General features: G+C 59.5%; 49 protein-coding genes and 5 pseudogenes (2 of these 54 only partly in view). 25 read left to right on the top strand and 29 right to left on the bottom strand.

The features are described from left to right. From ACZ9BX_RS24140 to ACZ9BX_RS24155, 4 genes are all read left to right on the top strand, one after another. Nucleotides 1-277: the end of an ABC transporter ATP-binding protein gene (locus ACZ9BX_RS24140; protein WP_476223021.1), read on the top strand. 806 nt of this gene lie to the left of the window's left edge; 277 of the gene's 1083 nt are visible here — the last part of the coding sequence; its start codon lies beyond the left edge, outside the window; the stop codon is at nt 275-277. Nucleotides 278-377: 100 nt separating this feature from the next. After that, nucleotides 378-1379 carry an ABC transporter substrate-binding protein gene (locus ACZ9BX_RS24145; protein WP_476223022.1) on the top strand — a complete coding sequence of 334 codons (1002 nt, stop codon included), beginning with the start codon at nt 378-380 and terminating at the stop codon, nt 1377-1379. Between the two features lie 69 nt (nt 1380-1448). Further along, on the top strand, nt 1449-2705 hold the full coding sequence (locus ACZ9BX_RS24150) for an ABC transporter permease (protein ID WP_476220591.1): 1257 nt from the start codon (nt 1449-1451) through the stop codon (nt 2703-2705). After that, nucleotides 2705-3517, top strand: a complete 813-nt coding sequence (locus ACZ9BX_RS24155) for an ABC transporter permease (protein ID WP_476220593.1) — start codon at nt 2705-2707, stop codon at nt 3515-3517. Before ACZ9BX_RS24150 ends, ACZ9BX_RS24155 begins: the two co-directional genes overlap by 1 nt. A gap of 17 nt (nt 3518-3534) precedes the next feature. Here the strand turns inward: ACZ9BX_RS24155 and ACZ9BX_RS24160 are convergent. After that, nucleotides 3535-3708: pseudogene (locus ACZ9BX_RS24160) on the bottom strand (DUF2092 domain-containing protein); the annotation flags it as partial. Nucleotides 3709-3926: 218 nt separating this feature from the next. Beyond that, nucleotides 3927-5744: an adenylate cyclase gene (locus tag ACZ9BX_RS24165; protein WP_476220594.1), complete on the bottom strand. Its 1818-nt coding sequence runs from the start codon at nt 5742-5744 to the stop codon at nt 3927-3929. Between the two features lie 171 nt (nt 5745-5915). Here ACZ9BX_RS24165 and ACZ9BX_RS24170 point away from each other — a divergent pair. Continuing rightward, a pseudogene (locus ACZ9BX_RS24170) lies at nt 5916-6119 on the top strand (DUF1254 domain-containing protein); the annotation flags it as partial. A gap of 52 nt (nt 6120-6171) precedes the next feature. After that, entirely contained in the window at nt 6172-6405 is a 234-nt protein-coding gene (locus ACZ9BX_RS24175; RefSeq protein ID WP_476220595.1) for a DUF1214 domain-containing protein, read from the top strand. 80 nt (nt 6406-6485) lie between these two features. Here the strand turns inward: ACZ9BX_RS24175 and ACZ9BX_RS24180 are convergent, their stop codons facing one another. Beyond that, on the bottom strand, nt 6486-6866 hold the full coding sequence (locus ACZ9BX_RS24180) for a hypothetical protein (RefSeq protein ID WP_476220597.1): 381 nt from the start codon (nt 6864-6866) through the stop codon (nt 6486-6488). A gap of 44 nt (nt 6867-6910) precedes the next feature. Next, nucleotides 6911-7249 carry a DUF2147 domain-containing protein gene (locus ACZ9BX_RS24185; RefSeq protein WP_132558614.1) on the bottom strand — a complete coding sequence of 113 codons (339 nt, stop codon included), beginning with the start codon at nt 7247-7249 and terminating at the stop codon, nt 6911-6913. A gap of 398 nt (nt 7250-7647) precedes the next feature. On the opposite strand from ACZ9BX_RS24185, the gene ACZ9BX_RS24190 reads away from it, so the two are divergent. Together ACZ9BX_RS24190 and ACZ9BX_RS24195 are read left to right on the top strand one after the other, a co-directional pair. Then, the gene (locus ACZ9BX_RS24190) at nt 7648-8715 is read left to right on the top strand and encodes an IS110 family RNA-guided transposase (RefSeq protein WP_476220599.1); all 1068 of its coding nucleotides are present in this window, start codon (nt 7648-7650) and stop codon (nt 8713-8715) included. Nucleotides 8716-8986: 271 nt separating this feature from the next. Then, nucleotides 8987-9256 carry a hypothetical protein gene (locus ACZ9BX_RS24195; protein ID WP_476220600.1) on the top strand — a complete coding sequence of 90 codons (270 nt, stop codon included), beginning with the start codon at nt 8987-8989 and terminating at the stop codon, nt 9254-9256. 273 nt (nt 9257-9529) lie between these two features. Here the strand turns inward: ACZ9BX_RS24195 and ACZ9BX_RS24200 are convergent, their stop codons facing one another. The 3 genes from ACZ9BX_RS24200 to ACZ9BX_RS24210 are packed head-to-tail and all read right to left on the bottom strand — an operon-like array spanning nt 9530 to nt 14756. After that, nucleotides 9530-12601: an efflux RND transporter permease subunit gene (locus ACZ9BX_RS24200; protein WP_476220601.1), complete on the bottom strand. Its 3072-nt coding sequence runs from the start codon at nt 12599-12601 to the stop codon at nt 9530-9532. Further along, entirely contained in the window at nt 12598-13683 is a 1086-nt protein-coding gene (locus tag ACZ9BX_RS24205) for an efflux RND transporter periplasmic adaptor subunit (RefSeq protein ID WP_476220603.1), read from the bottom strand. The genes ACZ9BX_RS24200 and ACZ9BX_RS24205 overlap by 4 nt, the downstream gene beginning before the upstream one ends. Further along, complete coding sequence (locus ACZ9BX_RS24210; RefSeq protein ID WP_027511488.1) at nt 13680-14756, bottom strand: efflux RND transporter periplasmic adaptor subunit; 1077 nt, start codon at nt 14754-14756, stop codon at nt 13680-13682. The genes ACZ9BX_RS24205 and ACZ9BX_RS24210 overlap by 4 nt, the downstream gene beginning before the upstream one ends. A 124-nt stretch (nt 14757-14880) precedes the next feature. Here ACZ9BX_RS24210 and ACZ9BX_RS24215 point away from each other — a divergent pair, with 124 nt between their 5' ends. Beyond that, nucleotides 14881-15498 carry a TetR/AcrR family transcriptional regulator gene (locus ACZ9BX_RS24215; protein WP_476220604.1) on the top strand — a complete coding sequence of 206 codons (618 nt, stop codon included), beginning with the start codon at nt 14881-14883 and terminating at the stop codon, nt 15496-15498. Between the two features lie 104 nt (nt 15499-15602). On the opposite strand, the pseudogene ACZ9BX_RS24220 reads toward ACZ9BX_RS24215, so the two are convergent. The 8 genes and pseudogenes from ACZ9BX_RS24220 to ACZ9BX_RS24255 form a co-directional block, all read right to left on the bottom strand. Then, nucleotides 15603-15887: pseudogene (locus ACZ9BX_RS24220) on the bottom strand (polyphosphate kinase 2); the annotation flags it as partial. A 13-nt stretch (nt 15888-15900) separates the two neighbouring features. Next, a complete protein-coding gene (locus tag ACZ9BX_RS24225) occupies nt 15901-16512 on the bottom strand; it encodes an alkylhydroperoxidase domain protein (RefSeq protein WP_476220605.1) in 612 nt (203 codons plus the stop codon). A 12-nt stretch (nt 16513-16524) separates the two neighbouring features. Further along, a complete protein-coding gene (locus ACZ9BX_RS24230; protein WP_476220606.1) occupies nt 16525-17157 on the bottom strand; it encodes a CMD domain protein in 633 nt (210 codons plus the stop codon). 31 nt (nt 17158-17188) lie between these two features. Then, a complete protein-coding gene (locus ACZ9BX_RS24235) occupies nt 17189-18238 on the bottom strand; it encodes a putative FMN-dependent luciferase-like monooxygenase (RefSeq protein ID WP_476220608.1) in 1050 nt (349 codons plus the stop codon). Then, nucleotides 18235-19935 (bottom strand): dipeptide ABC transporter ATP-binding protein, encoded by a 1701-nt coding sequence (locus tag ACZ9BX_RS24240; protein WP_476220609.1) that lies wholly within the window; start codon nt 19933-19935, stop codon nt 18235-18237. The genes ACZ9BX_RS24235 and ACZ9BX_RS24240 overlap by 4 nt, the downstream gene beginning before the upstream one ends. Continuing rightward, the gene (locus ACZ9BX_RS24245; protein ID WP_476220610.1) at nt 19932-20849 is read right to left on the bottom strand and encodes an ABC transporter permease; all 918 of its coding nucleotides are present in this window, start codon (nt 20847-20849) and stop codon (nt 19932-19934) included. The genes ACZ9BX_RS24240 and ACZ9BX_RS24245 overlap by 4 nt, the downstream gene beginning before the upstream one ends. Continuing rightward, entirely contained in the window at nt 20846-21790 is a 945-nt protein-coding gene (locus ACZ9BX_RS24250; protein WP_476220611.1) for an ABC transporter permease, read from the bottom strand. The genes ACZ9BX_RS24245 and ACZ9BX_RS24250 overlap by 4 nt, the downstream gene beginning before the upstream one ends. Nucleotides 21791-21844: 54 nt before the next feature. Further along, a pseudogene (locus ACZ9BX_RS24255) lies at nt 21845-23481 on the bottom strand (TIGR04028 family ABC transporter substrate-binding protein). A 93-nt stretch (nt 23482-23574) separates the two neighbouring features. On the opposite strand from ACZ9BX_RS24255, the gene ACZ9BX_RS24260 reads away from it, so the two are divergent. From ACZ9BX_RS24260 to ACZ9BX_RS24270, 3 genes are all read left to right on the top strand, one after another. Then, the gene (locus tag ACZ9BX_RS24260) at nt 23575-23817 is read left to right on the top strand and encodes a hypothetical protein (RefSeq protein ID WP_476220612.1); all 243 of its coding nucleotides are present in this window, start codon (nt 23575-23577) and stop codon (nt 23815-23817) included. A 432-nt stretch (nt 23818-24249) separates the two neighbouring features. Further along, nucleotides 24250-24714 (top strand): hypothetical protein, encoded by a 465-nt coding sequence (locus ACZ9BX_RS24265; protein WP_027511497.1) that lies wholly within the window; start codon nt 24250-24252, stop codon nt 24712-24714. 59 nt (nt 24715-24773) lie between these two features. Next, entirely contained in the window at nt 24774-25310 is a 537-nt protein-coding gene (locus ACZ9BX_RS24270) for a CYTH domain-containing protein (RefSeq protein ID WP_476220613.1), read from the top strand. Here ACZ9BX_RS24270 and ACZ9BX_RS24275 read toward each other — a convergent pair. The 3 genes from ACZ9BX_RS24275 to ACZ9BX_RS24285 are packed head-to-tail and all read right to left on the bottom strand — an operon-like array spanning nt 25273 to nt 28034. Further along, a complete protein-coding gene (locus ACZ9BX_RS24275; protein WP_476220615.1) occupies nt 25273-26208 on the bottom strand; it encodes a DUF2950 family protein in 936 nt (311 codons plus the stop codon). The genes ACZ9BX_RS24270 and ACZ9BX_RS24275 overlap by 38 nt on opposite strands. Nucleotides 26209-26241: 33 nt before the next feature. After that, entirely contained in the window at nt 26242-27672 is a 1431-nt protein-coding gene (locus ACZ9BX_RS24280; RefSeq protein WP_476220616.1) for a DUF3300 domain-containing protein, read from the bottom strand. A gap of 47 nt (nt 27673-27719) precedes the next feature. Next, entirely contained in the window at nt 27720-28034 is a 315-nt protein-coding gene (locus tag ACZ9BX_RS24285) for a hypothetical protein (RefSeq protein ID WP_476220617.1), read from the bottom strand. Between the two features lie 326 nt (nt 28035-28360). On the opposite strand from ACZ9BX_RS24285, the pseudogene ACZ9BX_RS24290 reads away from it, so the two are divergent. The 4 genes and pseudogenes from ACZ9BX_RS24290 to ACZ9BX_RS24305 all read left to right on the top strand — a co-directional run. After that, a pseudogene (locus ACZ9BX_RS24290) lies at nt 28361-28531 on the top strand (DUF3302 domain-containing protein); the annotation flags it as partial. A 121-nt stretch (nt 28532-28652) separates the two neighbouring features. Next, nucleotides 28653-30341: a SulP family inorganic anion transporter gene (locus tag ACZ9BX_RS24295; RefSeq protein ID WP_476220618.1), complete on the top strand. Its 1689-nt coding sequence runs from the start codon at nt 28653-28655 to the stop codon at nt 30339-30341. A gap of 32 nt (nt 30342-30373) precedes the next feature. Beyond that, nucleotides 30374-31210 carry a polyphosphate kinase 2 gene (gene ppk2, locus ACZ9BX_RS24300; protein ID WP_476220619.1) on the top strand — a complete coding sequence of 279 codons (837 nt, stop codon included), beginning with the start codon at nt 30374-30376 and terminating at the stop codon, nt 31208-31210. A gap of 40 nt (nt 31211-31250) precedes the next feature. Then, nucleotides 31251-32408, top strand: coding sequence for an AI-2E family transporter (locus tag ACZ9BX_RS24305; protein ID WP_476220621.1), 1158 nt, complete (start codon nt 31251-31253; stop codon nt 32406-32408). Between the two features lie 444 nt (nt 32409-32852). On the opposite strand, the gene ACZ9BX_RS24310 is transcribed toward ACZ9BX_RS24305, so the two are convergent. Together ACZ9BX_RS24310 and cax are read right to left on the bottom strand one after the other, a co-directional pair. Continuing rightward, nucleotides 32853-33164, bottom strand: coding sequence for a potassium channel family protein (locus ACZ9BX_RS24310; RefSeq protein WP_179213857.1), 312 nt, complete (start codon nt 33162-33164; stop codon nt 32853-32855). Between the two features lie 213 nt (nt 33165-33377). Next, nucleotides 33378-34472 carry a calcium/proton exchanger gene (gene cax, locus ACZ9BX_RS24315; RefSeq protein WP_476220622.1) on the bottom strand — a complete coding sequence of 365 codons (1095 nt, stop codon included), beginning with the start codon at nt 34470-34472 and terminating at the stop codon, nt 33378-33380. 1184 nt (nt 34473-35656) lie between these two features. On the opposite strand from cax, the gene ACZ9BX_RS24320 reads away from it, so the two are divergent. Next, the gene (locus tag ACZ9BX_RS24320; protein ID WP_476220623.1) at nt 35657-37438 is read left to right on the top strand and encodes a hypothetical protein; all 1782 of its coding nucleotides are present in this window, start codon (nt 35657-35659) and stop codon (nt 37436-37438) included. A 179-nt stretch (nt 37439-37617) separates the two neighbouring features. Here the strand turns inward: ACZ9BX_RS24320 and ACZ9BX_RS24325 are convergent, their stop codons facing one another. The 3 genes from ACZ9BX_RS24325 to ACZ9BX_RS24335 form a co-directional block, all read right to left on the bottom strand. Further along, nucleotides 37618-38229: a TetR/AcrR family transcriptional regulator gene (locus ACZ9BX_RS24325; RefSeq protein WP_476220624.1), complete on the bottom strand. Its 612-nt coding sequence runs from the start codon at nt 38227-38229 to the stop codon at nt 37618-37620. A gap of 141 nt (nt 38230-38370) precedes the next feature. Further along, the gene (locus ACZ9BX_RS24330) at nt 38371-41481 is read right to left on the bottom strand and encodes an efflux RND transporter permease subunit (protein WP_476220625.1); all 3111 of its coding nucleotides are present in this window, start codon (nt 41479-41481) and stop codon (nt 38371-38373) included. Next, nucleotides 41481-42593, bottom strand: a complete 1113-nt coding sequence (locus ACZ9BX_RS24335) for an efflux RND transporter periplasmic adaptor subunit (RefSeq protein WP_476220627.1) — start codon at nt 42591-42593, stop codon at nt 41481-41483. Before ACZ9BX_RS24335 ends, ACZ9BX_RS24330 begins: the two co-directional genes overlap by 1 nt. Before the next feature lie 98 nt (nt 42594-42691). Here ACZ9BX_RS24335 and ACZ9BX_RS24340 point away from each other — a divergent pair, with 98 nt between their 5' ends. Both ACZ9BX_RS24340 and fabF read left to right on the top strand, forming a co-directional pair. Next, nucleotides 42692-43279 carry a TetR/AcrR family transcriptional regulator gene (locus tag ACZ9BX_RS24340; protein ID WP_476220628.1) on the top strand — a complete coding sequence of 196 codons (588 nt, stop codon included), beginning with the start codon at nt 42692-42694 and terminating at the stop codon, nt 43277-43279. A gap of 187 nt (nt 43280-43466) precedes the next feature. Continuing rightward, on the top strand, nt 43467-44765 hold the full coding sequence (gene fabF, locus ACZ9BX_RS24345; protein WP_476223023.1) for a beta-ketoacyl-ACP synthase II: 1299 nt from the start codon (nt 43467-43469) through the stop codon (nt 44763-44765). Nucleotides 44766-44901: 136 nt separating this feature from the next. Here fabF and ACZ9BX_RS24350 read toward each other — a convergent pair whose 3' ends face one another. From ACZ9BX_RS24350 to ACZ9BX_RS24375, 6 genes are all read right to left on the bottom strand, one after another. After that, complete coding sequence (locus ACZ9BX_RS24350) at nt 44902-45189, bottom strand: MurR/RpiR family transcriptional regulator (protein WP_132558570.1); 288 nt, start codon at nt 45187-45189, stop codon at nt 44902-44904. 128 nt (nt 45190-45317) lie between these two features. Then, the gene (gene iolG, locus ACZ9BX_RS24355) at nt 45318-46310 is read right to left on the bottom strand and encodes an inositol 2-dehydrogenase (protein WP_476220629.1); all 993 of its coding nucleotides are present in this window, start codon (nt 46308-46310) and stop codon (nt 45318-45320) included. 42 nt (nt 46311-46352) lie between these two features. Then, on the bottom strand, nt 46353-47156 hold the full coding sequence (locus ACZ9BX_RS24360) for a TIM barrel protein (protein WP_476220630.1): 804 nt from the start codon (nt 47154-47156) through the stop codon (nt 46353-46355). A gap of 83 nt (nt 47157-47239) precedes the next feature. Next, nucleotides 47240-48034 carry an ATP-binding cassette domain-containing protein gene (locus ACZ9BX_RS24365; RefSeq protein WP_476220631.1) on the bottom strand — a complete coding sequence of 265 codons (795 nt, stop codon included), beginning with the start codon at nt 48032-48034 and terminating at the stop codon, nt 47240-47242. 2 nt (nt 48035-48036) lie between these two features. Next, nucleotides 48037-49158, bottom strand: a complete 1122-nt coding sequence (locus ACZ9BX_RS24370) for an ABC transporter permease (RefSeq protein WP_476220632.1) — start codon at nt 49156-49158, stop codon at nt 48037-48039. A 126-nt stretch (nt 49159-49284) separates the two neighbouring features. Continuing rightward, on the bottom strand, nt 49285-50232 hold the full coding sequence (locus ACZ9BX_RS24375; protein ID WP_476220634.1) for a sugar ABC transporter substrate-binding protein: 948 nt from the start codon (nt 50230-50232) through the stop codon (nt 49285-49287). A 174-nt stretch (nt 50233-50406) separates the two neighbouring features. On the opposite strand from ACZ9BX_RS24375, the gene ACZ9BX_RS24380 reads away from it, so the two are divergent. The 6 genes from ACZ9BX_RS24380 to ACZ9BX_RS24405 all read left to right on the top strand — a co-directional run. Further along, nucleotides 50407-51402, top strand: a complete 996-nt coding sequence (locus ACZ9BX_RS24380) for a LacI family DNA-binding transcriptional regulator (RefSeq protein WP_132558558.1) — start codon at nt 50407-50409, stop codon at nt 51400-51402. Between the two features lie 518 nt (nt 51403-51920). Then, entirely contained in the window at nt 51921-52787 is an 867-nt protein-coding gene (locus ACZ9BX_RS24385) for a MipA/OmpV family protein (RefSeq protein WP_476220636.1), read from the top strand. A gap of 104 nt (nt 52788-52891) precedes the next feature. Continuing rightward, on the top strand, nt 52892-53152 hold the full coding sequence (locus tag ACZ9BX_RS24390) for a hypothetical protein (RefSeq protein ID WP_476220637.1): 261 nt from the start codon (nt 52892-52894) through the stop codon (nt 53150-53152). Then, on the top strand, nt 53152-54252 hold the full coding sequence (locus tag ACZ9BX_RS24395; RefSeq protein WP_476220638.1) for an efflux RND transporter periplasmic adaptor subunit: 1101 nt from the start codon (nt 53152-53154) through the stop codon (nt 54250-54252). The genes ACZ9BX_RS24390 and ACZ9BX_RS24395 overlap by 1 nt, the downstream gene beginning before the upstream one ends. Next, complete coding sequence (locus ACZ9BX_RS24400; RefSeq protein ID WP_476220640.1) at nt 54249-57326, top strand: efflux RND transporter permease subunit; 3078 nt, start codon at nt 54249-54251, stop codon at nt 57324-57326. Before ACZ9BX_RS24395 ends, ACZ9BX_RS24400 begins: the two co-directional genes overlap by 4 nt. After that, a protein-coding gene (locus tag ACZ9BX_RS24405; RefSeq protein WP_476220641.1) for a hypothetical protein crosses the window boundary here: on the top strand, nt 57326-57671 show its 5' portion. The gene runs 29 nt beyond the window's last position; the window shows 346 of its 375 coding nt (coding positions 1-346); its start codon is at nt 57326-57328; its stop codon lies off the right edge, out of view. Before ACZ9BX_RS24400 ends, ACZ9BX_RS24405 begins: the two co-directional genes overlap by 1 nt.

A 57671-nucleotide genomic window follows, 5' to 3' on the forward strand; every position in this document is an offset into this window, starting at 1 on the left:
CGGCGAAGGGCTGAAGCAGGGAGCCCAATCGACACTGGTGCTGCGGCCCGAACGCATCACACTATCGCCTGCACTCGGAAGTCCAAACTGTTTCACGGCCAAGATTGATGAACTGATCTATCACGGCGACCACCTGCGGCTGCGCGTCCGGGCCTGCGGCTGCGACGACGTGCGGGTGAAGGTGCCCGCAACGCAGGCACACAGCTTTCAGGCATCGGGCGCCGAGATTGGCATCGGCTGGGCGCCGGAGGACTGCCGGGCATTGGCTCTATCCTAAGCACAACGTCCGTCGCGACTGACTGAATTCAACCAGAACAGGGGAACTGAAAATGAACCGCATATCGCTTTTGCTTCAAACATCCGTGCTTTCCCTCACCATGATCGCACCCGCACTCGCAGAGGAGACGTTGACGGTCACGTCCTGGGGCGGCGCCTACACCAAAAGCCAGGAGCAGGCTTTCTTTACGCCCTTCTCCAAGGAAACCGGAGACAAGATTCTCCAGGACGAATGGGATGGCTCGACCGCCAAGTTGAAGGGTATGGTCGAAACCGGCCAGGTCACCTGGGATGTCGTCGATGTCGAGCCGGGGCATGCCTTGCAGGGTTGCGATGAAGGATGGCTCGACGAAATCGACTACTCCAAGCTCGGCGGCAAGGAAGCCTTCATCGAAGGCGCTGCTATGGATTGTGCCGCAGCGACGATCGTTTTCGGCACGATCTACGCTTATGACGCCGCAAAATTCCCAAATGGCGGCCCTACGACCATGGCCGACCTGTTCGACACGCAGAAATTCCCCGGACCCCGCGCGCTGCGCAAGGCGCCGAAGACGACGCTCGAATTCGCGCTGATCGCCGACGGCGTCGCGCCCGCCGAAGTCTACGACGTACTCGGCACGCCGGAAGGCGTCGATCGCGCCTTCAAGAAACTCGACACGATCAAGAAGGACGTGAAAGTCTGGTGGACGGCAGGCGCGCAGCCGCCGCAGCTTCTGGCCGACGGCGAAGTGCTGATGACAACCGCCTGGAACGGCCGCATCTACGATGCCGTCAAGAACAGCGGAAAGGATTTCAAGATTGTCTGGGACGGCCAGGGCATGGACTTCAACCTCTGGGCCCAGCCGAAGGGTTCGCAGCACAAGGAGACGGCCGATAAGTTCATCGCCTATACGATGAACCCCGACGTTATGGCCCGGCAGTCACAGTACATCTCCTATGGCCCGACGCTGAAGGCCGCGATTGCCAAGATTCCGGCCGACATCCTGCCTGACCTTCCGACAGCTCCGGAAAACACCAAGACTGCTTTCGTGGTTTCGGCGGAGTTCTGGGCCGATCATGACGAGGAGCTGACCGAGCGCTTCAACAAGTGGCTGGCGCAGTAATCCTCTCTTCGGGCAGGCCTCTTCTCCCGGGCCTGCCCGCCTCCTTCTTTACGAATGAAGGCGCTTGCCATGGCGATCACGCTCACAGATGAAGTCGTCCGGAATGCAGTCGACACGGCCGCCCTCAGCCGCCGGCTGCGGGGTCTGCGGCGCAAGGGGCAACTGAGAGCGCTGCTGTTGGTCGCACCGCTGATGCTTTTTTTGCTGACGATCTTTGTCCTGCCGATCGGCATGCTTCTGACGCGAAGCGTCGACAACAGCGACGTGGCGCGGACGCTGCCGAGCACCGTAGCCGCACTTGCCTCCTGGAATCTCGAGGCCGTACCTGACGAGACGCTCTATGCCGCCTTCGCCGCCGACCTGAAGGCGTCGCCGCGCGAGGATGTGGCCGAGGTCGCCAAGCGACTCAACTATTACGAAACCGGCATGCGCTCGATGCTGCTGAAGACGGCACGCACGATCCGCAATGCCGAGGCGCCCTACAAGGACGCCTTCATCGCCATCGATGAGCAATGGGGCACACCACGCTACTGGCTGATCTTGAAGCAGGCGATGCCGGAACTGACCGATTTCTACCTGCTCGCAGCCCTCGACATGAGCCGCAACGAGGCCGGCGCGATTGCCGGTGTCGCCCCCGAAAACGCCGTGCATGTCGACGTGCTCCTGCGCACCTTCGCCGTCAGCGCCTCCGTGACATTGCTCTGCCTGCTGCTCGGCTATCCGCTGGCAGCGCTGATCGCCCGCTCGAAAGGCGCTGTCGCCAATACTCTGTTGATCCTCGTGCTCCTGCCCTTCTGGACGTCCCTTTTGGTGCGCACCAGCGCCTGGGTCGTGCTGCTGCAGAGCCGCGGCGTGGTCAACTCCGCTCTTGCCTGGCTCGGCATCATCGATCCATCGCAGCCGCTGGAGCTGATCTACAACCGCATCGGCGTGCTGATCGCTATGACCCATATCCTCCTGCCTTTCATGGTGCTGCCGATCTACAGTGTCATGAAGAGCATTCCGCCGGTCTATCTGCGCGCTGCCTCATCACTCGGTGCGCCGCCACTATCGGCCTTCTGGCGGATTTATCTGCCGATGAGCATGCCGGGCGTCAGCGCCGGTGGGTTGCTCGTCTTCATCCTGGCGCTCGGCTATTACATCACCCCGGCGCTCGTCGGCGGCCCGCGCGACCAGATGGTCAGCTATTACATCGCCTACTACTCCAACCAGGTGACCAATTGGGCCATGGCCGCAGCACTCAGCGCCATTCTCCTGGTCGCGGTGCTCATCCTTTACGCCATCTACAACCGCGTCGTCGGTATCGACCGTCTGAGGATAGGCTGATGAACCACTCGCTCTCTTTCACCCGCCTCTTCCCGGTATTGCTTTGGCTTGCCGGCGGTGCCGTGGTCCTCTTCCTGATCGCACCGATCATCGCGATTGTGCCGTTATCCTTCAACGCGGAACCCTTCTTCACCTATCCGATGCCCGGCCTGTCGCTGCGCTGGTACGAGGAGTTCTTCTCCTCCGACGTGTGGCAACTGGCCCTGAAAAACAGCATCATCGTCGCCGTCTGCGCGACGCTGTTGGCAACCGCGCTCGGCACGCTGGCGGCCATTGGCCTAAGCCGGCCGGACTGCCCCTTTCGCGCGACGCTGACCGCCATCTTGATTTCGCCGATGATCGTTCCCGTCATCGTCTCGGCGGTCGGCATCTACTATGCCTTTGCTGCGGTCGGTCTACTTAACAGCCTGACCGGTTTGGTCCTTGCCCATACCGCAATCGGAGCACCCTTTGTCGTCATCACCGTGACGGCAACGCTCGCCAGTTTCGATCACAATCTGATGCGCGCCGCCGCGAGCCTCGGCGCGACGCCGGTTGAAGCGGTGCTGCGCATCATGCTGCCGATCATCGCGCCGGGTGTCGTGTCAGGGGCACTGTTTGCCTTCGTCACCTCCTTCGATGAGGTGGTGGTTGCGCTCTTCATCGCCGGCTCCGAGGAACGCACCCTCCCCCGTCAGATGTGGAGCGGCGTACGCGAGACTCTCAGCCCCACGATTGCTGCCGTTGCGACGTTGCTGATCCTGTTCTCGACACTGTTCCTCGCCAGCATCCAGTGGCTGCAGCGCAGGGCGGAACGGCAAAAGCTGATGTGAGCAACAGAAAAACCTCTGCCGGGGACCTCGACCTGCGTGTAGAGATTAGCGTCCTTGCCGAACAGCGCCACGGTCTCGCCGTCGAAGACCATCTCGACTTTGGCGAAGCCGCCCATTCGTGTCGCACGCAACTTATCCGGCCGTCCCAACTCGATCTTGCCGGAACCGGCCAGCAGCAGCTTCCGGTGATCCACAACACAGGCGCGAACACTGCGGATGAAAGCATGGTTCTCATAAACATACTGATCATCGACCTATGCCTCTCGTTGCGTGGCATGCGGCAATCGCCGACTGACGACTGTCATCGGCGAAACTCTACGTGCAGATAGAGCGAAACGCCGTAACATCTGGTATGCACTGGGCAGTGGAACCCGTGGAATCCGTCCATACGGCGAGGCGGCCAAAGGGCTCAGAGGCCGTTTGACGCGGGGGACGCCAGGAGCCTGGCTTCGACGTCCACTGCATCCGGCACGGACAGGCCAGCCTTGCGAAGCGAGGCGATCATGCGGATATTGTCCTTCGGCTGGATGTTGCGCTTCCTGTTCTCTTCGATGACGTCGCGGATGTACTCAGGACGCATCTTCATGAAAACCTCTCCCTCGCGCTTCGCATCGTCGATCAGGCCAGCCTCGGCATAGATGGCGGCTGCAACGGCATGAAACAGAGGGAACTTCTGCAGGTCGGCTTTCCGGATTAGGCTCACCGCCTTTTCGTGATCGTTGAGCATATAGGCGGCAAGCGCGCGTGTCCCGTTATAGTAACCGGCCCCGCCAGGGTTCAGTGCAAGCGCCCGATCAAGCAAATCCGCCCCCCGCCTCCACTGCCCGCACATGGCAACCCGCGTCCCGAACTCTGCCAGCAGTTCCGTGTCGTTGGGGTTGGTCGCCAGTGCTTCGTCGCCGACCTCGAGCGCTTCGGTCAGTTGCTGGTTGAAGAACAAGGCAATCATCAGAGATTGAAGCGCGCGCGTGTTACGCGGTTCGATGTCGATCGCGCGACGGGCAGCGCTCAGCGCCCGTTCCATCGGCGCTGGCTGGCCGGGCTTCAGGTTGTACCTGAAGCGGTCTTCATCGAGATAGGCGATAGACAGCATGGCCCATGCCGTCGCATAGGTCGGGTAGCGTCCGACGGCGCTTTCCAGGCAGGCACGTGCCGTCAGATGCGTTTCCGGACTGAGTTCTGCGCGGTAGGCGTAGAAGCGAAGGGTGCAGTCGTAGACGCCAAGGTCGTCCGGGGGAGGGTTGGCCGTCACGGCCTGCGCAATGATGCCGTAAGGCTGGGCGACGGCCGTGGCGACCTTGCTTGCGACGTCGGACTGGATGGTGAACAGCTCTCGCGTGGTCAGATCGTCATCGTAGTTCTGCGACCAGAGGATCGCACCGTCCGATGTGTCGACAAGCCGAGCCGTCACCCGAACCCTCGGGCCTGACACCCTGACGCCGCCAGCGAGCAGATAGCGAGCGCCGAGCCCGCCACGCACTTCCGACGCCTGCACTTCCGGTGGAAGCGATTTCGACGTCTCGCGCCCGAACACTCTGATCTCCTTGAACCGGGGCAGTGCGGTCAGCAACTCCTCGGTCAATCCGACGGTATATAGCTCGGCCTGCGGACCATCACCGAGATTGGCGAAGGGTGCGATCACCAGGGTCGGTTCGTCAGGCACCTCGATGACGTTGGACTGTCTCGCGCCGGCGACGAAACGGTCGGTTGCCCAATACGTGAGCGCCGCCGTGCAGACGACACCGACGAGACCAGCAAGGATCGGCAACCGGGGCCGCAGCCAGCCTTGGCCAGGGCGCTTGCCGGGATTCTCGACTGCGGCTTCCTTGCGGTCCGTGATCGCCGCATCGTTCCATGCGAAAGACGGAGCATAACCGCCTTTCGGGATGTCGATCTTGATGGGATCGCGCTGTCCGGCGACGAGATAGTAGCGCTCGAGAGTGCGCCGCAGCCGCCCCGCTTCGATGCGGACGACAGGATCGTCCTGGGTGAAGCCATCGCTGCGCTTGAACACCTCGACCGCGACGGTATAGCCCTTCAGGCGCTGTGCGCGGCCAGACAGTGCCTCCTCGACAACGAAGGTTAGAAACGCTGCGCCACGTCCGGCTTTCGGAAACTCCGGACTGGAAATAATACGTGCGAGTTGCGCGCGAATCTCGTCCGGACCCGGCGACGGACATGGTAACGGCTCCGCGTCCCCGGACGCGTCTGTCACAGAGGTGTCCATAACTCGCTCCCCCTCACGCCCTCAGGCGCAGCAATCACAGATTTAATTAGCGTGCCCAGTGTAACCTACGCCACCAAGGCGGCCCCGTCCAGAAACATAGCAAGCCTTCATGAACGTTATTGTTGAGCTGATCCGATTCACTACCGCAGTGGTGGGTACGGGTATCGGGGCATGTGGGTCGACGGCAACACCTACAATTTCGGCTATATCGGCACGTGCGCCACGGGGACCGAGGCGGGCGACTGGTGGTCGGCCCCGATTGGAAAGGTGAAACGCCCGATAGAGATCAAGAAGGTCTTCCAATCGACGACGCCGTTCACGCCCGCGCTCATCCGCCCTCAACTCTTCATTCCCGACGACATGCCGAACGTCGAGTTAATTCAGCATAGAAGACGCGGGTTTCGTCCGCCTCTCCGTCGCAAGGTTGTTGCGATACCCGCGTGCCGGCAGCCAAACATGCCCATCGCCCGCTGCCGAGGCCGACGCGGACGGCTCTACGACGATCTATTTCGGTCCGGAGCAGCCGGAGGGCGTGAAACGCGGCAACTGGATTCAGACGATGCCAGGCAGGGCGGGTTCACGCTCCTGCGCCTTTACAGGGCCGCTCGAGCCGTTCTTCATGAAGGAATGGCGGTTAAGCGAGATCGAACTGGTTCCCTGAGGCTGAAACAATATAAGAGGTCCGCGGGCGACGTGCGGACCTCTTATCATACCCCGGTTTGCGCAGCGGAGACCTTTGGGTCAGTTCGGGCAGACATCCCAGAAACCTGTCGTGCGGGCACTATTCGTATAGTACCAGCAATAGCCTGACTGCGGCGGTGACCCCGCGACGGACGCTGCGGCCGCGCCTGCGAGGAAGCCGACGGCAGCACCCGCTGCGATCGCTCCACCGGGCCGCCAGTAACGGTTTGGACTGAGGACCACGACACCACGTGGCCGACGGGTGGCGGCAGCGGCAGCGCATCCTCGGGGGCCGCATGCGGCAGCCGCGCAACCGTGGCGGCCACAGGCTGCGGCGGCCTGGCGGGCCTCGGCGGGAATCGCCGAGAAGATCGGTGCGCCCGCGAGGACGAGGGTTACGACGACGGTTGCAACGTTCAGCATGAGTAACAGAGGTTTCATCTGCTTGTCCTCGTTTCGTGCGAGAGGGGGTGAGGTTGGTTCCCTTAGAGACGGGGCCAGGTCTGCGATTCACAGAGGACCTTGAGGACGCAGCCTTTCATCTTCAAAGCACTGCCGGAGACCGTCAGCGAGCCGTCGTACGTCTTGTTGGCATCGGGATCGGTGATCTTGCCTGAATAGCTGCCATCCTTGCCGCTGAAAGTGCCGATCTGCTTGCCCGCGTGCTTGCCCGATTTCAACGTGATGCAGTAGCCGGCGCCACATGGAGCGATGGCGGCGGTGTCGCCCAGCTCAGTCTTCCAGTTGCCGATGATCGGGTCTCCGGCATGGGCGACGGTGGTGGTGATCGCTAGTGCGGCGGCAATGAAGATGATGCGTTTCATAGGATGCTCCTTCGGTTGCCGACCGCAACGGGCCGGCGTTTTGACGTGACGTCTTGAGCCTACGCGCGCTCGGCGTCGGACACCCGTAACATCTCGTATGCTCTGTGTGGGGAGGTTAGGGCGGTGTGTCTCGCATCGGGAAAAGGCGTCGCGCCGAAAGGCGCTAACTCGGTGTTACTGTAACTTACACCCCAAAACCGGAACGTTGGGGCATCATGCGATGCCGACGGCAAGTCCGTCATGCGGTAAAGGGTATTGGGGAGATGGCATGAAAGAGGCCGCGCCCGCTGAGAGAACGGATCACTGAGATGCAGGTGATGATCGAGGGACAGTCACGCTTCGAGCCTTTCGGCTTACCTTATTGGGGTTCGCAAGATCTCAATAAAGGAGTTGGAAGCATGACTGCCTCTTATAATTACCATATCGGCGTCGACTACCACAAATCCTATAGCCACTTGGTGGTGCAGGACAGCAATGGCAAGACGCTGAGATCCGGCCGGGTGAAGAACGACCGCCAGTCTCTGGGTGGGTTTCTGGAACGCTACCGGGAGAATTCGCATGCGGTTGTCGAGGCGACCCGCAACTGGATGGTGATCTACGATTGGCTCGACGACATTTGTGATGATGTCGTTCTCGCCCATCCCTGGAAGGTCAAGGCGATTGCCGACGCCAAGATCAAGACCGACAAGATCGATGCGACGGTGCTGGCGCATCTGCTCAGAGCCGACCTGGTGCCGGAGGCCTGGGCGCCGAACGACAAGGCCCGCGAACTGCGTGTCGCGTTGCGCGAGCGGATGTTTTACGTGCGGCTGCGGACGATGACGAAAAACCGTATCGTGACGGTGTTTGATCGTTATCCGGAGCAGACGGCGCAGTTGAAGAAGCTCGGCGACCTGTTCGGCAAGGCCGGCCGCGCCCAATTGGCTCAAGTGAACGTGTCAGAGATCGACCGCATCCAGATCGATCGTGGCCTCGACTTCATCGGCGACATCGATGTGCGGATCAAGCAGTCGGAGGCGACGATCCGGGCGATGACCAAGGCCAATGGCAACGTCAAGCTGTTGAAGACGATCCCCGGCATCGGCGAGTTCTTCGCCCGCCTGATCGATGCGGAGATCGACGACATATCGCGGTTCCGCAACCCGAAGAAGCTTGCCGCCTATGCCGGCTTGGTGCCGTCGACCTATTCCTCCGGCGGCAAGACCTTTCACGGCAAGATCATCAAGCAGGGCAACAAGTGGCTGCGCTGGGCTTTCGTCGAGGCGGTCGCCCCGGCCATCGCCAGCGATGCGCAGCTGCGCGCTCAGTACGAGCATCTGAAGTTCAGAGGAGTAAACAAGGCGCGTGTTGCCATTGCGCGCAAACTTTTGACGATCGCCTTCCAGATTCTGCGTGACCAGCGCGCTTACGAGCGGCGCGGTGAAAGCCCCATGGAAGGCGCGTCGACGATATCCCGGTTGTCCTGATGAATGCTTAGCGAGCCCGGCAGGACTGGGCTGCGCTCTTGGAGGAGAATGGGAAACCGGGAGCCGAACGCCATTCTGTGACCGAAGCCACAGGGCATCAGGGTCACGCATTGGAGCATGGTTCGAGAACCGAAGGACGGAACCAAGCTGTCCAGCGGGCGGATCAGATTTAGCCGATCGGCAAAAACGTCGATCAAACCATAACCGAACCCAAGGAAAAGCCGCCAGTTAAAGGCGTTTTGTCCCTTGTGTTCTTTCATTGGAGGCATACATGGGATACGACGTCGCTTTCGTGAAACGATGCTTTCTCGCCCGAGCCAGACTGATCGACGAACTCGCCGCGCGTGACGAAAGCTTCCGCGACCTCTGTTACGACTTCGCCATCGCGGAGGAAGTGAGACTGACATGGGAGACAGCGTCCGGGCCGGAGAGGGACGAGCGTCACGCCGAGTGCGTAGAACTTGTAGACTGCCTCCGGACCGAGATCGAGACGGCGCTCGATAACGCGGCTGTCGTGCCGTTCCACCGCCCGCGGCGATGAGGAACCGGCAAGGTCAGGGACTGTGCCTCCGCGGATCAGCCAACAAGCATCACAGGGTCGTAGCCACGGCGCGGCCAACTGCCATCCCGTGAGGACGCCAGCTTTGACGACGGGATCAAAGTTACCAAACCCAATTGCCTATGCGGTCCTCGTTGCTGCCCAGACCACCGCTGAAGTGGGTGCCAGTCGCGCCTCACCGACAGCCCTCCGATGTAAATCCAGGATCATCGTCTCCTACTGATCACTAAAATCCCTTTCCGACTGCCCCGAATGCTAGGGATGTGCGGGTTGCCGCTGCTCCAGATTCTCCTCCTTCGGTATTCGGAACCACGCCACATAGAGTGCCGGAAGGAAAAGAAGCGTCAGTGCGGTACCGACAACGATGCCCCCCATCATGGCATAGGCCATGGGACCCCAGAAGACTTCCCGGGAGATTGGAATGAGCGCGAGAGTCGCGGCGGCCGCCGTCAGCATGATCGGACGCATCCGGTGCTCGGTCGCCTCGACGACGGCGCGCCATGGCGCTACGCCTTCGCTCCGAAGCTGTTCGATCTGCACGACCAGGATGACAGAGTTCCGGATCAGGATCCCTATCAGCGCAAGCACACCAAGGATCGCGACAAATCCCATAGGCGCGTTACTGAAGAGCAGCGCTACAACCACACCGATAAGCGCCGTCGGTGCCACTGCGAACACTAGGAACAGCCTGCTGAAGCTTTGCAACTGGATCATGAGGATCGTCGCCATGGCAAATAGCATCAGCGGCGCGACCGCAGCGATCGGCCCTTGCGCCTTTGCGCTTTCCTCGACGGAACCACCGTTGGCGATGCTGTAGCCGGCTGGAAGGTCCTTGCGGAACGAATCGACTTTGGGTTGTAGTTCGTTGACGATGGTCGCGGGCTGTGTCGGCCCGACGACGGCAGCCTTGATGGTGATTGTCGGCGTGCGCGTGCGACGCCAGATCGTCGGCTGCTCCAGCTCGTAGCGGAAATTGGCAACCGCCGAGAGCGGTACCGATTTGCCGTTTGAGCCAGGCAGCTGAAGGTTCTGCAGTGTCTCGATGGAGCCGCGCTCCGAGGTTTGGGCCCTGCCGATCACATCGATGAGATAGATGTTGTCCTTGATCTGCGTAGCCGACGATCCCTCCACGATCCCGTTAAGGGTCGTTGCAATGTCTTGCGACGAGACACCCAGTTGCCGCGCTTTGTCCTGCAGAACATCGACCTTCACGACACGAGACGGCTCATTCCAGTCAAAGGTCATGTTGGAGAGTAGCGGATGCTCGCCGACGATGCCGGCAAATTGCTGCGCGATATCCCGAACCTTCTGGATATCCGGCCCGCTAATGCGATATTGCACAGGCTTGCCGACCGGAGGCCCGATGTCGAGGAGCTTTACGAACGCATCGGTTCCGGGGAAGGTTTTCGTCAGATAATCCTGCAGTTCGCTTTTGACCTTGTCGCGAACATCAAGCCCCTTGGTCACGATAATGGTCTGCCCGAAGGACACGTCGGGCGTCTGAACATCGAAGGACAGGATGAAGCGGGGAGCACCTTGTCCAACATAACTCGTCCAGTGCTCGATATCCTTGTTGTTCGCGAGCATCTCCTGCTCGAACTTGGCCATCTGCCTGTTCGTCTCGGAGATCGAACTGTTGTGCGGCAGATTCCAATCGACGATCAGTTCGGGTCTGTCCGAGGACGGGAAGAACTGTTGCTGCACCAGGCTCATTCCACCGATGGAGAGCGCGAAGGCCACGACTGTCGCGCCGATCGTGATCCAGCGCCACCGCATGGAAAGGGTCAATAGCCAGGAAAAAGCTCTCGCCAGCCGGCCTTTCTGATCATGATGCGACTTCATCGTCTTCGGAAGGATGCTCACGCCCAAAAGTGGCGTGAACAACACAGCGACGATCCACGAAACCAGGAGCGAGACGGCAATCACCACGAAAAGCGTGAAGGTGAATTCGCCCGCGGCACTGTTATTCAAGCCGATGGGAATGAAGCCGGCGACCGTTACGAGCGTGCCCGTGAGCATCGGGAAGGCCGTAGACGTGTAGACATATGTTGCAGCTTTTTTCAGATCGTCTCCTGCCTCCAGCCGGGCGACCATCATCTCGACGGCAATCATCGCATCGTCAACGAGAAGGCCAAGCGCAATGATCAGCGCGCCGAGCGAAATACGCTGCAGCGAAATGCCCGAATAGGCCATTACGAGGAACGTGATCGCCAGCACAAGGGGGATCGAGATTGCGACAACCAGACCCGCGCGAACGCCCAGGCTGATGAAACTGATCGCAAGAACAATGACAATCGCCTCGAACAGGGCGCGCGTGAAGCCCGACACTGCTTCGTCCACGACTTGCGGCTGATCGGAAACGCGTTGAACATCCACACCGATCGGCAGATCGGTCACGACGCGATCCATCTGATGGTCGAGTGCCTTGCCGAATTCCAGCAGATTTGCGCCGGTCTTCATGCCAATGGCGAGACCGATTGCGGGCTGACCGTTATACCTGAACAGCGACGACGGAGGATCAACATAGCCGCGTTTAATTGTGGCAACATCGGTCAGCGGAAAGAACCGGTCGTTGACACGCAGATTGATCGACTTGAGGCTTTCCTCCGACGTAAACTGACCGCCCACACGCAAAGCGATACGCTCGGGGCCGGCGTCAACGAAGCCCGACTGAGTGACGGCGTTCTGCGCCTCCAGCGTCTCGATAACCGATTGCTGGTCGATACCAAGGGCCGCAATCTTTCGGGTCGAAAATTCAAGATAGATCGCTTCGTCTTGCGCACCGATAATGTCCACCTTACCGACATTTTGAACGGTCAAGACTTTTGCGCGGGCGTCCTCGACAAGGTCGCGAAGCTGGCGCTGCGTGAGCCCGTCGCTGGTGAAGGCGTAGATATTGCCGAAAACGTCGCCGAAGCGGTCGTTGAAAAACGGACCCACGACGCCGCTCGGGAAATCTCCCTTGATGTCGTCGATCATGTTGCGGACGCGCACCCAGGTTGGGTTGACATCCCTGGCCTTCGTGGTCGGCAAGAGTTCAACGAAAATCGTTGTCCGGCCGGCAACCGTCTGACTGCGGGTGTAGTCAAGCGACTCCAGCTCTTCGAGCTTCTTCTCGATGCGGTCGGTGACCTGCTTGGTCACTTCCTCGGCGGATGCACCAGGCCATTGCGCCTGAATGATCATAGTCTTGATGGTAAACGCCGGGTCTTCTTCACGACCGAGACCGATGTAGGAAAACGCGCCGGCAAGGATGAAGACGATCATGAAGTACCAGACGAGCGAACGGTGCTCGAGCGCCCAGTCGGAAAGATTGAATTTTTTCACGGGTTTTCCCCTTGATCCACCCTGACAACCTGGCCGTCAGTAAGCTTGTGAACACCAGCGACGACGATGCGTTCGCCCGGATTGACTCCCTCAGCGATGCGAACCGCGCCTCCCTCGGCAATATCTCCGTCCATCGTGATCGCCCGAATGGAGACCTTGCCGGCTGCAGTATCGACGACCCAGACGTTCGGTTTCCCGTCTTTCATCAGCACCGAGGACGATGGCAGCAGGATCAGTGGCTGGGCGGCGATGGTCGCAGTTGCCGTCACGACCGAGCCCAAGCGAAACGCCGCGGGCGGATTGACAAGCGTTATCCTCGTGCGGCGGGTACGGGTCGTCGTCTCGGCTTCGGGTGCGATTTCTCTCACGACGCCGCTCGCGCGAATGGTTGGGTCTAGCTGGAGGGAGACCTCAAAGGGTGACCCCACTTTGAGGCCGTCGAAGCTCGCGTCCGGTATATCGATGACCGCATCCCGCTGATCGGGGCGGGCAATGGTGGCGATGCTCTGGCCTGCCGCGACAACTTGGCCCACTTCCGCAGAGGTGGCCGTCACAACGCCATCGAATTCTGCGCGAAGCTGCGCATAGCTTAGTTGTTCTTCGGCCTTGTCCAGATTGGCCTGCGCTTTTGCAACGGCAGCAACAGCACTCCGCTGTCCCAGTTGAGCCTCTTCGAACGCGGCCTCGCTTCCGGATCTCGTTTCGGTCAAACTCCGCTGGCGCTCTTCCGTGGAGACGGCATTTGTCAGCTGCGCCTGCGCATTGGAGAGCTCGGACTGCGCGCTTCTGAGCGCAAGCTCCAGCGCCAGCGGATCAATGGCGGCAACGACGTCACCTTTCTTGACAATGTCGCCGACGCTGACTTTGCGGGCTATCACCCGCCCGAGGACGCGAAATCCAAGCTCGGTCTCGATCTTGGCCTCGACCGTGCCTGGCAGGCTCAGGGACAAAGCGGCTGTTGATTTGGCGACAACGGAAAGAACGGGGCGGGGCGGCTCCTCACGCGCTTCATCCTGCTTCTGGCAAGACGACAGCAGCAACGGCCCAAGGAGCAGCAGGCCGGGTGTCACTCGGATACTCATTTCGCGGCTTCCTTGTCATATGAGACGACCTCGTTGGGCCGTAGGAATTTGGTACCATCGGATACGACGATTTCACCTGGAGACACACCCGCGCGCACGGCGAACCGACCGGTCCCATAGCTGGAAACATCCACCGGCCGGATGGACACGCTGGACGACGACGGGTCCACGATCCAGACGGCCGGATGGCCATCCTTCGAGGTCATTGCCGACCACGGCAATTCGATTGTGTCCTGTGCGATGGAACGGAAGGAGCCGACGACCGGAGCGCCAAGCTGCATGTTCGGCGCCCCTTCGAGACCCACCTTCACCCTGATTGTTCCCGTCGACGCATCGATGGTCGGCGAGATTTCGCGTACGGCCGCATCTATTTTCTGGGATGAACTCGAAAGCAGGCCGACCGTGACATTGTTCTCAAGCTTTCGTCCGAGATAGAGGGATTCAAAGACGTTGAAGACCGCGTCACGCGGTCCTTCATGGGCAAGCGTGAAGATCCGTTGCGCGGCCTGCGCGACCTGGCCGATCTCGGCGTTTCGCGCCGTGATCACCCCGTCGGCATCGGCACGCAATTCCGTGTAAGAGAAAGCGTCTCGCGCTGTGTCGAGCTGGGCTTGCGCCGATTCGACGCTTCCTTGGGCAGTCAGCAGCGCCTCCTGGGCCTGATCAAGTGCTGCGCGGGTCGTGACTTGCGCCTTGAAAAGATTCCGCTGCCGGTCGAATGCCAGCTGGGCTTGCGTCTGCTGGGCTTGGACTGACTGCAGGTTCGCCGTGGCGACATCCAGATCGGCCCTCTGCTCTTGAGCGTCGATGCGCGCAAGCACCTGCCCTGCCTTTACGGGCGCACCGACATCGACCAGACGCTCGACAATCCGTCCACTGACCCTGAAGGACAGGTCGCTCTGCACGCGAGCGCTTATCTCGCCGGTAATGAAGTTGACTTCTGCGACAGGCGCGGTCTTCACCACGACGGTCTCGACCCTCTTGGACTTCACCTCATTCGTGGCCTGCTTCTCGCACGACGAAAGCGCGACTGCGCCCATGGCCAGCAAGGCGGCAACAAGGATAGTTCTCATGAATTGACCTCTTGCATCAGTTGGCGCATTCGATATTATTGACTGACCTATTAGTCAATAGAACTCGGCAAGAAATTGTCCTGGCGCCGAGCCACGGAATGACAAGGAGCGCTCAAGGTGAGACATGCCTGATACGAAGAAACTGACGCGTGCGGAGCAGAAAGCTCGCCGCCCTGCACAGATTCTCGATGCGGCCTTTGAAGAGTTCGTGGAGCGCGGCTACGTGGCGACACGCGTCGAGGATATTGCCGAAAGGGTCGGGGTAACGAAGGGGACGATCTATGTTTATTTCGAAACCAAAGAGCAGCTTTTTGAAGCGATGATCCGGCACATCTCGGTGCCCTTCGAAGATCTCTTGGCTAGCGCCCACGAACTGAACGGAACCTGTGCGGAGCGACTCGAAGGGTTTATAGCGCTAGTCTACGACCGCCTTGTCGAGAACCGCAGACTGCGGGAGTTGATGAGGTTCGTCATCGCGGAAGGATCACGCTTTCCCCAAGTCGTTGACCGGCACCACCAAGAGTTCATCGACCCGCTCAACGCGCATTTGCAGTCCCTCATCGATGAGGGCGTGAAACACGGGGAGTTCCGGCCGGCGCCAGCCGCATTCGCTGACGCGGTAGCGGCTCCTGCTATCGCCATGCTGGTCTTCAAGCTCATCTTTGGTGACCGACGAATTTTGGATAAGACGACTTATCTGGAAGCACATGTCGATCTGATTTTGCACGGTTTGATGGCTTGACTGCTTCATGTGCCCAAAATTAAAGGGTAGGCAGCTGCGATTGCGTCTTATTTCAGCACCCAGAACAGCCTTGGTTGACGCTTCCAACGCGGCCAGGAGCAGCGTCAATATTTCGACGGTACATAGAGCTCCGGCGGAAGGACCTTGCGTTCGTAATTGGGATTGAACACCCGCTCGGGAAGCGTGATGTCGTCGTGCGGTACGTCTTCGTAAGAATCTGCGTGAGCAGGTGATCGATGCAGTTGAGTTGCCCTCGACGATGTACCAGGGCGCCTCAGGGATGTTCGTGCGGGCGAAGGTTTTCCTTGGCCTCGGTCTAGGGCTTCCCAGCGTACGCGCGATTGCAGGTCCATCGGCGACAGCTTCCACTACTTCAGGGGATCGTGGATCGGTACAGCACCATCAGAATGCAGCCGCAGGTGTTGGCTCGCCGAGCGAGAGCATCAACCGATTGGCCCAATTGAAGAAGGCGGCACCATGGATGGTGTCGGCAATTTCCAGATCGTTCAGGCCTTCGGACCGCAGCCGGGCGATTTCTTCTTCGCCGAAGGCAGATGGTGTCGCCGTCAAAGCTACCGAGGCCTCAACGATTGCATTCCACCTGCGGCTGCCGAGGTCGGTATGCGTTCCTTGGTCGAGGAGGCGCTGGACATCGCTGGTACGCTTGGAATAATGCGACGCGAAACGGGAATGGACCGAGGCGCAGAAAATGCAGCCGTTCACCCGCGACGCAGCCGTTGCCGTGAGCTCCCTATCGGCTCGCGGCAGACCGGCCGTCGTGTTGCAGAAGATGTCCTTGTCGGTCTTCGTGCGAGCCTCTAGAATCTCCGGATCGCGTGCAAGCAGCATGAAGTAAGCCGACCTGGCGCGCGATGGATCAACAAGCCCGGCCCAATGCCGGTCGGTCAGTTCCTCTTCTGCGAGAGGCGCCAGCCAGGGTGTCCAGCCGATCTCGGCCTGTGTGAAGGCGGTGGGGCGGTTTTCGAGCTCAGGATGGATTGCAGTCTCGGTCATGTCATCTTCTCCTTATTCGGCTGCTGCTGAAGCAAGTGTCCCCTCGCCCGCCTTGGACAGCGCCGAAAGCCCTCTGACCACGCGGATCTGGAATGCAAGGAAGGCGACGATCTGCGAGAGCGTCACGATCGCCGTCGTGTTCCATCCGGCATCTAGCAGTTTTTGCAAGGCAGCCGGAGAGGCCTCTCGTGGCCGGAAGACGAGCAAGTGGCTGTGGTCCAACGCGGCGGAAAGCCTGGTCCCGAGAGCGACACGGCCGAAATCGGAAACCTCGAAGATCAGGCCCGACTTGTCTTCAACCGATAGAGGTCCAGCGAGATACTTGCCATAGGGGCCATGCGTGCGCCCCTTCTCGACCTCTGCTCTGACGGCTGCGGCAAGAGAAGCGCCGCCCGTCGTCTCAATGATGCCGGCCGTGTAGAATTCCGCCACCGCTCTTGCATCGTGCAATCCGGCAACGAAGGCCGCAACGGCAAGCCGTTCCACCCGCAAGAAGTCTACTTCCTGTACCGGTTCGAAAAGTGCGAGATAGCTCTTCTGCGCATTTGCGCGGGTTTCCGGCCGTTCCGCGCGAATGCGGTCGACGAAGGATCCGACGCGGATGCCGGCCAGAAGATCGATGACGTCAGGTGTCGAGGAGGTCATGGTCGTTACCCTTTCCTGGATAGCCGAAATGTCAGGCGGTGGCTGCAAGCCGCCGTTCCTGGTGAAGCGGCGCTTGGCGCATCCAGCCAAGCGCAGGCGCCACGATTGTTGCGGTCAGTTCCAACGAACGCAGAATGTGCTCATGCGGTGGGTCGACCGAATGCACCTGGAAAACGAGATCGGTCACCCGCGAGAGCGCGGTATCGGCCTTCAGAGACGCAATCACGTCGTCCGGTGTGCCGACATGTACGTCGAAAGCGTTGATTAGGTCTTCTGTCGTCGTACCCGTGATTTTATGGCCGCTTGCGATGAAGCGCTCGACGCTGCGCCTGAGCCCGAGATCGGCAAAATGCAGCGCCTCTTTCCTGTCATCGGCGACAAAGAGACTGCGGGAGCCGAGAATGCGCGGTTCGCGGCCGTCGGGAAGCGCTTCGAGATAGGTATCGATGATCGGATTCTGTAGCTCCCAAAGCTCTGAATGCGGCGCCTCGGGCTGACGCGGCTGCGTACGCGAGAGCATCAGACCATCACCGTCGCGCCCGGCACGCTCGCCGCCGCCAACGGAAAAGGTCGCCTGCCAGATGCGGTCGAGCAGGTGCGGCGCATCCGGATAGAGGCGGTTGCCGCCTTCCAGCTCGCGACCGGCCCAGGCATCGCGCACCGTTTTCAAGCTCTCTGCGTACACTGCGGCGCGATCGGCACTTTGCAAACCGAACGGCAGAAAGGCTGCAGGCGTTCCGCCCGTGCCTAAACCGATTTCAAGGCGGCCATTCGAAAGGATATCGAGAACCGCCGTGTCCTCCGCAACACGAACGGCATTCTCCATCGGAAGCGTGATCACGCCTGTTCCGAGCCGGATGCGCGATGTTCTGGCCGCAAGTTCGGCAAGGAAGACAAGGGGCGAAGGAAGTCCCCCTTCTTCACCATCGAAGTGGTGCTGGGCAATCCAGGCGCTATCGAATCCGAACTTTTCCGCATGGATGACCTGCTCGGCGACCAGCCGGTAGCGGGCGGCTGGATCGGTCTGGTCGAGTACGCGACTGAAAAAGCCGAGGCGCTTCGGCTGGACGGGATATGTCATGGATTCGTTCCTGCATCGGTCAATGACGGCCGCCTGGGGATCGGCGGATATTTCTTTCCGGGAATGGCATCGATCAGTTCTCGTGTGTAGGCGCTCTGTGGATGACCGAAGACATCCTCCACCGGTCCGCTGTCGACGAGCTTGCCATCCTTCAGCACCGACACAGTGTCAGCGATCTGCCGGACCACCGCGAGATCATGGGAGACGAAAAGATAGGTCAGCCCAAGCTCCCGCTGCAGTTTGTCGAGCAATGCCAGGATCTGCGCTTGCACGGTGACGTCGAGTGCAGAAACCGCCTCGTCGAGAACCAGGATCTGCGGATCAAGAACCAGCGACCGGGCGATCGCAACGCGCTGCCGCTGTCCGCCGGAAAGCGCATGAGGCCTGCGTTGCAGCATATCGAGCGCGAGCCCGACCCTTTCGATTGTGCTTGCGACCCGCTCGGCCCTCTCAGCGCGCGGAATTGGGTCGAAATTCAGCAGCGGTTCTTCAACAATCCGGGCAATGGTCTGGCGCGGATCAAGTGAACCGAACGGGTTCTGATAGACGAGCTGGATCCTCTTGCGGAACAGCCTGAGCGTTTCGCCGCGCAGCGAAGCAAGGTCGAGCCCGTCGACGATCACCTTTCCGGCCGTCGGCTTCTGGAAGGCCGCGACGGTGCGGATTGTCGTTGTCTTGCCGGACCCCGATTCACCGACGAGCGCATGCGTCGTGCCGCGCCGAACCCGGAACGAGACGTCGTCAACGGCGCGAAAGTGGCCATTCTGTCCGCCGAGGCCGAAATCCTGGATCAGATTTTCGACAATGATGATATCGTCCGACTCTGTCGCTGGTGCTCCGGCAGCGGCTGGCACGCGCCGTCGACCGGCATTGAGGGACGGCGCGTCGGCAAGAAGCTGTCGCGTATATGCACTTTGCGGCGCCCTCAGGATATCGCCGGTACGGCCTTGTTCCTGAATGCGGCCATGCTGCAGCACGACCAGCTTGTCGGCCCGGTCGGCGGCAACTCCGAGGTCGTGCGTCACCAAAAGTAGCGCCGTCCCGTATTCACGGCGCAGGTCGTCGATGAGATCGAGAATATGCTTTTGGACCGTCACATCGAGCGCGCTCGTCGGCTCGTCAGCGATAATCAGCGAGGGTCTCAATGCAATTGCGATCGCGATCAGCACACGCTGCTTCATGCCGCCGGAAAGCTCGTGCGGATACTGCTGGGCGCGCAACGTCGGCTGATAGAGGCCGACGCGCCCAAGTAGTTCGATTGCCTGAGCATAGGCGACCGGGCCGGAAGCCTCGTGGTGGATTGCGAAAATCTCCGCCACCTGTTTGCCGATCGTCTTGACCGGATTGAGCGCGTTGCCCGGATCCTGCGGTATCAGGCTGACGACCGAACCGCGAATGCCGTCCAACCGCTTCTCAGGCCAGCCGGCAATCTCTTGCCGGTTCAGCCGGATGCTGCCTTTCTCGAGGCGACCGTTTTCCGGAAGAAGGCCGATGATTGCCTGCGCCGTCGAGCTCTTCCCCGACCCCGACTCGCCGACAAGCGCCACGACCTCGCCCGGATCGACGCGGAAATCGATCCCACGCACCGCAGTATGCGCTCCGTTTCGATCGCTGTAGGACACTGTCAGCCCCGATACTTCGAGGACTGCGGAGGGCTGGGTCGCGCCGTTCGGGCGATTGACTGGTTGGATCGTCATCTCTGCACCTTTCCGATTGCCTGGCTGATCCGGTTTGCCGAGAGCACGACGAGCACCACGGCGATGCCGGGTGCAGCCGTCAGCCACCATGCGGTTGCGATATAGTTGCGGCCTTCGGCAATCAGCAGGCCCCATTCCGGCGTCGGCGGTGGCGCGCCGTAGCCAAGAAAACCAAGTGTCGCAAGTTGCAGGATGGCCGATCCGACCTGCAGCGCCGCAAACGCGATGACTGAAGTCAACGAATTCGGAAGGACGTGGCGCCACAGTACGTTCAGGAAGGTGCCGCCGCTGCCGAAGGCAGCCTCGACGTATTCGCTGCGGCGCACCGTCACGACCTCGGAGCGCACGATGCGGGCAAAACTTGCAATCGACGTCACGCCGACGGCGATGGCAGCGTTTGTCGTGCCGAAGCCGAGAAGGATGATGATGCTAAGCGACAGCAATAGCGCCGGGATCGAGAGCAGCACATCCATGAGACGCATGATGACCCCGTCAACCAAGCCGCCCGAGGAACCCGCAAGAAGGCCGAGCGCGGTGCCGATGGCAAAGCCGATCGCGACGGCGGCAAGTGCGCCGGAAAGCGTGTGAACCGAGCCATAGACGAGCCTCGCATAAAGATCTCGGCCGAGTGAATCCGTGCCAATCAAGTGCGCCGCGCTAGGCGGCTTCAACTGCTGACCCGCAAGCCCCTGGATCGGGTCATAGACTGTAAAAAGCGCCGGAGCGACAGCCCATAGAAGCACAACAGCCAGGCTCAGAACAGCAAGCGCAAGGCCCGGCTGGACGCGGACGCCGCGCCTTTTCCCTCCGGCGATCCGCGGCGCCTCATCGACCGCGGGCGCTGCCGGGATCCAATCGACCGGATTGGGACTGTCGATATTGAGGTGCCGTTCTGCACTGTCGAGACGGGTCATTGCGCGGTCCCTAATTTGGTTCGCAGTCGCGGATCGAGCACGGGATAGAGCAGATCGATCGCGAGGTTTATGGTGACGAAGGCGGCGGCAGATATCACGACGATCGCCTGCAAGACGGCGACATCCTGGAAATTCACCGCCTGTTCGGCGAGGCCGCCGATCCCGTTGAGACCGAAGACGGCTTCAGTAACGACGGCACCGGCAAGCAGTTCGCCGAAAAGCACACCGGCGACCGTCAGCACCGGTAGCAATGCATTCTTGGCGACATGACGCCACAACACCCAGGAATGCGATGCGCCCTTGGCGCGCACAACCGCCACGAAGGGACGCGCCAGGACCTCATCGACATTCCGAAGCAGTATCTGCGCCATCGGCGCGGAAATCGGAACGGCAACGGTCAGGACGGGAAGGATCAGTCCCTCCCATGGGCCGGGATTGATGACCGGAACGAGCTTGAGGCGGAACGAGAATATCTGGATCAACATGATGCCGAGCCAGAAGGTGGGAACGGAGACGAACAGCGAGGGGATCGAATGGATGAACGAATGCAGCCGGCCAAAGCCCGAAATGTTGGAAAAGATCGCAAGAATGACGGCGAGGATTAAAGCGGCGGCAAAGCCGTACCCTGCAAGTCGGATGGTCGAAGGCAGATTGGCGGCAAGCTGCGCGCTGACGGCGACACCGCGCTGCAGCGAGTAACCGAAATTGCCGGTCAGGAAATTGCCGATCGTTTGGAGATATTGTGACGCCAGAGACCCGTCTGCCGCGTAGGCCGCACGGATGTCGGCCAGTTGTTCCGGGCTGAGGCCATATTCGGGGCTTTGGAACTTGATCAGCACCGCGTCACCAGGCATTGCCTGCAGCAGCACGAAGGAAATCGTAAAGGCAGCCCAGAGCACCAGAAGCGCCTGCCCTATGCGTGAAAGAACATATCTTGCCATGGCAAACTCCGTCTCAGCGGGCGCAGCCCGGCGCCTTACCGGGCTGCGAACTCATCAGTGCTCCGCAAGCCAAGCGCTGTAGAAGCTCGGGCGGCCGACCGCCTCGAACGTAATGCCCTGCACATAAGGTGCACCGGCAAAGGCCTGCGGCTCTTCGAAGATCGGGATGGCATAGGCCCGGTCGATCACGTAGGTCTGAACCTCGCCGGCGATCGCGAGGCGCTTGGCACGATCAGGTTCGGAAGAGAGCTGCTCAAGCAAACCGTTCAGCTTGCCGTCGGCAAAGGACTTCACCTTGTCGCTCAATCCGCCCTTCTGGCGAAGCACGTCGCGGTTCTTCGGATAGTATTGGCTCTTGATGACGTCGGGATCGGCGCGGCCGACCATCGCCGGCGAAACGGGCGTCTTTTCCGGATCGAGATCATCGACTGTCTTGCTGCCGGCATCGCCTGCAAGGACGTTCAGCGTCACGCCAAGTCTTGCCCATTGCTGCGCGACCAGTTGCAGCGTTTCCTTGTTCTGCGGCTGCGGCGGAGATTCATAAGCTGTCAAGATAAGCTGCTGGCCGTCTTTTGCGCGCGCGCCATTGGCACCGACCTTCCAGCCGGCATCATCGAGCAGTTTTGCTGCTTCCGCAGGATCGTAGGCGAGCTTGGCGGACAGATCGACATAACCCTGCGCCGTCGAAGCGATGATCGACTTTGCCTGCGGGTAGTTGGCAGAAAAGAGCGTCGAGACGATCTCTTGCGTATTCGTGCCGTGCAGTAGCGCCTGGCGAACGCGCAGATCGGCGACAAACGGATTGTCCGGGCGAAAGACAACGCTGTTGTTCACGCCGCGTGTGGGTGGCGCATAGATCTTGAAACCCTGGCTTTCGACCTGCTCTTCGTCATAGGCCTGCACTTGGCGGATGAAATCCGCCTGGCCAGAGAGCAGCGCGCCGATGCGCACGCTGTCCTCGCCGGTAATGACGTATTTGATGCCATCAAGATAGGCGCGACCTTGATGTTCGAGCTTCGCCGGGCCCCAGTTGTAATCTTCGCGGGCCTTCAACGAGAGCTCCTTGCCGATCGTTTCGCTTTCGACGACAAAGGGGCCTGAGCCAATGATCTCGGTTGCATCACCGAGCTGTTCGAAGGGTAGAGTCAGCGTCTTGTGCGAAACCAGGCCGGAGCCGATGACCGACGTTCCCTGCAGAAAGCCCGGCGACGGTCTTTTGAAGTAGAATTTTACAGTCAGCGGATCGATGACTTCGGAATGGTCGTAATTGTTGATGACTTCCGAAACCGCTGCTTCAGCACTCTATTGCCAAGACCAAAGGTGTCGTAGTTCTTCGCAACCGCATTCGCATCGAGCGGCGACCCGTCCGAGAAGGTCACGCCTTTGCGGAGCTTGAAGGTATATTCCGTCGCATTATCGTTGACCGTCCAGGATTCCGCGATCCAGGGCTCGATCTCGAGCGTCTTCGGATTCTGATAGGTCAATTTATCAGTAATCTGATTGAGCACGCCACCATTCGGATAAAAGCCTCCGGCCGGCGGATAAAGATTGGTGTGCGGCTGCTGCTCAAGATAGATCAGCGTGCCGCCGTTTTCCGGTTTGGCCGCATCTTCCGCGAGACCCGCAGAAGCAGAAAGCGCAAGCGACAATGCCCCAATTAAAGTCGCTGCTCCAAAATGTGTGATGCCCATGTTTATCTCCCTCAGATGAAATATGGCTGAAGGATATGGCTTCTATCTAATAATCCATAGAATTAGTGTTCTATTTTGCGCATTCGAGATGAAATGAAGAACCACGCAGCAACGAAAACCGGCAATATCCGGCAAACGGGGACGCCCTATCGGCACGCAAATTTTGCCTACGATCGCTCGCAGCGCTTCCTTGCAGGCTGCCTTGGCGAGATCGGCAACAGTCGGCTGTTACCAAACCGCCGGCTGATCGACGGGCTTAAGTTTTGTTGGTTGGGGGCACGCAACCAACGATTCCTGCGATTGGTCGAGCGCGAAATACCGAAATTGGCCGCGTAAAACGATCGCTAGCGACCACACAAAGCGGATTCACGCTATAGCCCGCCCAAATCTAAGCATCATCGGCATTCTTTGATCAGCCCCACCGTTTCCTGATCGAGACGCACGTGTTTCCAACTGCTGATTCCGACGAAGCCGCCCCCTTGTACCGAGATGATTGCGCCCCCCCCGAATTCCGGGATGATCTCGCCCCCTTGAAGCTCGGGGTCTTGATTGTTTTGAGTTGACGTCGCCTTGAGTCAAGATTTTCGGGGCTGATTTCGCCGCAAGCTTTCCCCGGATAGGCCGATACGGTGGCTGTTAAACGGGCGCAACGTGAGCAATCCGAAAGCCAAGCGTAACATACCGTATACTACCCCGGGGGAGGCGTATTTTACTGCCTTAGCGCCTTCAATCGTCCTATCATCTCCTCAAATTTCGGAGGACATGGCGATGACTGCAAGCGAGACGACCCCTCAGCCGATGACCAGCGCCGAAGAGCTGCGCAAACGGGCCCTCGAACTTCAGCTTCTGGAGATGGAGCGCGACGAAAAGATCAAGGCTCGTGAAGCAAAGAAGCATGCCGAGTTCTTGGAGGACTTTTTCCGCAAGCAAATCAGTGAAAATGAACGCACCATCATCAAGCGCCTGGTGATGAAAGCCGCCGCAGACGGGAAATACGAGGCGATGATCTTCAGCTTCCCGTCCAGTCTCTGCACGGACAGCGGTCGAGGCATCAACAACAACCTGCCCGGTTGGCAGAACACCTTGCAAGGCAAGGCAAAGGAGTTTTACGATCTCTTTCAAGAAGTCGCAAAGCCCCGGGGCTACGGCCTCAAAGCCGTGATCATCAATTTCCCGGGAGGCATCCCCGGCGACGTCGGCTTCTTCCTGACCTGGCAGCCGCCCGTCGAATGATGACCCGAGCAGGCGGTCGCTCGGTGCTCGGTTGACGCTCGCAGGGCGGGAGGATGGTCGTGAAGACGATCGAAATCGAGCGAAAGTTTCTTGTCCGAAACAACACATGGCGTGCTGACGCCACCGCTTCGCATGCTTTCCAGCAGGCGTATCTCTCGCACGGGAGCAAAAATACGGTGCGCGTGCCCATAATCGACGGCCTGTCGGCTCGCCTGGCTGTGAAATTTGGCAGGCGTGGGCTCAAGCGAGAGGAATATGAATACGAGATTCCTGTTGCCGAAGCGCAGGAGCTTTTACGCCACGCGAACGGACGCGTGCTCGAAAAGAGGCGATATGACGTTTCGCATAAGGGCAGAATCTGGGAGGTCGACGTTTTCGGAGGTGCCTATCAGGGGCTGACGATCGCAGAGATCGAAATGTCTACCGAGGACGACAAGCCCATCCTGCCCCGGTGGCTCGGACGGGAGGTTACAGGCGACATGCGATTCTCCAACCGCACGATGGCCACCCATTCGTTCGCCAGCCCCGCACTCACGCACGCGGCTACGGGCATCGGAACTAATCACGCACGATCGTCCAGTTGGAGTCGGGATTGAAGTCTTCGATCGCCGCGGCCCGCTCTTCCGTCCGCGGCCCCAGGTCGCGCTGGTAGATGATGCTCACCCCATTGATGATAAATGTCTGCACGCCGGTCACCCGATATTTGACCGGCCAGGCAAGCAACGCAAAGCCCGTGGTCATGTGGCCGTTGACGATATAGCTTTGTTTTCCGCCGAGCACATTGTCCCCTTGTCCCGTCAGGATGCGATAGCGATATCCAAAGTAGCCCTCGCCTCGCTTGGCTCTATCGAAGGCGGCCGTCTCGACCAGAGCACTTGCCGGGCTTTCTGCACCATACACGCTCGGATCCCAGTACAGACCGTCGGCCTTGCCGGGGCTGCTGATCAACCTCTGGGCATATTCGTAAATGCCATCCCCGTCGCGATCCTCGGATGCATATTCCCCCTGGGCTATGACATAGTCGTGCATGGTCTGGATTGTTGCGAGTTCATTCGCGCCGATGCGGCGGTTGACGATTTCCTGTAACCCGACCTGAGTATCGAATGCCCACTTGCCATCCTTGTCCTGCGACAGGGGGAAGGGCAACGGCCACAAAACATCTCCCACCTGAACGATCTGGCGATCTCCCAGAGCCTGAAGACGCAACTGCCGCGCAGCGCCTTCGCGGATGATACCATAGCTGGTCATCGCCTCATTGCTGGACCGCAGCTTGGCAACATCCAAGCCAAGGAGCTTTGCCAAACCGTCGAGATCGTCGTCGCTCAGCACGGTTTTGAACCGCTGAAGCGCCGCCGATGGATCGTCGAACGATGGCGGGGTTCCAGCCGCAAACTCCGAAAGGTTCGTCTGCATCTGAGCCGTGGACGGGCCTGCGAAAGCCACGGAGAGAGCCGTTCCGAGCAGCAGCGGGATCAATCTCAACTGTAGTCTCATGGTTTGTCTCCGGTAATCTGAAAGGCTGGGAACCTACCGCCGGCCGCCGCCGCGGCCACCACCGCCACGCCCGCCGCCACCGCGACCGCCGCCGCCTTGCATCCTCGGAGGCGGACGATTGGCAACGCGGGGCGCACCGCGATGCCCGCCTCCCATGCTCTGCCCTCCTCGCTTGGAAGCAACCGCTTCGCGGCGGCCGGACTGCACGTTGCCGAGCGCGCTTGGCTGACGCGAACGATTGTCCGGTCGCGCCGCCATCTTCTTTGCGCTTGGCTTCTTGCTGGCCTTGGCGGCCGGTTTTGATGGACGGTTCGCAGCAGTGGCCGGGCGATTGGCCGCATTATCTGGACGAGCATCCGGACGGGATGCGCCTGGTCGATTGGCGGCGACATTTCCCGCCTGCGATCTCGGATTTGCCTTCAGGCCTTCTGCCGTGCTCTTGCGGATGTCGTCAGCACGGGCGCTGATACCTCCGGTGCCTGGCCCGATGTTGCCCTGGCGGTTGCTAACCTTGTTCTTGATCTGGTTGCGGTTGTCGGACTGGAGGCTGGACTTGATCGCCGAACGATCGAGATTGGCGATCTGATCCTTTCCGATACTCAGCTTGCTTCGGTCCACTTTGGTCCAGTCGACGTCGTTCCACTTCACCTTGCCATTGAAATCTCGATCGTTGAAGCAGTTGTTGCAGTCGATGTCGACGTCACCACCCCAATCGCCGCCCCACACGCCCCAATCGTCCCAGTTAACGATTGCGGCCCATGCGACCCCGGTTATCGCACCAGCGAAGAATGCGGCGCCTGGATAGTAGTAGCTGTCGTAGGGATCGGGATAGTAGGAGATCGGCTCGATCGCGTAGCCCGGTTCATAGAACATTTCCGGGGGGTACTGCGGGATGTAAACCTTCTCCGGATTGGTCGGCCTTATGACGATATTTTCGTTTTCCGTGAAAACAGTCACCTTATCGTCCGTCTTGATGATGTCCTTTGCCACCGCCTCGTCGCGAAGCTGCTGAATGGCAATAAGCACGTCCTTTTGCTGATTGGTGAGTGCACTGGCAAGCGACTGCGTCCAATCGAGATCGTCGCTCATCATCTTGACGATATCGGGATAATTCAAAAGCGAGATGACGCTGCCATCCCAATCGTCTTTCGGCTTGAGATCGGCGTCCTTCTTTTTGGCCTCCAGGAAGCGGGCTGCCTCCACGACTTCTAGCGGAAACAGCGACGCCGCCGAGATCGCGGCGACCAGCTCATCCGGATAAAGGGCGATGCGGGCCACAAGCATCTCGAGCTCGTCCTCGGAAAGCAGGTCGGTTTCCGCCCCGGCCTCGACAGTCTGCGCGGACGCGGGTTTTGGTTTTGGTGTCGGTGTTGGTGCCTGCGAGTACGCCAGGGGGCCTGGATGCAGCGATATGATTGCGAGGGCGGAGAGTCCGCCGAGCAGTCTGCGGGAAATTGCTTTCATCGCGCATCGGTCTCCTATCAATCAAACCAGCTGCTATGATGCGTGCCTCACGGAGAGTTTGGTCTGGTGTTCGGTGGTCGCCTGAGCATCACGATCTTCGACTGGGCGAGCGCCTCTCTCATTTCCAACAAAAGGGCATCGACCAGGGCGGCATATTCTTGCCGCCGCGCTTCCCGCAGGCCGTCCGGCAGGTGTTCGGCATGCGCCAAGGCCTCCTCTGCGGCAGCCAGGTCCTCGCACATGCTGTGAAATGCTTCATTCACATAAAAGAGCCGCTGCACCAGCCTCTTTTGGTCAGGGAAATGTGTCTCGGCCGTCTCGAGAATCGACCAATGGGTCAAGTTGCTGTTTCCCGGAGTCATCCCCTCCTCCGCCATCGAAGCGCGTTAAGCAGATCGGCACACTATATACTAGCTGCAGAGGGCGGAGGCGTAACTTACGCGATTATACGTTGGCCAGGCTTCCCGACGGGCAAAACCGGTTCGGCGTGCTGAACAAATCCCGCATCCCTAAGCGAGTCGGCCGCAGCGGCCATTCGTGGTCATCCTGCAGCAGCGATCCGCCTTGATCGCATCGATAGAGGTTACACGATGCTACGGGCCTTTGGACCAAAGCGGGTCTAATATTTATGGTCGACGGTCGATAGCGACCGAACGGCTCGGCTGGGCCAAGCCGAAAAGGAGGGGCCGTGTTTCTCGACTATTTTGCCTTGGGCGTGCTGGTCTTCGTCGTCGTCACCTTGTTCTACGCGGTGATCGCGATCCACGACATTCCGCATCTGATGGCCAAGGCGCGAAACCATCCTCATCAGGACGCGATACATGTCGCGGGATGGGTCAGCCTTTTCACGCTCCATGCGCATGAGCAGTTGGATGAACTACGTGTTTCTCGAACACTGAAGTAAGACGCCGGTCCCTTCGATCGTCGTCGATGCGACGGAGGGAAACAGGAGCCAAGGACAAAGTGATAAGGAGCAAGCAGTGATAGGCAGTCTTCCGTTGTTGCGGGGCTTGGCTGGTTTCAATCGAGATTGGCTCCGCAGTGATATTCCGGCCGGGCTGTCGATTGCCGCGGTCGGCTTGCCGAGCGCCATCGCCTACCCGGCGATTGCCGGTCTGCCGCCGGAAACCGGAATTTATGCAAGCATCGTTGCTCCGATCGCCTACGCGATCTTCGGTCCTTCCCGGCTCTTGGTCGTCGGTCCCGACGCCGCCACTATGACCGTGCTTGCTGCTGCAATGGGCGTCATCATCGCAGCCGAGCCCGCTGCCGCCGGCGTCGATCGGGTTGCCATCGCATCGGCCCTGGCCCTCGGCGTCGGTGTCTTCTGCATCGCTGCGAGACTGCTGAAGCTCGGAGTCCTGGCAAGCTTTCTATCCCGTCCGATCCTCGTTGGGTTCTTCGCAGGGGTGTCGCTCTCGATCCTCGTCGGGCAGATCGGTCGCTTCACTGGGGTGAAGATCGAGTCGGATGGGCTGATTCCGCCGCTCGTCGAGATCCTCGGAAAGAGCGCCTCCATCCACTGGCCGTCGCTCCTCTTCGGCCTGTCGATGTTTGCACTGCTTTGGATCATCAAGGCAATCAACCTCAAAATCCCAGGCCCTGTTCTCGTCGTCGTGATCTCCGTCATACTCTCGGCGCTCTTCGACTTCCAACGGCACGGCATCGCCGTCGTAGGCGACATCCCGAGCGGGTTGCCGACGCTCTCCTTGCCGGCACTTTACACGATGCCTCTCGACAAGATCGTACTTGGTTCGGCTGCGATCTTTCTCGTGAGCTTTGGCGCCGGGATCGTAGCTGCGCGAAGCTTTGGGTCGCGCACCGGCGAAGACGTTGATGCAAATCAGGAGCTGATCGGCCTTGGCGCTTCCAACATCGCGCCGGGACTCTTCGGCTCCTTTCCGGTCAGCGTGTCGGATTCCCGAACCGCCATCAATCTGTCGACAGGTGGCGTCTCACAAGCCGCAGGGCTGGTTTCGGCGGCCACGCTGATTGCAGCACTTGTTTTTCTTCATAGCGCCCTGCGGATACTTCCTATCCCTGCGCTCGCCGCCATACTTGCAACGGCGGCCATCAGCCTCATCGACGTTCACGAACTCAAGAAGATCTGGCGCATCAGCCGCATGGAATTCGTCTTTGCGCTGATCGCCATGTGGGGCGCAATCAGTTTCGGCGTTCTCAACGGTGTGATCGTCGCCGTTGCCGCAACCCTCGTCTATTTGTTGCGCAAAACGATGTTTCCGCGCGACGGCCTTCTTGGCCACATCGAAGGACGGCACGGTTTCTTCGACCTCGCCCGCTTCCCGGAAGCTCGTCCGGTCGAAGGCGCGGCAGTCTTCGCGATCCAGGGCAGCATCCTATTCTACAACGCCGATTATGTGCGCATGCGGCTGATTCAGGTTGCGAAAGAGCTCGCCGCCGGAACCAGGTGCCTTGTTCTCGATGCCAGCGCCATAACGCATATCGACAGCACCGGCGCTGCAGCGCTCGACACCGTGGCCGCGGACCTTGCGAAGCGGGACATCATCTTCGCGATTGCCGACCTGAGCGAGGAAAGCAGGGGCATTCTCGACCGTGCCGGCGTCATCAAGGCGATCGGCGCTCACAACCTTTTCAATGGCAGAGAAGAAGCGCTGCGGACGCTCATAGGCAATTCCGCACGGCAGTGAATGTGGGTGACATGAAGACAATGGAGGAAGCGATGAACGAAGTATATGAGCCGCAGCAAGAGACACCAACCGAACGCAAAGGAAAGAACAAGAATCGGAAATCGTGGAGCTACAACAAGGAGATCAAACGGCTGCAGGTCGAACTGGCGCATCTGCAGGCATGGGTAAAGAAATCGGGCGCTAGGATCGTCATTATATTCGAAGGGCGTGACGCCGCCGGGAAGGGCGGCATGATCAAGCGGATAACGGAGAAGGTCAGCCCACGCGTCTTTCGCGTCATCGCCTTGCCCGCTCCCACCGATCGTGAAAAGTCGCAGATCTTTATGCAGCGGTACATTGCGCACTTGCCTGCGGCGGGCGAGGTCGTGATCTTCGACCGCAGTTGGTACAACCGAGCGGGAGTTGACCGTGTGATGGGCTTCACCAGCGAGAAGAAGGCCCAGCGCTTCCTTGAACTGGCACCCCGCTTCGAGGCCGCGATCGTGGAAAGCGGCGTCATTCTGCTGAAGTATTTCCTGACCGTCAGCGAGGAGGAACAAGACCGTCGCTTCAAGCGCCGCATCGATGACCCGGTCAGGCAGTGGAAACTCAGCCCGATGGATGTCGAGTCCTACCAGCGCTGGTGGGACTACACCCGCGCTTATGACGAGATGTTGCGGATGACCGACAGCAACCACGCGCCATGGTGGATTGTCCCGTCCGACGACAAGGAGCGCGCGCGGGTGAACTGCATCTCGCACATCCTGCAATCCATTCCCTATGAGCGCGTGAAGTTCGACGCGCCCGACCTTGGAAAGCGTCAGAAGCGACCGTCAGGCTTCATCGAGGATCACAGCATTCGGCACGTCGTGCCCGACACGACCTCGTGAAAATGGCGTCGGCTGGGACGGCCGAGGATGGGATGCGACGATGGAGCAGTCAGCAACAGATGCGACGGCGCAAGGCGCCGAAACGAGGCAAATTTCAATAGAGGCAAGAGTAAGCGACCTCGTCAGACTGGGCATCATCGGGCTCTTTGCCTATTGGACCCTGCTTCTCATCGCTCCTTTCGCGCTGATCGCCGTCTGGTCAGCCATCCTTGCGGTGGCGCTCTTTCCCATGTTCGAGGCACTTTCGAGGCTGTTCGGAAACAGGCCCGTGATTGCCGCGACTGTCATTGTCGTGGCCTGTCTCGTTTTGATTATCGCACCCCTGGCACTCGTTGCCGTCAACTTTGTCGACGCGTTACAGGCGCTCGTCGGAAAATTGCGAACCGAAAACTTTGCGTTGCCAGCAGCGCCGGCGACCATTCGCGAATGGCCGATTGTCGGTGAGCGGCTCTATGGCGCATGGAACCAGCTCGCAAGCAATCTGGCGTCGACCATCATAAAGTTTCAAGCGCCAATTCGTGAGGCCATGGGCGTCGTTATCACAAAGTTTGCTTCGATCGGCGGCGGCGTGTTGAGCTTCATCGCCTCGATCATTCTCTCCGGCATCTTTCTCACCATGTCGGCGCGCCTGGCTGTGGCAATACAGATACTTGCAAGCCGGATCGCTGGCGACAAGGGCGTCGGCTTTGCGCATCTGGCCGGAACGACCGTGCGAAATGTCTCACGGGGGGTCATAGGCGTCGCCTTCCTGCAGGCGCTGTTATCCGGGCTGTGCTTTGCCTTCTTTGGCGTTCCGGCAAGCGGAGCCTTAACTTTTCTGGTGTTTGTCCTCTGCGTGATGCAGCTTGGGCCTGCGCTCGTACTCATGCCCGTTGTCGTTTGGGCGTGGCTCTCCTGGCCGGCTTTGATCGCATTTGCCTTTACCGTCGTGGCGGTCCCCATCATGATCGTCGACAACATATTGAAGCCGATCTTGATGGCGAGAGGCCTCTCGACCCCAATGCCGGTAATACTCATTGGCGTGATAGGGGGCACCCTGTCATACGGCCTGCTGGGGCTGTTTTTGGGGCCGGTCGTTCTCAGCGTCTTCTATGAACTGCTGAGAGCCTGGGTCTGGCCCTCAGAGGCATCAAGCGGACCGAGAAGTGCTCGGGACATAAGCGTGACCGGCGAGCCGGATCGTACGAAGACACAATAAACTCGTGTCATCTCATCAGAAGACGAAATATTTCTATCCTCCAAGGGAACTATCTTCCACTCCCAAGTGCTTGTTCTTGCAAGTGATACGAAATCGTTGGAACGACAGATCGTTCCATCTGAGGTCTGCATCAATATATTTCACAATGGGACGTTCGGCCGGATCACCTGTATAAGAATTACATGGCCGCCCGGAAGCAGTGCGATGTGCTTTTAAATGGTAGCATTGATCATCAATTGTTCTCGCTTGGATCAATCCGTCGATGACGCCGTAAGTGGCAACGCTATGAGCCCTGTTAGGCCAAGGCGGCCCTCTGTCCCGATGATCAGGAACTACCGCAAAGAATGGTGAGCGATTCGCCCATACTCCCCGAATAAGCCCGGCAGAAGTCCGATATACAAGAGAGATCGTCCCCAAGGCGTCCCAAATTTCCCGCGGATGTCTCTATTCCGCGCTGTCCCGGTCGGTCGCGTTCAAAGCCTTCACCGTGACAGCTGCAACGATGCCAGTCAGCACAATTCCCGCAAAACCGATCACCAATGCCAGCACCCGCGCCGCGACATGTTTGGGCGTAAAGTCGCCATAGCCGATGGTGAGTCCTGTTACGAAGGTAAAGTAGAGGGCTTCATCGATCCGCCAATTCTCTATGCGCCAAATTGCAAGCCCGGATCCAACCATTACCGAAATGATTCCGGACAGGATTGGCCAGATCACACGAAGCTGCTGGACGAGCGCGATGAAGAATAGGCGCCTCATTTGCTTCGGGAGGCGCGGCTCGCTGCCTGTTTCTGTCGGCACGACTTTCGACCTTTCTGAGGTTCATCGTCAGGAGAGCCGTGAAGGGTGAGACCGGAAACATCTCGGGATCCTTATCCAACCGCCAACAGGCGCTAATGCATCCGTCCGCTCCTACTTACTGCAAGTGATGGCCCTTGCCCCAGGGACGCGAGACTTTATCGCAGATCGGTTTCACCGCATCGCCGGGGGCAAGACATACAGCGTCATGGCGAAGATCATATAAACCATCAACGCCAATACGCCGACAAACCATGCGGACCGCCCGCTGTTGGTGACGAACATCGCGGTGACGGTCGCAAGGAGCACCATCACCACAGCACCCGGCCAGAACTGCAGGTCCATCGGCGACGGGCCGATCAGGTAACTCAACAAGACCAGGACGGGTGCGACGAACAACGCGATCTGGGAAGCGCTCCCCAGTGCGATACCCACGCTCAAGTCGAGTCGGTTCTTGCGTGCAGCGGAAAACGCCGAGGCCATTTCGGCGGCGCCGCCAACCAGTGCGACGACGATGAAACCGACAAAGGCAGGGGTCATTCCGAACGCTTGGGCTGCCTTTTGCACGGACTCGACGAAAATCTCACTCACCAGCGCCACGAGCACGGTGACACCGGCAAGTGTGGCCAGGGCCAGGCCGATCGGCCATGGCACTTCGCCTGTTTGGGTATGATCCGCTCCGGCGAAAATCTCACGATGCGTCCTGAGCGTGAACAGCAGGCCCAGTCCGTATCCAGCCATGAGCAGAACGGCCAAGCCAAGGCTGAGTTTTTGGGCTGCTGCAGCAGCTGATGTCGAGTCCGCTCCGGCAACCGCCGAAGGCATCAGCAGGGCGATTGTGGCCAAAAAAAGCAGGCCCGATTGAAGACGTGCGCTGGCTCGGTTGAACTCCTGGAAGTGATACTTGAGCCCGCCAAGCAGAAACGACGCCCCCAACATGAACAGCGTGTTGGTGACGATCGCGCCGGCGATGGATGCCTTCACCAACGTGTACTCCCCGGCGCGCAGGGCAGCCAGCGCGATGACCAGTTCGGTTAGATTTCCCAAGGTGGCATTGAGCAGCCCGCCGGCGGCGTCACCCGTCTTGGCGGCAACGGATTCGGTAGCGTGACTTAGCAACCCAGCCAGCGGCACAATGGCGAGCACCGACAGGACGAAGAGCACCGTGTGAGCTTCGGGGACGAGTATCGCAGCAGCGAACACCACCGGCACAGCGGCCAGTAACCATAGCATTGGGCTGTCGCGAATCTCTTTCAAAAGGAGGTTCAATTGCGCACTCCCGTTCGGTCACCCAGCCGGATGGGTCTTCGTCCCGCCAATGCAGTGATTGCGGACAGCGATGACCTCTTCCAGCGCGCACTCAATGCCACTTGTCCGATCGAGCTGAAGCTCGGATTGCCTCGACCTGCTCTGCACTACCAGGGTACCTGACGACCAAAAACCGGTTGGTATGAAATGTCCGCACAGCTTTCGGCAAGTTTTCAGCCCAATTCATCCTTCGGTGTTCCTTGCGACACTCCTGAGCTATCGCAGCAGCGATCGCAGTTCAAACAACCGGGGCCAACTTCCTGATCGCGCCTACCCCCTCGGAAGATGATGCATCCCTTCACTTCTAGATTAGCCGAATAATGAGGCGGCGGCATTGAGCCGGATCAACGGAAACAAGACCGATCCAATCCGCGAAGGAGTATCCCACCTTGGGCGCCGGCGCGGTGTCGGCACGATGCTATCTCCAATAGATGTTACGCGATGCCACACTGATCATACGTCCAAAGATGATAATGTCATAGAGGGTCAACGGGGACCGGCAATTGAACTCCGGGGGCGAGGGATCATTGATGTCGTTTGAGACGGAGATGCCGCTTCTAGCCAGGCACGGATCTGCCTTTTTGAGTGCGACAGTGAGCGGTTCGTCGAGGCAGCCAGAGAACCGGATTTGGCAAGTCTATGACCTCATGCCGGACGCTGTGTCTTCCTCAACGGCGGCTATAGAATCTCGACCTGCAACAGGACGGCAGCGCGTTGTTTGGTTATTTGTTATGACGAGGACGAGTTGATCGGCCGTGAGATCGGTTTCGTCTGGCAAGCGGTGCGTACGACTGAAAGGACGTTGGGCCTATCACAGCTCGGTGCGCGCCGGAATAGCGATGATCAAAGAGCGGAGAGACGCTTCCGACGTTTTTGACGATTGTCAAAGAGGAAGGCGCGAAAGACACCTCAACAAATGTGATGGCCAAGATGGGAGCACACGCAATCTAGCGGAACTCAGGCGGATGGTCATAACTTTGTACGGGATCGTACATCCGCTCACGAATATGACGGCCTCGTCCCGAACCCGCAGCCTGCCTTCATCAGGCGACTCAAATTCAATTGTTGCTACCACTCATAGCTCTAAGATATTATAAGTTAGAAATGCCTTAAATAATGGGCATGATCCCGCTTGGGGGGCGATCATGAACAGCGCAGAGGTCAACCGTTTCAGCAGCCCTGGACCAACGGCAGAAGAAGTCTGCCAGCAACTTGAACGGGTCTTTTCAAGCGGGGAATTTCATTCGACGGAGCGAGGCCGAAGGTTCCTGCAATTCATCGTAAGCGAGACGTTGGCAGGACGATCGGAGTTCTTGAAGGCCTTTACGATTGCAAATGATGTCTTCGGTCGAGAGGTTTCATTTGACGCACAGAATGATCCCGTCGTCAGGATCGAAGCTGGGCGAATTCGAAGGGATCTCGAACGTTATTATCTCGTCGCTGGACAGACCGACCCGGTAGCGATCACCGTGCCCAAGGGCGGATATGTGCCGCATTTCGAATACACTCATCACCCGGAAGTGCCGGCATCGCCGGCGCCAAGCCCCGATGCTCTGAAAGACGTCGGATCCGTCAACCATGAACGTCTATTTCCCAGACCTGACCGCTCGAAATTACTGATCGCGCTCATTCTCGGGACCATTCTGATGATCGCCGCAGGTGCTCTCTATATCTTCCTCGCGCCTGAACGTTCTGTCTCGGGCGAAGCCCTCTCCGGGACATCGCCAACGGAAGCATCCGGGCCAAAGGTTGTCGTTGAAGCTTTCAAGGAAGGTCGGCCCGTGGATACAACTTTCGACATCGCGCATGGCCTGAGGGACGAAGTTATTGGTCAACTCGCAAAGTTCGATGACATCGTCGTGATCGCGGATCCATCCAAGGCCGATCGTGCAGGTACTGCTGGCTACGCGCTGCAAGGCAGTATTCAACTAGACGGCGAAAGGCTGCGTTCTATCGCCCGATTAGTGCGTCAATCGGATGGCGCCGTCATCTGGGCCAACAACTATGATGCGGATCTTCGTGCTCAGAGCAAACTCGCGATTCAGGCCGACGTCGCAGAGCAGATCGCGAGCGCCGTTGCTCAGCCATATGGTGCCATTTTCCAGGCTGACACCGAAACAATCGCCCGGCAGCCGCAGAACGGAGATTCGGATGCCTACGCCTGCACCCTGGCCTATTACAGCTATCGCCGGTCGATGAACGCTCAGAGCCATGACACGGCACGCGATTGCCTGCAACGAGCGACGCAGCGGTTTCCCAAGAGCGCCACGTCGTGGGCACTTCTGTCTCTTACCTATCTGGATGAGATGAGATTTCGCTATAAGCTCGGCACATCGTCCACAGTCCACCCGCTCGAACTCGCCGCCAGTGCCGCAGAGCGCGCGGCAGCGCTTGCTCCCAATAATGCGCGCGTCCTCCAGGCCCTTATGCTGGTGAGCTTCTTCAGGGATGACATCGAAAAAGCTTTGCAGACCGGCGCGGCGGCCTATGCCATCAACCCCAACGACACGGAAGTCGCCGGTGAGTACGGCTTGCGGCTAGCAATGTCCGGAAAGTGGGAATCAGGCTGCGAGCTGGTTTCCAGCGCGATCAACAAGAACGCCAGCCCTGAGGGGTATTACGAAGTTGGCATGGCATTATGCGCCCTCATGAGGAACGACATTCAGGCCGCGGAACTGTGGTCCCGCATGTCCGATTTGCAGTATAATCCCATGCATCGCCTCGTGCTCCTGTCGATCCTTGGCGCGGAAGGAAAGACGACCGACGCCCAGCAGGAACAGGATTGGCTCAACGCCAACGCGCCCGAGTTGATGAACAACGTCCGCCGGGAAGTCTCCCTTCGCCTGCAACGGCCGGAAGATCAGGACAAATTCTTCAGCGGACTGCGAGCCTTGGGCATCGCCATTGAGTCCACCCGGACAGAGTAAAGACCCAGCCGGACGTGCAGATGAAAGATATTTCCGTCGACGACATAGGTCATTGCCCGCCCAGGCCTGTGCTGAAGCGGCATCCGTTGCGGTTTGCTGAGCCTGCAGCTGTCGAAGTCTCTTCAGTCGCGCCGGGGCACGGCGCGTGCCGGTGCGGGCGGATAGCCGGACAATGCTAGTCAGAACCCGCCGAGAGCCTTCAGAATGAAGCGGATCTGCTCACGCAGACCTTCTTCTGTATCTTCGCCGTTTTGGACCCGCTGCTCGACGAGAACGGGGTGGTAGAACGGCGTGACGGCGTTCATCACACTTCGGGCGGCTTGCGCGGCATCATCAACACTAAACTCGCCTGCTTCGATCCCCTCTTCTACGATCGTCTCGATGATCGCCACGAGCTGGTCGCTATGGGCTCTGATGATCGCCCAGTTCTCCTCCGTTGCGGCGACGATCAGATCGTGGACCGGTTTCTCTTGGATGAACGTCGTTCTCCTTTTCTGGTGGAGGATATTCAAAAGATTTACGAGCTTCTCCTGAGCCGGCACCTGCATCCGTGCGATCGAATTTGCGAACTGAGCAGTTTCCGCGAAGAAGCGGCCACAGATCGACCTGTTGATTGCCGCCCTTGAGGGAAAAAAACGGTAGATATTGGCGCTGCTCATTCCGAGGCAGGATGCAATGTCGGCCACCGACGTCTTTTGGTAACCAATGCGGCGAAAGTGCTCTTCCGCCACATCCAGAATGCGCTCCCGCGAGAGGTCGACGTCAATCTCCATAGGGGTACGGCGCCTCATGACATCTCCAGCGCGAAGTCTAACCAACTGGCGTTCCTAGACGTCTCTGATTTTTGCCGGCGACCCGCTTCCCTGACGCGTGCCGGTTGGCACGGAAGCGACCACTGAAAAGCCGGAGGATTTTCCTGCACACGAAGGCCCCTACTCGGCGGCCATTGCTGTCGGTGGTTCCAGTCCTTCAATTGTCTCCCCGTGGCTGTCTTCGTTCGTTGGCTTGATCCGGAACCACACAGCGTACAGTGCCGGAAGGAAGAGCAAGATCATCACTGTGCCCGCCGCCGTTCCGCCAATCAGTGTATAGGCCATCGATCCCCAGAACACCGAATGGGTCAACGGTATGAAGGCCAGGACCGCTGCAAGCGCGGTCAGGATGACAGGGCGTGTCCGCTGCACAGTCGCTTCGATGACGGCGTGATAGTCGTCGAGACCGGCAGCTTGATTTTCCTTGATTTGCTCTGTCAGGATCAGGGTGTTGCGCATGAGGATACCCGCCAATCCTATCAAGCCGAGAATGGCGTTGAAGCCGAAGGGCTGATTGAACAGAAGCAACGTGGGGACCACCCCGGCAAGTCCGAGGGGTGCGGTCAACATGACCATCGTCATCGTTGACAGGCTGCGCACCTGGAGGATGATGACGATCAACATGGCTGCAATCATAAGGGGGAAGACTTGGACGAGTGCGACATTGGCCTTGAGCGATTCCTCGATGTTTCCACCCATCTCGATGCGATATCCAACGGGGAGCGATGCGATGAGTGGCTGAAGTGCCTTCATGACTTGCTGTGAGACCTCCGGGGGTTGCGTCGCCTCGTTGATGTCGGCTCGTATCGTGATAACCGGCGTTCGATCGCGACGTTTCAGGATTGGTTCCTCAAACCGGATCTCGGAATGCCCGATCTGATCGAGTGGAACCTGACGGCCATCCCTGCTCATGAGCGAGAAATCGCCCAGCCGTGAAGGATCAAGCCGGTTGTCACCTGCGCTGCGTGCGACAACGGGCACGTTACGGATGTTGTCGCGCACCTGGGTGACAGGGATGCCGCTGAGCAGCAACTGCATCTGCTGGGCTGCCTCAGAGGGTGAAAGACCGATCAGATTGAGCCGACCCTGATCGGGGACAAACCGCAGCACCGGGGTTCGGTTGCCCCAATCCCGGTTAGCCTGTCGGACATCAGGCACAGCTTTCATAATTGTCAGGGCCTGTTCAGAAATCTTGTAGAGTTCATCCGGATCCGGTCCCATGATCCGAAACTCGACCGGAAACGGCGTGTAGGGCCCAAATACAAGCTGCGTTACGCGCACGGATGCCTCAGGAACAAGCCCGTCCGAAACGGCCGCTCGAAGGCGGTGCTTCAAAGCCTCGCGCGCATGGGCATCCGGAGTGAGCACGACCACCTTGGCGAAGGCAGGGTCAGGCAATTCAGGCGCCATGGCGAAGAAGAAGCGAGGCGCGCCCTGTCCCACATAGCTGGTGACGATTTTTACTTCCGGCTGCGTTTGCAGCCAGCCTTCGACTTTCTCCACTGCGGCTGTCGTGGTTTCGATACTCGTACCCTCGGGCATTCGAACTTCGACCAGCACCTCGGGCCGATCCGATGTCGGGAAGAACTGCTGCTTTACGCTTCCCATCCCGGCCACCGAAACAACCATCGTGATGCCGACCACGGCGCAGGTCACAAATTTATGCCGAACCGCGAACTCGATGAGGGAGCGCAGGCGACGGTAGTTTGGAGTATCATAGATCGCGTGATGTCCACCTTCGACCGGCTTGATGTCAGGCAGCATCTTGACGCCGAGGTACGGCGTAAAGATCACTGCAACAAACCACGAAACGATCAGCGCGAAGCCCACGACCCAGAAAATGTTGCCTGCGTATTCACCTGCAGTCGATCTTGCAAAGCCCACGGGCATCAGCCCGATGATTGTGACGAGGGTGCCGGACAGCATCGGCGCCGCCGTATGGCTCCAGGCATAAGCGGCCGCCTTGACGCGGTCCATGCCCTCCTCCATCTTCACCACCATCACCTCAATGGCGATGATGGCGTCGTCTACGAGAAGGCCCAGCGCAAGGATCAACGCGCCGAGCGTGATACGATCGAAGAACCGGCCGGTTTCCAGCATAATGAGGAAGACGACGGCGAGCGTCAGCGGCACAGCAAGCGCCACAACAATGCCAACGCGCCAGCCCAGAGCGATTAGGCTTACGAAGAGCACGACGCCAAGCGCCATCGCGAACTTGAGCATGAATTCGCCGACCGCCTCGTCGATGTTGACGGCCTGATCGCTGACTTTGGTGAGCGTCATGCCGAGCGGCAGTGTCTGGGCGATCGTGGCGGACCGCGCTTCAAGTGCCTTGCCTAGGTCAAGACCATTCCAGCCTTGTTGCATCACGGCACCCAGCATGATTGTCGGCTCGCCCTCATGGCGGATGATGTAAGTCGCCGGATCTTCATACCCGCGCCGCACATCCGCTAAATCGGAGAGCTTCAACGTCCGTCCAGCCGCCACGATTGGCGTATCGGCAATCGCCTGCACGCTGTTATAGGCTCCGTCGAAACGGATGAAGACCTGCGGTCCACGCGTGTCAATCGAGCCGGCTGGCGTTACTGTGTTCTGTCTTTGCAAAGCTGCGGCGATATCCTGGGCCGATATCCCAAGTGTCGCGAGCTTGGCATAGGAAAATTCGACGAAGATCTGTTCGGGGCGCTCCCCGAGGATGTTGATTTTCTTGACCCCCGGAACATGCAGGAGATCCTGACGGATGACCTCCGCCTGCCGCACGAGGTCTCGCATCGGCATCCCCTTTGCCTTCAGCGCGTACAGGCCGAAGCTCACGTCGGAGTATTCATCATTAACAAAGGGACCAATGACGCCTGGAGGGAGATTTCGAGCCTCATCGCCAAGCTTTTTGCGAGCCTGATAGAACTCTTCCTCGACCGCACCGGGTGGCGTACTATCCTTTAACGTAACGGTTAGAAAGGCGTAGCCTGGTCGTGTCGTTGTCTCGACGCGGTCATAGTAAGTCAGTTCCTGGATGCGCTTTTCGAGAGGTTCGGCGACAAGGTCCTGCATTTCACGCGCAGTGGCACCCGGCCAAATTGAAGTGACCGTCAGGGTCTTGATGGTGAAGGAGGGATCCTCGGCGCGTCCTAGCTTGACGAACGCATAGGCTCCCGCGGCAGCCAACAGAACGATAAAGAATAAGGTAATGGCGCGTTCGCGAACGGCGATGGCTGAGAGATTGAAGCTCATCAGTTTGTCACCTCTTGCTGCGAGGCAATCCTGACAGCCACGCCATTTTCCAGAAGATGCGCGCCCAGAGCGACAACCTGCTCACCGATTCCAATGCCGGTGACAAATGCCGTCTCCTCGCCGATCCGTTTGATTTCGACTGGAGTGAACTTCACAGTGGAAGTGGCGTTGTTGACAACCCACAGACCTGTCCGGCTACCGTCGTTCAGGATGGCACCTACCGGAACGGCGACCTCCGACTGCCTGTCCGCGTCTGGGATTTTAATCGTCACCGTCGAGCCGAGTGGAGCAGAGGCGGCGGCGCCATCGAGAACGTAGCGCGCCTCGTAAGTGCGTGTTTGCGGATCGGCAGCATCGGAAATCTGTCGCAGGCGGGCTTTTCCGCTGAGATCGTTGCCTCCGTAGACGCTGGCCTCCGCTTTCGATCCTATGTCGGGTCGCAAAGTCTCGGGTAGCCAAACAACGGCTTCTCGCGGCCCTGCCTGTGCGAGTTGAACGACCGTCTGGCCTGCAGCCACGACCTGTCCGGGATCTCCAAGCGTATCGACGACGGTTCCATCCGAGTCTGCAAGAAGAACGGTATAGGTGGCTGCATTTTCGGCGACCTTAGCGTCAGCTTCAGCCGCGGCAAGCTGGGCCGAGGCCGTGTCGAGGGCTGCTTTAGCTTGTTCATACCTTTGTGGGGTGGCGGCCAATCCATTTTTCACCAACGCCGCATAGCGTTTCTCGTCGGCTTGTGCCTGGATCAGGACAGCCCGCGCTGCGACGACCGTGTTGCGCTTGGCCGTGAGTGCCAGTTGAAGATCCGTTTCATCGATCCGCATCAGGGGCTGACCCTGTCGCACCTGTTGGCCCACATCGACCATCCGCTGTACGATTTTACCGGCAACACGAAACCCGAGGTTGCTCTGTACCCGCGAAGCGACCGTGCCGGTAAAGGACCGCTCCGCTGTTTCAGTCTTCTTCGCCTCGGCCACCTTTACCAGCGGTGGAACGGTCCTCGGATCTGCGGCTTCGGCTTTCCGTTCAGTCGTTTCGAAAACGAGGAAAAAAGCAGCGGCCGCCGCCGCTCCTACGAGACCCAGAAAAGTCAGGACATGTTTGCGTTTCATTTTAAGTTCTCTTCTTGACCAGCGAACCGGATGAATTAGATTGCGATCAAACGCTATTTGCATTATAGATGTCAAGTGAAATCTAATTGGAGATCGACATGAGAGTGAGCCGCGCACAAGCTGAGGAAAATCGGGAAACGGTGATCAACGTCGCAAGCCGCCTATTTCGAGAGCACGGCTTCGATGGGATCGGCCTGAAGGACCTGATGAAGGGCGCCGGCCTGACGCAGGGCGCATTCTATAAGCAGTTCTCGTCCAAGGACGATCTTGCTGCCCAAGCATCCAGGCGAGCGATGGAAAGCGCCACACGCAGATGGTCGACAGCTGCAGCGACAAGCTCCGATCCCCTGGAGGCCGTTGTGTCGTTCTATCTTTCAATGGGGCATCGTGGGGAAAAGGCAGACGGTTGCCCTCTCGTAGCGCTAGGATCTGACGCGGCGCGTCAAAGTGAGGAAGTGAGGCGTCCGTTTGAAGATGGAATTAAAGCCCATCTCCAGGTCCTGAATGAATTGATGGACGACCCCAAGAGCTCGGATCCCAAAACCAAGGCAATGGCGATACTGTCTCTCATGGTGGGTGCCGTCACGCTCTCCCGCATCATGGAGGACGAGAATTTGTCGCAAGGGTTCCTCGACGTAGCCGCCGGGGAAGTCAGGCGTATTGCAACCGGTGAAGATGTCGCCTGATGGCGCAGCCGGTTCGTTTATCTAGCGGCGATCCTTGGCCAACAAGAGGATAGACCGCCCGAATGTGCGGGCGAAGAACGCTCTTCGTGAGCCTGAGCAAACTGCATATGTCGAGAACCGAGCCGTATCACAGGTCAGAAAGCTCAAGGTCGTGCGTAATATTAATGAGAAGACAGGCAGAAAACGTATGCGTCGTATCGTTGTTACAGGAATGGGAGCTGTAAGTCCCCTTGGAGCGAATGTCGGTATCTCGTGGTCGCGCCTCCTCGCGGGTCAGAGCGGCATTCGGCGACTGGGGGAAGATGTCGTCGGAGATCTCCCGTCCAAAATAGGCGGAGTGGTCCCTTCAATCGCTGAAGACCCCGAAGGGGGCTTCGATCCGGATACTGTCTTGGCTCCGAAGGATCAACGCAAGGTCGATCGATTCATCCTCTTTGCACTGGCGGCCGCTGACGAGGCGCTCACCCAGGCGAGGTGGAAGCCAATTTCCAATGATGACCGGCTGCGTACCGCGACGATTATCGCTTCGGGCATCGGAGGATTTCCAGCGATAACCGAAGCGGTTCGCACCGTCGATCAACGCGGTGTACGTCGTCTTTCGCCCTTCACCGTGCCGTCGTTTCTCGTCAACCTCGCAGCGGGGCAAGCTTCGATCCGTTTCGGCTTCAAAGGTCCCATTGGCGCACCTGTGACAGCGTGCGCGGCCGGCGTTCAGGCGATCGGCGATGCAGCCAGACTTATCCGTGCAAACGAGGCTGATATCGCGGTATGCGGCGGAACAGAAGCGTGCATGAATATCGTCAGCCTTGGTGGTTTTGCCGCAGCTCGGTCTCTTTCGACGGGCTTCAACGAAACGCCGAGCCGGGCATCGCGCCCCTTTGACATGATGCGTGATGGTTTCGTCATGGGCGAGGGAGCCGGCATTCTTGTCATCGAAGCCCTGAGCCATGCGCTTGCCCGCGGCGCCACCGCGATTGCCGAACTCGTTGGATACGGCACCACAGCCGACGCCCATCACATTACTTCCGGTCCCGAAGACGGCAATGGTGCGCGCAGAGCCATGGAGATCGCCATTGCGCAAGCTGGAATAGCCCCGCGCGAAATTCGCCATCTGAACGCGCACGCCACCTCGACGCCGGTCGGAGATCTCGGTGAAATCAGGGCCATCAAGAGTGTTTTCGGTTCCGACAATACGGTCGCTGTCAGCGGGACGAAATCAGCAACGGGACACCTGCTCGGCGCGGCCGGAGGGCTGGAAGCCATCTTCACGATTCTGGCACTCAGCAACCAGATCGCACCACCGACCTTGAACCTGAATGCTCCGGATCCGGAAGCCGTCGGTATCGATTTCGTCGCCAACGACGCGCGGCGAGTAGAGATGAAATACGCAATATCGAATGGCTTCGGCTTTGGCGGGGTCAATGCCAGCGCACTATTTCGACGCTGGGAAGAAGGAGGCCCTGGCCGCTCACCCTCTGTTGGCTGATGCAAATTTTCTCGCCCCACACGATGCCTTGGCTTCATCGCCGAAAACGCCCATCGCCCATCAAGGAGTTCGTTCTTCCACTGCTTGGCGTGCACGTCGGACTGCTGGGACAGGTCCACAGCCGACAACGCGCTCTCTAGCGGTGATTTAGCGGAGTCTTGCGAAGGTGATTTCTTATCATCGCGCGAAACTCGCCGAACGTTTGAAACCCAATGCGCTGTGCAAGTCGGTGAACCGTCGTCTGAGAAACCTTGCAATTGCGCGCGATTGTCGCAGCACTTTCGAAAGCAACCATTTCCGGGCGCTCTATGATTAGCCTCGCAACCTGTTCCAGACGATCGGGAAAGACAATTTGCCGCTTGGCGATCTGGTACTTCAGTTCCTGCAGCGTCGCGGGAGGACGATGATCCCTATCCTGTAACATAGCGCTTTATCCCCCAATGCGCTGTCGATCCGTCTCCAGATCGCGGCGCAGACAGCAGTGCAAAGATGTCGCTTCACCCCGTAGCGATGCGGCAATGCGAAATCGGAGCCGCATCGCAGCGAACCATGTCAGTCGATCTCAACCGGCTTGCCGGTCCGCCAACTGACAGTGGCGGCCTCCGCCATTTTTTGGGCCTGGAGGCCATCAAACCCGCCGGGCTTCGGCGAGCGGTTGCCGCTGTCGATCGCATCGATGAAGGCATTGATCTCGTTGGCATAAGCCTGCGCATAACGTTCAAGGAAGAAATATTGGACGGGATCGCCGCTGACACCGTTCGCATTGGAAAGCTCGACGCTGGTTGCGTGGATATTTCTCGCCGCAAGCATGCCGGCAGCTCCATGGACTTCGATGCGCTGGTCGTAGCCGTAAGTCGCCCGGCGCGAGTTGGTGATGACGGCAATGCGTCCGGAAGCCGTCTGCATCTGCACGGCAGCGGTATCCACATCGCCCTCTGCCCCGATCGCCTTGTCGACGAGCGACGAGCCAAGTGCGTTCACGATGACGAATTCCTCCCCGATGAGGAAGCGGGCCATATCGAAGTCATGGATCATCATGTCGCGGAACAGACCGCCGGAGGATTTGACGTAATCGGCCGGCGGCGGCGCGGGATCCCGGCTGGTGATCGTCACGATCTCGATTTCGCCGATATCGCCGCGGCGCAGGCGCGCTTCCACACTGGCGAAGTTCGGGTCGAACCGGCGATTGAAGCCGATCATCAACGTCGACCTGTTCTTCTCGACGACGTCGAGGCAGGCATTGATTCGCTCGACCGACAGGGACACCGGCTTTTCGCAGAGAATTGCCTTGCCGGCTTTCGCCGCCCCCTCGATGAGATCGGCGTGGCTGGGTGTCGGCGTCGCGATGAGGATCGCATCGACGTCTGTGGATCTGATGACATCCTCCGCGTCGGCAACTTCAGCACCCGTCTGCGCGGCAAGCGCCGATGCCGATGCCTTGAAGGCATCCGCCACATAGGCGAGCTTCGCCTTCGGGTTCGCCGCGATGGTCGCGGCATGCACCTTGCCTATCCGGCCGGCACCGATCACCCCAAACCTGATCATTGACGTCTCTCCATTGTATGTAAGTGTTGACTATCGAAATCATCAAACCGTGAAGGCGTCGCGGAAGCGGGCAAGCGCCGTCTCGTCGTCGCCGGAGGCCCAGGCCTCCATGCCGATCGTGCCGCGATAGCCCATGTCCTTGAGCGCGCCGGCGATTGCCTTGTAGTTGATCTCACCGGTGCCCGGCTCCATGCGGCCGGGAACATCCGCCACCTGGATTTCACCGATATAAGGCAGCGCGCGCCGGCATAGCTCGATCAGGTTTCCTTCGCCGATCTGGGCGTGATAGAGATCGAGATTGAGCTTCAACGACGGTCGGTTCACGGACGAGACGAGCGCAAGCGTATCTTCGGCCTTGGCAAATGGTGTCTTGGGGTGATCGACTGCTTCGTTGAGGTTTTCGAGCACGAAGGTGACGCCCTCTTGTTCGCCGAGGTCGGCGATGCGGCTAAGCGTGTCGCGCGCCTTGAGCCACATGGCGCCCGTCACCTTGTCGGCCTTGACCACCGGCAGACCCTGGCCGTCGAGACCCGTCCCGTGCAGGTTGAGGCGCGGGCAATTGAGCTCCCTGGCGATCGGGATCGATTGCTTCGCGGTTCGCAACAATTCGTCGGCGCCCTCGTCATCGGCGAGCGTGCCGGTCACATAGCCCGTCATCGACGAAAAGACTGCTCCTGATCTTGCAAGGGCGGCGATGTCATGTTTCGTCCAGTCCCAGATCTCGGCGTGAAAGCCGAGTTCGGTGATGCGCTTGAGCCTGTCGAGGACAGGAAGCGACTTGAAGACCATCTCGGCGCAGACCGCGAGCGTGAAGGGGGATGAGGCATTCGACGAGCCGTCGTTCATGACCGTATTCCATGGTTGATGATTGAGTGAAAGGGGCGACGGCGTTTGATAGCCAAGCGATCGCCGCCTCGGGAGCAAGCCGGCTAGATCGTACCGCCGAGCTCTGCTGACAATTGCTGCAGTTCCTTGCCGCCGGCCATGAGGTTCTGAAGCTCATCCATCGCGATGTCCGCCTTGGCAAAGGTGCCAAGCGTCTGGCCGCGATTGAGGATGGTGAAGCGGTCCGCCACCGCATAGGCATGGCGGACATTGTGGGTGATGAAAATGACGCCCAAGCCGTTCTGTCGAACCTGGTGGATGTATTTCAGCACCATCGAGGTTTGCGCCACGCCGAGGGCCGAAGTCGGCTCATCGAGAATGAGAATCTTGGCGCCGAAGTAGACCGCACGCGCAATCGCAACGCATTGGCGTTCGCCCCCCGAAAGAGTGCCCACCGCCTGATTGGGATCGCGGATATCGATGCCGATCTTGCGCATCTCTTCACGCGTGACATCGTTGCAGTGCCTGATGTCGAGGTGACGGAAGGGGAAGAAGCCTTTGCGAGGCTCACGCCCCATGAAGAAATTGCGGGTGATCGACATCAGCGGGATCATGGCAAGGTCCTGATAGACGGTCGCGATCCCTGCATCGAGCGCGTCGCGCGGACTGCGGAAATTGACCGGCTTGCCTTCGACCCGGAACGCACCTCCGCTTGGGCGGACGACGCCGGAGAGCGTCTTGATCAAGGTGGATTTGCCCGCCCCATTGTCTCCGAGGAGGCAAAGCACCTCCCCCGCCGACACTTGCATCGACACGCCGTTGAGCGCAATCACGGAGCCGTAGTGCTTGATGATATCGGTCACTTCGATGATCGGCGTTCGGATATTGACATCAGACATGATCAGCGCTCCCCGGTAACCTTGCGACGGATGAAATTATTGAAGAGAACGGCCAGCAGCAGCATCGAACCCAGAAAGACCTGAAACCAGTCGGAATCGAACTTGGTGTAGGTCAAGCCGATCGAGACAGAACCGAAGATGATCGCGCCGAAGAAGGCGCCGATCGCCGAGCCATAGCCGCCTGTCAGCAGGCACCCGCCAATGACGGCGGCAATGATCGCCTCGAACTCTTTCTGAAAGCCGCGTCTGGCGTCAGTCGAGCCGGCATCGAGGACGGTGATGATGGCGACCAGGGCCGCCGCGCATGCTGTCAGCGCAAACAGGCCGGTCTTGACTCTGTGAACCGGGACGCCGGAGTTTCTCGCCGCATTGGGATCGCCACCGGCGGCAAAGATCCAGTTGCCCATGCGGGTGCGCAGGAGGACCCAGGTCGCAGCCAGGGCAAGCGCAACAAACCACAATACGGATACCGGAATGCCCGTAACCTTCGGCATGCCATTGGGGAACTTGTCGATCAGATCGTGATCCGCAAGCCAGACAAAGAAGCCCGTCAGCGCATCGCCGGAAAAAAGGCCAAGCAGCGGACTGTCGCTGACCCGGTCGCCGATGCCGCGAAGCTGCGTTGAGCCACCCGTTGCCCATTTCAGGCCGACAAGCGTCAGGCCGCGCAGGATGAAGAGGAATGCCAAGGTCACGATGAAGGACGGAAGGCGCGTATGAATGACGATCTGCCCATTGATTGCGCCCATGAACGCGGCAAACAGCATCGTCATGACGATGGCAACCGAGAGCGGCTGACCGAAATTCGTGAGAATGATGCCGAAGATTAGTCCCGCAAAGGCCACCATCGAGCCGATCGAAAGATCGAACTCTCCTCCGATCATCAGAAGTGCTGCCGCAATGGCAAGGATTCCCAGTTGCGATGCCGGCGCCAAGATGGTCATCAGGCCGGAAAGCGAAAACATCGTCGAATCTGCGGTGAGAAAGAAAAAGACGATGACGAGAACAAGGCCTGCCACAGCACCAAGCTCGGGCCGTCGCATGATGTGCGTTAGAAAACTCACTTGTTTGACGCGCTCATCGGCCTTCGGCGCGGCCGCCGTTCTCTGCTCAAGCGAAGCCATAACTCCTCCCACGGGATTCGTAATTTAGGGTAGCGTTGGGCGCTGCTCGGCAGCGCGCTCTATCAGCCAAACCCCCTCCCCACCAAGGGGAGGAGATTCTGGGAGAATGCCTTTCGGCAATTCCGGTCAGCGAATGCCCTTGGCGGAAAGATCCACAACCTGGGCCGCCTTTTCCTTCGTGATAAGGTTCGGGCCGGATGGAACATTACCCCCCGGAATAAGCCCGTATTTTGCATAGTTGGCTAGAAAGACGACCGGCAGATAGCCCTGCAGGAACTGCTGCTGATCGATCGCGAAGGCTGCCTTGTCGTCGGCCACGGCCTTAAGGAAATCGGCTGAAAGGTCAAATGTCGCCACATTGATCTTGCCGGTCATTCCGACATCAACGACGGCCGCGAGCGACGGCTCGCCGGCCGTGCCGGCACCGAGCGCCATGACGGTGTCGACGCCAGTATTGGAACTCAGCGCCGCCTTGACCTTCGCGCGGACATCGGCCGGATCGTTGCTGACGGGTAGGACCGTGACCTTGCCGCCGAAACCATCGGCAAAGCCCTTGCAGCGCAGATCGAGCGAGACATTGCCGACCTCCTGGTTCACGCACAGGCCTTCCTTACCGCCCAGCTCATGCAGCTTCGCGCCGGCGGCCTTGCCGGCGGTATATTCGTCCTGGCCGACATGCAGAAGCGCTCCAAGCCCCTTTGAAACGTCAGAACCGGAATTGATGGAAATAACCGGGATGCCGGCGGCGACAGCCTTCTTGATCGATGGACCGAGTGCCGAGGCGTCCGGAATGGAGACGATAATCCCATCTGGCTTCTGATTGACGGCAGCATCGATGAGCTGCCCCATCGACACCATATCGAAGGTTTCCGGAGCGCGATAATCGACGCTCGCACCCATGTCCTTCGCCGCTGCGTTGACGCCGTTCTTGACGACTGACCAGAAGGGATCATTGGCCTGGCCGTGGGTGACGGCGACGATGCGAATGTCAGCAGCGTTGGCGATTGCCGAAGAGCACATGAGCGCAGCAGCGACGGCCGCGCCCGCAAGAAGCGATTTCAAACCGAATTTCATTCTACCCTCCCAAAAAACAGTCCGCTCTAGCAGACCTCCCAATGCTACCGGTTGCAACCTCATTTGCACCCGGTAGCAAGCTCGATGAAATTACTTTATTGTCGACAAAAATCAAGCATCCATTCCATTTTTATTTTTTTGTGGAATATTCATTCCAATTGAGAGGAGACGGTCATGCGCAAACGGGCGACGGCGAAAGAGGTGGCGGAAGCCGCCGGCGTGTCGAAATGGACCGTCATCCGTGCGTTCACGCCCGGTGCATCCATTACGGACGCCAGCCGGCAAAAGGTTCTTCAGGCGGCCGAGGCCCTGAATTATTCGCCCAACCTGCTTGCCCGCAGCCTTGCGACGAACACCACACATCAGGTCGCCGTCTTCGTCGACGACTTCGCCAACCCGCACAAGCTTCCGGTTCTGGAGAGGTTGACCGAGCGCCTGCAGGCGGAGGGTCTATTGACCGTATTGATCAACATTAACCGCCATTTCGATCACGTTCACGCATTGATCAATGCCGACCAACGACAATTCGACGCCGTGATCCTGTTCGGCACCGCCTTTCGCGAGGAAACGCTGGGCGATCGACGGCTTGGCCCAGGTTTCCCGCCGATGTTCGTCCTTGCGAGAGACAGCCAAATCCCCGGCGTTCCCGCGATCGCTTGCAACGCCGAACTCGCTCTAAGCGAAATCGTCGACTACCTGTTCGACAAGGGATATCGCCGCCCCGGCTTCATGACGGGAGCGCGAACCCTGTCGACGGCGCTGGGCAGGCGGCATCACTACGCAAATTTCTGGCGACGGAAAGGCATCGAAGGCGTCGCAGAGTTGGCTGCGGAAAGATATAGCGCACAGGCCGGCGCCGAAGCGGCACGCACTTATTTGAGCGCCACTTCGCCCACATCGCGCATCGACGTATTGATGTGTGAAAATGACATTCTGGCGCTGGGAGCGATGGATGTCGCCCGGAGCGAATTCGGGCTTGGAGTTCCACAAAACTTGGCAGTCGTCGGCTTCGACAATATCGAACTCGGCGGGGCTCCGGCCTACGAACTGACCAGCTACGAACAGCCCACTGACGAGATGATCAACGCCATGGTCGCAATGATAACAGGCAAGCGCGACGCCGAGATGGTTGTCATGCAGGGGCGGCTTGTGCCGAGGTCATCGGCATGAAGCGTCCCAAGGATCGTCCAAGAAGCACCCTGCGCGCCACTTCCGACCAAGATCGAAGGGTGTCGGCCCAATCGATACCGGCAAACCATCGAACCTCTCCTGTCATGGTCAAGACCTCCCTTCGTCGGCCGGACCACCGCGACATACGTCGTTCCCTGTACTAGCGCTCGACGGCGCAACCTCCCACTGGACACCTGTCGCGGCCGTCCCGCCGGGGCACCGGTCCGCAACAGGTGCTCGCAGCACAGCGGGCTTTGGGTTGCTCCCGACGGGAAGGCCCGGTCACGCCAGTCTACAACTCACACCAACGCGCCGACATGAAAAAGTACAGGGTGCACGCAGCCACCGATACCTAGGCCCGCGGGTCAGCGGCATCGACCGAGATAACATTTCTTAACATCACAAAACCCAAGTTAATGACGTCGTCTGGGACAGTGCGACCCGCGAGAGGCCGGCGCGTCGGGCTTTCACACTTGTGCGCGTAGAAACTCTCTATCGGATCCCAGGAGCCAATTCGAATGTCATTGACCAAGTCCTTTTTAAGCCGTCCGCGGCGTGCCGCCATCGCTGCGGGGCTCGCAGTTGTTGCTTGCCCCCTAACCCAGGCACGCGCTGCCGACCCTTATGAGGGTGAAGAGGCCGCTATCCCCGCGACAGCGAACTTCGACAAGGGACGGTTTGGTGGCATACGCCAGAAGCTTTCCGACTGGAACGTTATGGTCGGCGCCGGAGCCGTATATGCACCTAAATTCGAAGGATCGGACGAGTTCGAACTGGCCCCCATTCCTATGATCTCCGCGACCTTCGGTGATCGCGTCACGATCGATCCGGGCGGGCTCGAAGTCGATGTGCTGAAGTCCAACGGATTTAAGTTCTCGGTGAAGGGCGGTTACGAGTTGGCGGGCGGGCGCGATGAAGATGATTCCGATCACCTGAAGGGTCTGGGTGACATCGACGCCGGCGCTGTCGTCGGAGCGCAGCTCTCGTATGAAATGGGACCACTGGAATTTTATGCTTCTGTCGACAAGACAATTGGGGGCAGCGACGGTCTGGTCGGTCAGGTCGGAGCAAATGTCTCGCATCACTATGATCGTTTCATCCTTTCCGCAGGCGCTTCCGCGACATTTGCCGATGACAATCATATGGAGAGTTATTTTGGGGTAACCGCTGCACAGTCTGCAAGATCGGGATTGCGGCAATATGAGGCAAGCGCGGGACTGAAGCGTTTCGATATCGAGGCGTCGGTAACATACATGGCGACGGAACACTGGGTTATCCGTGGCCAGGCAGGTATCGGTTTCCTGACCGGCGACGCGAAGGACAGTCCGATCGTTCAGAACGACGTGCAGCCATCTGCGATGCTGCTCGTCGGTTACAAATTCTAGGGCTTGGTCCTTCGCCTCCCGCTCTTCAACGGCGGCTCACGACGCGCGGCAGTGCGAAGCGCGGCATCAACCTACGATGCGGCGGTAGCCGCCTACGATCAGGCGTGCTCGCTACGGTCGCGGCGCGCAATTACCGCGCCTATTTCAACGCCGTCGATTCAAACTGGAAGGCGGGTGGCGCGAGCCTCCTCGACCGCGAGTACGCCCGGCGTTCGGCGCAGTCGGTCGAGGTCTCGCCCATCGAGATCCGTCGCGACTCCCTGCGCTACTGGATCGCCCTCTACAAAGCACTCGGTGGCGGCTGGAACTCGAGCGCCGCCACTCCTGGAATTCTCCAGAAAAAACCAAAAGGAAACCAGCTCTAATGCGAGCGAAGCCCCTTCTTATTGCTCTTTTCTTAAGCGTGAACCTTGTTTCCGCGTTAGAGCCTGTGCTCGCGCAACAGAACGAGGCAGCAGCGCTTACCGTCGCCGTGGCAAGGCCTGCAGAACGCCGATGGCCCGAAACGGTACCGACCAGCGGCTGGCTGAAGCCCTGGCACGAAGCGGTCGTCGCCGCGGAAATCGGCGGCCTTCGTGTGACCGATGTCCTTGTCGATGTCGGATCGGTTGTCTCGAAGGGGCAGGCCCTCGTCCGGCTTGCCGACGAGGCTGTCCGCGCAGAACTGCGTAAGGAGGGGGCCGCGCTGGCAAGTGCCAGGGCAGACCTCGCCAAGGCCAGGGCGAATGCCGACCGGGCACGCAAGATGCAGGGAAGCGGCGCGCTTTCGGACGAGAAGATCAACGAATATCTGATCGCCGAGCAGACGGCGATCGCGGATGTCGAATCCGCCGAAGCCTTGCTGGAAAGCCAGAAGATCAAGCTTGCCCAGACGACTGTCCTGGCCGCCGACGACGGGCTGATCACATCCCGCTCGGCCCAGCTCGGCGCCGTGGTCTCCTCCGGCACGGAGTTGTTCCGCCTCATTCGCGAGCAGCGCGTCGAATGGCAGGCGGAAGTGTCTGCACGCTATTTGCCTCGCATCAAGGAAGGTCTGACCGCCACGATCGTAGGTCCTGGTGACCGCCGCGTCGAAGGAATCGTTCGGCTTGTCGGACCAACGGTCAGCACCGATACCGGACGGGCGCTCGCCTATGTGGCGCTGCCGGCGGAGGCGCACCCGCCCATCGGCATTTACGTCACCGGCCAGATCGAGCTTGAGACCACGGCGGCGCTCACCATACCCGAGACGGCGCTCGTCCTGCGTGACGGTATCGCTTACGTCTTCACCGTGGATGCAGACAAGCGTGCGTCACGCGTTCGTGTGGAAACCGGCCGCCGCAATGGCAGCGAAGTGGAAATCCTCTCGGGCCTCGACCGCTCGACCGAGGTCGTGATGACGGGCAGCGCTTTCCTTTCGGACAAGGCCTTCGTCCGGGTGACGGGAGACGCGCTCGTCAAGCTAGAAGTGGGAGAATCGCGATGAACTTTTCCGCCTCGTCAATCCGCAATCCGGTTCCTGCCATACTCCTTTTCATCCTGATTACTGTCGGCGGCCTCATCGCCTTCGACCGGCTCGCGGTGCAAAATTTTCCCGACATGGACCTGCCGACCATTCAGGTCAGCGCCACGCTCGAAGGTGCCGCGCCGGCCCAGCTCGAAACAGAAGTCGCGCGCAAGATCGAAGATAGGCTCGCCTCGCTGGGCCTTCTCGACCACATCACGACGACGGTCACGGACGGGTCGGTCTCCATCAATGTCTCGTTCCAGCTGGGAAAGGACAGCGAGGAAGCGTTGAACGAAGTGCGCAATGCCGTCGACAGCGCGAGCGGAGACCTCCCTTCCAAGATGCAGACGCCGGGCGTAACGAAGGTGACGGTGCAGGGCTCCACCCTCCTCACCTACGCGGTGCGCTCCGCCGGCCTCAACGAGACGGAACTCTCCTGGTTCGTCGACAACGACATGACGAAGGCCCTGCTCGCCGTATCCGGCGTCGGCGAGGTCAGCCGGATCGGCGGCATCGAGCGTGAAGTGCATATCGACCTCAACCCGCAGCTCATGAGCGCGCTCGGTCTCAGCGCCGCGACCGTTTCCTCTCAGCTCAAATCCGTGCAGTCGGACGCCTCGGGCGGTCGAGCCGAGATCGGCGGCGGCAAGCAGGCAATTCGCACGCTCGGCGCGGTTTCCTCGATAGAGGAACTGAAGGCGCTCGAAATCCCGCTTCCGAGCGGCGAGCTGGTGCGGCTGGACGAGATCGGCACAGTAACGGACAGCTTTGCCGACAGGTCGTCGATCGCCTATCTCGATGGCGAACCCGTGATCGCTGTCGAGGTAAAACGATCCAACGGCTTTTCTGATACCGGCGTCGCGGCCGCCATCGAAGCGGCCATGCAGGACTTTGCCGCGGCCAACCGCGATGTCGAGATCGTCCAGGCCTACAGCACGGTCGGGCCGATTATCGAAAACTACGACGGCTCCATGCACATGCTCTATGAGGGTGCACTCCTGGCGGTCATGGTGGTTTGGCTCTTCCTGCGCGACTGGCGGGCGACCTTGCTTTCGGCGGTGGCGCTGCCGCTCTCGGTCATCCCGACTTTTCTCGTGATGTATCTGGCGGATTTCAGCCTCAATACGGTGACGCTGCTTGCGCTCTCCCTCGTGGTCGGCATCCTCATCGACGATGCGATCGTCGAGATCGAGAACATCGCGCGCCACCTGCAAACGGGGAAACCGCCGAAGGAGGCTGCGCTCGAGGCAGCCGATGAAATCGGCCTTGCCGTCATCGCAACGACCTTGACGCTCGTCGCAGTCTTTCTGCCGACCGCCTTCATGAGCGGTATTCCCGGCCTGATCTTCCGTCAGTTCGGCTTGACTGCAGCCGTGGCGGTTCTCGCCTCACTGGTCGTCGCGCGCCTGCTGACGCCGATGATGGCCGCCTACATGATGAAGTCGCATCCCATCGAGTTGAGGGACGGCCGTGTCATGCGCGCCTACATGGCGTTCGTCAAAACCTGCCTGCGCTATCGTAAACTGACCATCCTCGGCGTCTGCATATTCCTCGGGCTCTCGCTCTCGACGATTACCATGCTTAGCGCCGGTTTCCTGCCGCCTTCGGACGATTCGCAGACGCAGGTCACTCTGACGCTGCAGCCCGGCAGCTCGATCGAACAAACGGACGCGATGACGCGGCGGGCAGCAGATATCGTTTCCCGCCTGCCGGACGTCACGCGCGTGTTCTCCGCCGTCGGAAGCGCCTCGTCGGATAACCTGACCGATTCCTCCACAACCATGGATACGGCGACCGCCTCGCTCGTCGTCGACCTGAAAAAGATCGGCGAACGCAGCCGCAAGCAGGCCAAGATCGAAAACGACATCCGACAGGCGCTCGCCGTTCTCCCGGGTGTCAGGATCGAGGTGGGCACTGGCGGCAATGGTACGACACTGGAAGTCACGCTCGCCAGCGACGATTCCGATGCGCTCGACCAGGCGGCGGGCGCACTCGAAGAACAGCTGCGCAGCCTTCAGGGCATCGGCGCGGTGACCTCCAGCGCCTCCCTGCAGGCCGCGGAAGTCCAGATCGTCCCGGACCTCGACAGCGCCGCTGCCCTCGGTGTCACGGCAGAAGCGATTTCCGAGGCGGTTCGCGTGGCCACGAGCGGAGACTATTCCTCCTCGCTCGCCAAGCTCAACCTGCCGCAGCGCCAGCTTCCCATCCGCGTCCGGTTCGATCCCGGAAACCGGACGACACTCGACAACATCGCCAATCTCCGCGTTGCCGGCGCCAGGGGTAGCGTCGATCTCGGCTCGGTGGCCGAGATCCGTATCGGCGGCAGCCCCTCGGAGATCAGCCGCATCGACCGTTCGCGAAACGTCACGCTGACGGTCGAGCTCAACGGCCGCATCCTTGGCGACGTCTATAGCGAGGCGCAGGCGCTGCCGGCCCTCCAGAGCCTTCCCGACGGCGTCAAGCTCGTCGAGCAGGGCGAACTGGAGCGCAGCTCCGAGCTTTTCACCAATTTCGCCATCGCCATGGCGATCGGCGTCTTCTGCATCTATGCCGTTCTGGTTCTACTCTTCCACGACTTCCTCCAGCCGCTGACGATCCTCGTGGCGCTTCCGCTTTCGCTTGGCGGCGCGCTGCTGCCGCTGGTGCTGACCGGAACCAGCTTCTCCATGCCTGTGCTGATCGGCCTGCTCATGCTGATGGGCGTGGTGACGAAGAATTCGATCCTGCTGGTCGAGTACGCGATCATGTCGCGACGCGCCGGCCTCTCGCGGTTCGACGCCCTGGTCGACGCCTGCCACAAGCGCGCTCGCCCGATCGTCATGACGACGATCGCCATGGGCGGCGGCATGCTTCCTGTGGCTTTGAGCCTCAGCGGCGGCGATGCAAGCTTCCGTCAACCGATGGCAATCGTCGTCATCGGCGGCCTGATGACTTCCACCGTCCTCAGCCTCGTCGTTATCCCCGTCATATTCACCTTCGTTGACGACTTCCTGCTGCTTTTGAAGCGGGTGTTCCGTCGTGAAACGGATGTCCTCTCGCAAAGGAGCACGTGATGTCCTCAGTACGCTTGCCTAACGACCGCTCTCCTTACCGATTTTCCATAGCGCTGATCGTTATCGCGGCGTTTTCTTTCAATGAACCCGTCCAAGCAGAAGAAAATCTCGCTGGCGTCATAGCCGACGGCAAACCCTGGGAGATGTACGTCGTCAAACGAAGGGTCTCGAACATACTTGTGTTTCGCCCGGATGGTGGCGGAACGATCAGCGACAGCGCGGTGAGCATAAACCCGACCTGGAGGGCTGTTCCGGACGGGATTTGCATAAGGCCACAACCTGGAGGGGACGAAAAATGCCTTCAATTAACGCGAACCAAAACCGGTATTGCGGCTTCTCAGAACG

The organism is Rhizobium sp. USDA 3886 (assembly GCF_056279785.1).

Bases quoted from the DNA above. Each gene is read 5' to 3' on its own strand.
- ACZ9BX_RS24145 (WP_476223022.1), top strand. From the start codon at position 378: ATGATCGCACCCGCACTCGCAGAGGAGACGTTGACGGTCACGTCCTGG.
- ACZ9BX_RS24150 (WP_476220591.1), top strand. From the start codon at position 1,449: ATGGCGATCACGCTCACAGATGAAGTCGTCCGGAATGCAGTCGACACG.
- ACZ9BX_RS24155 (WP_476220593.1), top strand. From the start codon at position 2,705: ATGAACCACTCGCTCTCTTTCACCCGCCTCTTCCCGGTATTGCTTTGG.
- ACZ9BX_RS24165 (WP_476220594.1), bottom strand. From the start codon at position 5,744: ATGGACACCTCTGTGACAGACGCGTCCGGGGACGCGGAGCCGTTACCA.
- ACZ9BX_RS24180 (WP_476220597.1), bottom strand. From the start codon at position 6,866: ATGAAACCTCTGTTACTCATGCTGAACGTTGCAACCGTCGTCGTAACC.
- ACZ9BX_RS24185 (WP_132558614.1), bottom strand. From the start codon at position 7,249: ATGAAACGCATCATCTTCATTGCCGCCGCACTAGCGATCACCACCACC.
- ACZ9BX_RS24190 (WP_476220599.1), top strand. From the start codon at position 7,648: ATGACTGCCTCTTATAATTACCATATCGGCGTCGACTACCACAAATCC.
- ACZ9BX_RS24195 (WP_476220600.1), top strand. From the start codon at position 8,987: ATGGGATACGACGTCGCTTTCGTGAAACGATGCTTTCTCGCCCGAGCC.
- ACZ9BX_RS24205 (WP_476220603.1), bottom strand. From the start codon at position 13,683: ATGAGTATCCGAGTGACACCCGGCCTGCTGCTCCTTGGGCCGTTGCTG.
- ACZ9BX_RS24210 (WP_027511488.1), bottom strand. From the start codon at position 14,756: ATGAGAACTATCCTTGTTGCCGCCTTGCTGGCCATGGGCGCAGTCGCG.
- ACZ9BX_RS24215 (WP_476220604.1), top strand. From the start codon at position 14,881: ATGCCTGATACGAAGAAACTGACGCGTGCGGAGCAGAAAGCTCGCCGC.
- ACZ9BX_RS24225 (WP_476220605.1), bottom strand. From the start codon at position 16,512: ATGACCGAGACTGCAATCCATCCTGAGCTCGAAAACCGCCCCACCGCC.
- ACZ9BX_RS24230 (WP_476220606.1), bottom strand. From the start codon at position 17,157: ATGACCTCCTCGACACCTGACGTCATCGATCTTCTGGCCGGCATCCGC.
- ACZ9BX_RS24235 (WP_476220608.1), bottom strand. From the start codon at position 18,238: ATGACATATCCCGTCCAGCCGAAGCGCCTCGGCTTTTTCAGTCGCGTA.
- ACZ9BX_RS24240 (WP_476220609.1), bottom strand. From the start codon at position 19,935: ATGACGATCCAACCAGTCAATCGCCCGAACGGCGCGACCCAGCCCTCC.
- ACZ9BX_RS24245 (WP_476220610.1), bottom strand. From the start codon at position 20,849: ATGACCCGTCTCGACAGTGCAGAACGGCACCTCAATATCGACAGTCCC.
- ACZ9BX_RS24250 (WP_476220611.1), bottom strand. From the start codon at position 21,790: ATGGCAAGATATGTTCTTTCACGCATAGGGCAGGCGCTTCTGGTGCTC.
- ACZ9BX_RS24260 (WP_476220612.1), top strand. From the start codon at position 23,575: ATGAAGAACCACGCAGCAACGAAAACCGGCAATATCCGGCAAACGGGG.
- ACZ9BX_RS24265 (WP_027511497.1), top strand. From the start codon at position 24,250: ATGACTGCAAGCGAGACGACCCCTCAGCCGATGACCAGCGCCGAAGAG.
- ACZ9BX_RS24275 (WP_476220615.1), bottom strand. From the start codon at position 26,208: ATGAGACTACAGTTGAGATTGATCCCGCTGCTGCTCGGAACGGCTCTC.
- ACZ9BX_RS24280 (WP_476220616.1), bottom strand. From the start codon at position 27,672: ATGAAAGCAATTTCCCGCAGACTGCTCGGCGGACTCTCCGCCCTCGCA.
- ACZ9BX_RS24285 (WP_476220617.1), bottom strand. From the start codon at position 28,034: ATGACTCCGGGAAACAGCAACTTGACCCATTGGTCGATTCTCGAGACG.
- ppk2 (WP_476220619.1), top strand. From the start codon at position 30,374: ATGAACGAAGTATATGAGCCGCAGCAAGAGACACCAACCGAACGCAAA.
- ACZ9BX_RS24305 (WP_476220621.1), top strand. From the start codon at position 31,251: ATGGAGCAGTCAGCAACAGATGCGACGGCGCAAGGCGCCGAAACGAGG.
- ACZ9BX_RS24310 (WP_179213857.1), bottom strand. From the start codon at position 33,164: ATGAGGCGCCTATTCTTCATCGCGCTCGTCCAGCAGCTTCGTGTGATC.
- ACZ9BX_RS24320 (WP_476220623.1), top strand. From the start codon at position 35,657: ATGAACAGCGCAGAGGTCAACCGTTTCAGCAGCCCTGGACCAACGGCA.
- ACZ9BX_RS24325 (WP_476220624.1), bottom strand. From the start codon at position 38,229: ATGAGGCGCCGTACCCCTATGGAGATTGACGTCGACCTCTCGCGGGAG.
- ACZ9BX_RS24330 (WP_476220625.1), bottom strand. From the start codon at position 41,481: ATGAGCTTCAATCTCTCAGCCATCGCCGTTCGCGAACGCGCCATTACC.
- ACZ9BX_RS24335 (WP_476220627.1), bottom strand. From the start codon at position 42,593: ATGAAACGCAAACATGTCCTGACTTTTCTGGGTCTCGTAGGAGCGGCG.
- ACZ9BX_RS24340 (WP_476220628.1), top strand. From the start codon at position 42,692: ATGAGAGTGAGCCGCGCACAAGCTGAGGAAAATCGGGAAACGGTGATC.
- fabF (WP_476223023.1), top strand. From the start codon at position 43,467: ATGCGTCGTATCGTTGTTACAGGAATGGGAGCTGTAAGTCCCCTTGGA.
- ACZ9BX_RS24350 (WP_132558570.1), bottom strand. From the start codon at position 45,189: ATGTTACAGGATAGGGATCATCGTCCTCCCGCGACGCTGCAGGAACTG.
- iolG (WP_476220629.1), bottom strand. From the start codon at position 46,310: ATGATCAGGTTTGGGGTGATCGGTGCCGGCCGGATAGGCAAGGTGCAT.
- ACZ9BX_RS24360 (WP_476220630.1), bottom strand. From the start codon at position 47,156: ATGAACGACGGCTCGTCGAATGCCTCATCCCCCTTCACGCTCGCGGTC.
- ACZ9BX_RS24365 (WP_476220631.1), bottom strand. From the start codon at position 48,034: ATGTCTGATGTCAATATCCGAACGCCGATCATCGAAGTGACCGATATC.
- ACZ9BX_RS24370 (WP_476220632.1), bottom strand. From the start codon at position 49,158: ATGGCTTCGCTTGAGCAGAGAACGGCGGCCGCGCCGAAGGCCGATGAG.
- ACZ9BX_RS24375 (WP_476220634.1), bottom strand. From the start codon at position 50,232: ATGAAATTCGGTTTGAAATCGCTTCTTGCGGGCGCGGCCGTCGCTGCT.
- ACZ9BX_RS24380 (WP_132558558.1), top strand. From the start codon at position 50,407: ATGCGCAAACGGGCGACGGCGAAAGAGGTGGCGGAAGCCGCCGGCGTG.
- ACZ9BX_RS24385 (WP_476220636.1), top strand. From the start codon at position 51,921: ATGTCATTGACCAAGTCCTTTTTAAGCCGTCCGCGGCGTGCCGCCATC.
- ACZ9BX_RS24395 (WP_476220638.1), top strand. From the start codon at position 53,152: ATGCGAGCGAAGCCCCTTCTTATTGCTCTTTTCTTAAGCGTGAACCTT.
- ACZ9BX_RS24400 (WP_476220640.1), top strand. From the start codon at position 54,249: ATGAACTTTTCCGCCTCGTCAATCCGCAATCCGGTTCCTGCCATACTC.